Origin of the sequence: Prosthecobacter sp., assembly GCF_044373815.1 — a bacterium.
Lineage (GTDB): Bacteria > Verrucomicrobiota > Verrucomicrobiia > Verrucomicrobiales > Verrucomicrobiaceae > Prosthecobacter.
Genome location: NZ_JBIPNG010000008.1, coordinates 1 through 40,867, shown reverse-complemented (window position 1 = coordinate 40,867; position 40,867 = coordinate 1). Strand labels below are relative to the sequence as shown.

The following is a 40,867-nucleotide window of genomic DNA, read 5'->3' as shown; positions in this document are numbered from 1 at the left end:
TGATGGTGGAGGTTAGGAGACTCGAACTCCTGACATCAAGCTTGCAAAGCTAGCGCTCTACCAACTGAGCTAAACCCCCGCTCAAGGCACAGAAAACAGAAAAACTAAATTGTGCGCTGCGATTACTTATTCGCAGTATTAAGGTTTGTGAGGACTTTCATCATTCACACGCCTTGCCATTGCTGGCAGTCGGCGTCGACCTTGTCCGTGATTAGGCGTGAGCCATCGGACATTCTCCATAGAAAGGAGGTGATCCAGCCGCAGGTTCCCCTACGGCTACCTTGTTACGACTTCATCCCAGTCACCAGTCTTGCCTTAGGGCACTGCCTCCTTGCGGTTGGCGCATGCACTTCGGGCGAAACCAGCTTCCATGATGTGACGGGCGGTGTGTACAAGACCCGGGAACGTATTCACGGTACCGTAGCTGATGTACCATTACTAGCGATTCCAGCTTCATGGAGTCGAGTTGCAGACTCCAATCTGAACTGAGCCCAGTTTTATTGATTTCCTCCACCTCGCGGTCTCGGTTCACATTGTACTGGGCATTGTAGTACGTGTGCAGCCCTGGTCGTAAGGGCCATACGGACTTGACGTCATCCCCACCTTCCTCCTCGTTGATCGAGGCAGTCTGATTCGAGTGCTCGGCATAAGCCGGTGGCAACAAATCACAGGGGTTGCGCTCGTTGCGGGACTTAACCCAACATCTCACGACACGAGCTGACGACAGCCATGCAGCACCTGTGCAAAGCGGGTATTGCTACCCTATCCGGCTTTCACCGGAGACACAATGCATGTCAAGACCAGGTAAGGTTCTTCGCGTTGCATCGAATTAAGCCACATACTCCACCGCTTGTGCGGGTCCCCGTCAATTTCTTTGAGTTTTAATCTTGCGACCGTACTTCCCAGGCGGCACGTTTAACGCGTTAGCTCCGGCGCGGACGCGGTCGATTGCGCCCACACCAAACGTGCACCGTTTACTGCCAGGACTACCGGGGTATCTAATCCCGTTTGCTCCCCTGGCCTTCGTGCCTCAGTGTCAGTAACTGCCCAGTGACCTGCCTTCGCCGTTGGTATTCCTCTCGATATCTACGCATTTCACTGCTACACCGAGAATTCTAGTCACCTCTTCAGTACTCTAGCATGGTAGTATCGGATGCAATTCCGAGGTTGAGCCCCGGGCTTTCACATCTGACTTACCACGCCACCTACGCACCCTTTACGCCCAGTGATTCCGAACAACGCTTGAGACCTCTGTATTACCGCGGCTGCTGGCACAGAGTTAGCCGTCTCTTCCTCTTGTGTTACCATCAATTTGCCATGCTATTAACACGACAACCTTGTTCACACATGACAGGAGTTTACAATCCGAAGACCTTATCCTCCACGCGGCGTCGCTCCATCAGGGTTGCCCCCATTGTGAAAGATTCTCGACTGCTGCCACCCGTAGGTGTCTGGACCGTGTCTCAGTTCCAGTGTGGCTGGTCGTCCTCTAAGACCAGCTACCCGTCGTAGCCTTGGTGGGCTTTTACCCCGCCAACTAGCTGATAGGCCGCGGACCAATCGGGAAGTGGCAGGCCTTGCGGTCCCTGCCTTTAGTCTTTCGACCACATGCGGTATTAATCCAAGTTTCCCTGGGCTATCCCCCGCTTCCCGGAATGTATCCACGTGTTACGCACCCGTTCGCCACTAGACATCACTTGTATTGCTACTCATGATGTCCCGTTCGACTTGCATGTCTTATCCACGCCGCCAGCGTTCGTTCTGAGCCAGAATCAAACTCTCCAAAAATTTCGAGCCGTCTCTTTTTAAGACGAACTCTATTGACTGCATCTGTTTAAACCACAGATGCCTGCGCATTTTCATGCACAGCGCACAATTTAGCTTTCTGTTTTCTAACAACAAACTCAGGCTTTCACCCTCGTTTCGTTGCTTCTGTGTTTTTTAAAAGATCGTTTCTGATTCCAAGTTTCATGAGCCGCTTTTCGCTTCTCAATCTTCTTTTTCTCAGCCCGCGTTTTTCGCTGCGGGTTAGGAGAGTAACGCAGGTCAGAGATGGTGCAACATCATTGTGCATCAAAATGCATTTTTTTTCGTCGAATGGGTGTTTGCCTTCGAGAAACGCAGCTCAAACGACCTCATTTGCAGTGTGACATCATGATATCACTCTGATGAAGTATGAATTATGCGAAGGCCTTCCTTCTGCCATGTGTACGAAGGTAAAGAAGGGGCACGCAGCACGCATTCATCACGGCTTTGCTACGGCTGCACGCAGTGTGTTGAGGGCAGAGGCTGCAGTGAGCCAGTCGGCGTAGCGTGAGAAGAGGAGTGTGAACTCTCCCTGCAATGAATCGACGGAGTGTTTGATGATCTTGTCGAGCGCCTGCGCCTCGTGGCCGCTGACGGGGCGACCGGGAACCGTGGGGCCGGCCTTGATGGCTTCGAGATCCTCTTTGAGGACGTCGCGCAGCTGTTCGTTTTTGCGCTGTTCATCGCCATACACTTCGCCGAGTTCGGGATTGGCGGCTTTGGCGGCCATGTCTGCGAGCGTGAGGTTTTCCTGATGGAGCTGATTGATGCTGGCCTGGATGTCTTTGATGAGCTTGCTGCGCATGGTGCTGGTATGACTGGAGAGGCGGAGGTTCTGCCGGTAGTCCTCGCTGTCCTCATAGCTCACGCCGCCAAAGCTGTTGGGGCCTGCGGCTTTGTAACGCTCAAAATCTTCGTGCTTGGGGAAGGTTTGAAAGAGATCCACGATCTGCTTCACGCGCTTCTCGATGCGCTCTTCGAAGTCATTGCTGATCATCTGCTTCTGCGTCTGGGTGAGATTGAAGGTGGGGCGCACCATCTGCTCTTCCAACCAGGCGCGCTTCTGCTGGTAGTAGGTGACGGCCTTCTGCAGGCTCGCGATGGTCTGCTCCTTCATGCGTGTGACCTTGGTGCGCGAATCCATGGAGTCGCTGACAACACGCAGGGTGGTGAGGAGGTCGTCAAAGCGGCTTTCAATGCGCAAGTCGGCATTGTGGATCTCGCTGCCCAGCAGGCTGGCGCGCTGTGCCTGACCTGCGAGGCGGGCTTTGAGGATGGCCTGGGCGGGAGTGGGCGCCGGAGCCTTTGCCGGTGGGGGAGAGGCAGGTGCTTGTGCGAAAAGCGTCTGGCCGCAGTGCCAGACCAGCACCAACGCCATATAAGGACGAAGGAAGCAGAGTTTCATGGTGGGAACAGCCATTTGGGGCTGTGACCGATGAAACAGTGCGGCTTGCCTGAAGTTTTCAAGGAGGGCAAGAAAGCAGCGGAGATGCGCAAGGGAGGCGCGGAGAGGGCGGATGCAGAAGATTGGCCGCGAAAAGACGCAAAACCGATCCAAAAAAGCGATGCCTCACGGAGGCTGCGAGATGAATGGCTGACGAGGAACCGGACCGCCGAAAGGCGGGACTGGGGAGCAGCGCTGGGTGGATCACCTGCCTAGAACGTCAGCACGCTTTATACTCACTTTTTCGCCTTGGGGCGCGGAAGTGCACAGCGCTTTTGGAGTGCGGCTGCGCAACCCTGAAAGGGTGGAGCTGCCGCTTTCGAACGTCTCGTGGTGCGCGTAGGGCGACGGGCTGGCGAAAGTTCACCGGCTCCCGCCTTCGAATAACCCATGGTATCCGTGAGCCGATCAGCACGGCAAAAGCGGTAGCTGCGTTCGTGCCTCACTGCGCAACCGCAGTCCATATGGGAGGCGCGCGCAGCGCTTTGGGAATGAGACTGTCTAGTCTTGAAAGAGAGAATCGTTGGGAAAAAGGCACGTTCCCTGCCGCGAATTGCCGGGTGCCGATGCACCGTGGAAGTTATTCGGGAGGGCAAGCTGAGTTCGAGCAGGAGGACGAGGACGATTCTGCCATTGCGGCATGTCTTGTCGTCCTGACCCGTCTATCCCCTGCCCTGCCTACGCGCCGCGCAGCTTGCTCACGTCATAGAGCGAGAGCATGGCGGCGAGGACTTCGTCCTTCTTGCCCTGCTTGAGCTGATCAAAGGAGACGTGCTTGCCGGGGAGGAGCTTGAAGTGGCCGGAGCGGGTGCGGCGCAGGGCGCTGAGGTGGGCGCCGCAGCCGAGCTTCTGGCCGACGTCATGGGCATAGGTGCGGACGTAGAAGCCTTTGCTGCACACGACGCGGAAATCCACGAAGGGCGGCTCAAAGCGGGTGATCTCGTAATCGTACACGCGGACGAAGCGGGGCTCGCGCACGACTTCCTGGCCTTTGCGGGCGAGCTTGTAGAGCGGGACGCCGCCGATCTTGATGGCGGAGACCATGGGGGGCATCTGGTAAAAATCGCCCTTCATGGTGTCAAAGGCGGCCTTCACCTGCTCCAGCGTGAGGTCTGCAGGCACGGGCTTTTCTTCCACGGTTTCGCCTTCGGCGTCCTGGGAGTTGGTGGTCTTGCCGAGCGTGAGGGTGCCGACGTATTCCTTGTCCTCAGACATGAGGAGATCGGAAAGGCGGGTGCCGTTTCCAAGCACGAGGATGAGCATGCCGGTGGCCATGGGGTCGAGCGTGCCGCAGTGGCCGATCTTCTTCATGTTCAGGCAGCGCCGTGCGACGGCCACCACATCGTGCGAGGTCATGTCCTGGTCTTTGTCCACCAGGAGGACACCGCTAATCAATTCGTCTGACTTCATGTTCGAGTGCTTGCAAAAATTTGTCTGCTGCTGCGCCGATGGGGCCTTTCATGCGTGCGCCTGAGGCCATGCGATGACCACCGCCGCCAAACTGAGCGCAGACGGCGGAGACATCGACGCGGTTGTCCTTGGAACGCGAACTGACGCGCACCTTGCCACCGGGGATGTCTTCAAAAATGACGCAGGTGATCACGGAGTCGATCATGCGCAGGGTGTCGATGAGGCCCTCGGTATCGCCGGGCTCCATGGAGATGGCGTCCATGACTTCCTGCTTGAGCTGCCAGCTGACGATGCGGCCCTCGGCGCGAAACTCCATGTGGTTGAGCATGTCGCGCATGAGCTCCAGACGGCGCACGGGGTAGCTCTGATAGATGAGCTTCGCGAGGTGCGCGGTGTCCAGTCCGGCATCGATCATCTCGGCCACGATGCGGTGTGTGCGAGCATTGGTGCTGGAATACTGAAAGGAGCCGGTGTCCGTGGAGATGGCGATGAAGAGATTCTGCCGGATGGCGTCGTCGATGGGCAGGCCGTGCTCGCTGAGCAGATTGTAAATGATCTGCCCGGTGGCGGGCTCGGTGGGGACGATGAGATTGAGCGCGCCGTAGCCGGGATTGGCGGGGTGGTGATCGATGTCCACCAGCAGCGGTGCGGCATCCAGCAGGGCCTTGGTTTTCTCCCCCACACGCTCGTGCGTGGCGGTGTCCAGCGCGATGGCGAGGTCAATGTTCAGCGGCTCGGTGCCGGGCTGAATGACGGTGTCGCTGCCTGGGAGGAAGGCGAGATTTGCAGGCACGCCATCTTCCAGCATGGCGATGACGTCCTTGCCCATGGCGCGCAGGCTGAGCGCGAGGCCGAGGACGGAGCCCACGGCATCGCCATCCGGCCTCACATGCGCGACGATGGCGATGCGCTGCGCAGAGCGCATGGCGGCGACGATTTCGGCGGTGGTGGAGTTGGCAGGCATCCGGGGGGTCGTCACAAAGCACCGCCGCTGCGTGGCTGCAAGGTGAAGATGCAGCCAAAGAGCACTGGCGGATCACCTCCACTTCCTCGGCAGCCCCCACCCTCCGGTAGGGTTACACCCCATGCCATTGACCGCCTGGGTAAGCTATGGATCGTGGGGCTCCACATCCACAAGGCCATTGCAAGCCGAGGCTGCGAACGAAGAATGACTGCATGAACGAACCCATCACCCCGGCGGATCGCATCGCTGCCAAAGAAAACTTTCGCAAGACGGTGCGGCAGTTTCGCTCCATCACCCGGGCGTTCTTCAAATCTGAGCGGCGGGGCAAGGCGCGGGGCTGGCTGGCGCTGCTGCTCGCGCTCTCGGTGGCTTACATCGGCGTCATTGTGCTCACCAGCTATGCGGGGCGGGATCTCATCACGGCCATCGAGAAAAAGGACTCCCTGGCCTACTGGGAGGCCATGGGGCGCTATGCCGCCACCTTCGTCGTGGCCATCCTGATCAATGTCTTCTACCGCTGGACGCAGGAGACCCTGGCGCTGCTGTGGCGGGAATGGATGACGCAGCACCTGATCAAACGCTACTTCAACAACCGCGCCTACTACCGCCTGCGTGGGTCGGAGAGCATCGACAACCCGGACCAGCGCATCAGCGAAGACGTGCGGAATTTCACTTCCGACTCCCTCACCTATGCGCTGATGCTGGTGAACTCCGTGATGACGCTCATCGGTTTCTTCGGCGTGCTGTGGAGCATCTCCGGCATGCTGGTCAGCGTGGCGCTGGTGTATGCGGCCTTTGGCACCGCCATGTGCTTCGTCATCGGCCGCAGGCTGGTGTCCCTGCAGTACGACAAGTACCAGAAGGAGGCCGACTTTCGCTACGGGCTGGTGCGCATCCGCGACAATGCGGAGTCCATCGCCTTTTATCGCGGGGAGAAGCGCGAGCACCGGGACCTGGTGCACCGGCTTTCCGCCGTCGTGGGAAACATGCGCACCATCATCTTTTGGAACCGCAACCTGGGCTTCTTCCGCAACAGCTACAACTACCTCGCGCTCATCCTGCCCATCCTCATCGTGGCGCCCATGTTCATGAACGGCTCAGCGCCCTTTGGCGTGGTGACGCAGACGATCGAATCCTTTGCGCAGGTGCTCGGCGCGGTGTCCATCGTGGCGAACAACTTCGAGGACCTCAGCACCTACCTGGCGGGAGTGCAGCGCATCGGCATCCTGTGGGATGACCTGGATGACTTCGATGCGGAAGAGGAGCGCAGCGCCCGCGAAAGCCTGCAGCAGCTGGATGAAGCCGGAAGCACGGTGAAGCTGTGCAAGCTCACCGTGCTCACGCCGGACAAGGCCAAGGTGCTGGCGAATGAGCTGACCTTTGAGCTGAGCCCAGGTCAAAGCCTCATGATCATGGGCGCGAGCGGCAGCGGCAAGAGCTCCGTGCTGCGCACCATCGCCGGCCTGTGGCCCGGCGGTGCGGGCGCGCTGGAGCGCCCTGCTTTGCAGCACCTGATGTTTCTCCCGCAGCGCCCCTACATGGTGCCCGGCAGCCTGCGCGATCAGCTGCGCTACCCGGACCACAGCAGCAATGTGGAGGACGACACCCTCCGCCGCGTGGTGGAGCAGGTGAACCTCTCCGATGTGCTCGCCCGCGTGGACGGAGATCTGGAACGCGTGATCGACTGGACCAACATCCTCTCCCTGGGCGAGCAGCAGCGCGTGGCCTTCGCCCGCCTCTTCCTGCGCCAGCCGAAGTTTGCCTTCCTGGATGAAGCCACCAGCGCCCTGGACGAAGACAATCAAAGCCGCCTCTACGACCTCCTCCGCGAGTCAGGCATCGGCTTCATCAGCGTGGGGCACCGCGAGACGCTGCTGCCCTTTCATGAAAACGTGCTGCGGCTGGAGTGCGCGGGAGAGTGGGTGCTGAGCAGACGGGCGTAGTGCAGCCTTGCGGACAGACATTCCCTTCGTCCATCGCTGATGCGATGGCGGGAAAGCGGCGGGTTTAAAAGCCCTCTCAAGGCGCGGCATCCACCTGGACGTGCATGCCTTTCATCACCAGGTTTCCATATTCGCTGAGCTGCGCGGTGTCGACGGCATCGCGACCGTAGGCGAGGATGATGCGGTTGCCACGGGGCTGATTTTGAGTGGCGTCAAAGGTGTACCAGCGGCCGCCCACGAAGGCCTCAAACCACGCATGCAGATCCATGGGATCGAGCTGATACAGATACCCGGACACCATGCGGGCGGGAATGCGGACGGCACGGCAGAGGGCGATGCCGAGGTGCGCGTAGTCACGGCACACGCCCATGCGGCTGTTCGCCGTGTCCATGGCGGTGGTGCTGGGGCCGCTGGAGCCGTACTGGTAGGTGATGTTGTTTTGGATCCATTGTCGGATCGCCTCGGCCTGGCCGTAGCCGGGAGGGGCGTTTTCGATGACCTGCGTGGCCAGATCCAGCAGGAGATCGCACTGGCAGTAGCGGCTGGGCAGCAGGTAATGCAGCACGTTGTCCGGCAGATCCTGCACCGGTGTGAAAGGCGCGGAGTAATCCACATCGATGAAATCGGGCACGCTGGCGGTGACCTCCGCCTTGATGACCGTGATGCCTGCGGGCAATACCACGCGCTGGCATGCATTGCCAAAGAAGTCGATGGTTTTGACGTGGGGCGTCATGGGTTCAAAGCTCACCGAGCTGTGTTGAATGACCTGCGCCGGGCCGGACAGGGGCTCGATCATCATCACGGTGGCGGCGGGAACGGTGGTTTCCACGGTCATTTCGCATCTGGCTTGGAGTATCATGAATATTAAGTGGGGTGCTTTGCTGAATGGAACGCGGTGGGAAGGATGGCTGGTTGCATGCCAAATGCCGCGCAACGTTTTCGTTTCCTGTCACTCGTTTTCCCAATGTGGTGAGCTGCGCCTGCATTTTTTCTGAAATAGTTTTTGACTTTCGAAATCGGGACCCAAGTCTTTCTTCATTCCTGAGGATGGCCGGTGTGAAGAACGCGGCCTCCGGCAGAGATGGCGGCGAGACGGCAGTGAAGAACTCTGGCATTCGCACCCGGCACACATCCTGGCGGCCCTGAACGGCCTCCCAGTCCACCACGCCCGACCTCACGCGGACCCCGCGCCCACACGGCACTTCCATGCCACGGCACGGCCGCATGATACCACAAGGCACCAGTTAAAAGCATATCTTACTACCATTGAACCTATTACAACAAAACGACAGCCTTATGAAATCCAGCATTCAAACGACCACCACCGACCAGCACCCCCAGCCAGCCCCCACGCCACCGCCGCCGGTGGAGCTGCTCACGCAGGTGGAGATGGCGCAGCGGCTCGGCATCACCCGCCGCACCCTGCACTCCTGGGTCCTCAGCGGGGCGGTGCCCATGATCAAGATTCGCGGCTTCTGCCGCTTTGAACCCGCCAAGGTCTGGGCCGCCCTGCAGCAGCACGAGGTGCGGGCGGGCTCAAAATCCTCTTCTGCCTCTGACTCCGCCCCTTCCTCCCGAGAAGGTGCCTTGAACGCAGCAGCCGCTTCCACCACCGAAACGCGCATCGCCTAGCCTGCCTGTTTAAACCACATTCTACCACACCATGAAACCCACTACCGAGCGTGCCAGCGCCTATCTGGCGGGGATGCCCGTCTCCATCTCCGGGCAGAGGGGCGATGCCGCCGCCTTCAGCGCCGCCGTGGCGCTGGTGCGCGGCTTTGAACTCTCCGAGGAGGAGGCCCTGCCCCTGCTCAGCCTCTGGAACAAGGACTGCCGCCCACCCTGGCGGGAAATGGACCTGCGGCACAAGCTGAGCTGGGCCGCCAAAAGCAGCGCGGGCCGGCCCACGGGTTATTTGCTGGAGGCTGAGTGGCCCCAGGGTGGGCAGAAAGCCCACGGCGCGAAGTCTGGAAACAGGACCTACAGGCCGGACAGGCCCTGCAAGAGCCATTCCACTTCCCAAAGCGTCTCAGAGCCCACCGCCCCCGCCGAAGACCTCTCCTGGCTGCGCAAAAAGTGGCCGGAGTTTCTCCCGCTCACGCATGCGGACATCTGCACCGTGGCGGAGCTGCGCGGCATCTTGCCAGATGCGGTGGATCTCGCGCACCGGCACGGGTTTCTCCGTGTGGCGGGGGTGCAGGGGCACCGCTGCCTCATCATCACAGAGGGCACCTTTGCACAGGCACGGCGGCTGGACGGGCAGCCGCTGGAGAGAGGCGACGGCACCTGCATCAAAGCGCGCAATCTCTCCGGTTCCCAGGGCGCCTTCATCGGCCAGGGCTGGCTGGGCGAAACCACACACGTGCTGCTGGTGGAGGGCACGATAGGCCTCATCGAGGGCCTCGCGGCCATGCTGCTCGTGGATACCGCGCACGCGTGGAGCATCCTCGCCGCCACCAGCGCCAGCTCCCGCTTTGCGCGGGACTCCGGGCTGCTGGAGCGGCTGCGTGGCAGGGAGGTCCACATCGTCCCGGACGCTGACGAGACGGGCCTGGACGCCGGATCTTCCTGGCTGGCAGACCTCCAGGCCGCAGGCGTTCACGCCACCGCACACTGCCTGCCCAAACTCTGCAAAGACCTCGGCGATGTCCTCCAACTGCCGGAGGCCGAGCTCCAGCCCATCCTCGACGGCCTCTTCACCACCCGAAAATGAATCCACATCTCCACTCATCTGAATCCTCTAAACCCGACAACTTTTCTACCATGAACTCTGACTCCAATTCCAATTCCGACTCGAACTCCAGCTCCAATCCCAGCGCCACTCCCCCTGCCCTCACGGATGCCACCGCCGAGCTGCAGGCCCGCCGCGCCTTCCGGCCTTCCGCCGACTGGACGCGCCACCTGCGCCCCGTGAACGCGCCCGTGCCCGACTGGTACAAACCCCAGCCGCCCCGCAGCGGAGAAACTTCTCCATCTTCTCCAAATTCACCGGGGGGAGGTACACGCGCAGAGCCTGCTGCGGGAGAACCAACGGCATCATCCACCACTTCGGCGGGAGGCTGCGCGCACGCGCCACCTGCTGCCACCAGCGCGGAGACTTCCACTATTTCCACCGTTTCAACGGGGGCTGCTGTCAAACCAGCCTCAGCATGCGCGCAGGCTTCCACTGTTTCCACCGTTTCAACGGGGGCTGGTGTGTCTGCGGCCATGCCCAAGGAGGACACTTCAACGATTTCAACGCGGGGTGATGAGAAAACTCGTGAGCACCCCATCCCGGAGGATTCCATCCTCATGGATTACCGCGACTTCACGCGCTGCGTCTCAGAGCTGCCGGACGGCCTCATCGTGGCGCCCATTCTGGCCCTGTGTGGCAAGCTCCTCACGCCCAATGTCACCCTGAACTTTGGCAGCCAGAAGCCGCTGACGATTTACAACTTCGTGGCCTGTCCTGCCGGCCTGCGCAAAGGCACCACCTTTGCACCTGCGATCAAGATCGCCCGGCACCTCCTCACGCCGGAGGACCTCATCGGTGGAAACGCCAGCGACTCGGCCCTGTTTGACACCTTTGAGCAGCAGCCCCACCGCCTGCAGTTTGAGGATGAAGGAAACACCATCCTGCGCAGCTGGGAGTCGCAGTCCTACGGCCGCGAGACCTCCGCCCGCTACCTGGGCCTCTACGATGGTTCACCCTGGCATCAGAACTTCCTGCGTGAAGGCAAAAGCCACGGCGATGGCGAATCCCAGCGGCACATCGAGCAGGCCACGCTGAGCCTCTGCATCGGCAGCACCTTTGGTGTGGCCAGGCTGGATCAAATCGCCTCCGGCTGCGGTCTGCGCCGCCGCTTCGGATTCTACGTGGCCACCCGTCAGGCACGGAACATCTGGTGGCCTGAAAGCCTGGAAGGAGACGACCTGCAAAACCTCACCGACCTCTTCCGAAATCTGACCAACCTCAAAGGCTCCGTGGGCAGGGACAACTTCACCAAGGCCGCCAAGCACTACTGGGTGGGCCTGCAGCAGCGCAACCGCGCCCGCTGTGAATCCATACCAGGATATACCAATGGAGATGAGAGCCTGCTCTCCAGCCTCAATGAATCCCCCGCACGCTGCCTGAAGCTGGCCATCATCTTCCAGGCCTGCCGCTGGGCCAGAGGCAGCATCACCGATCCCTTCACCATCACCCCGGAGATTCTGGAGCTGGCGGAGGCGCATCAAAACGGCTGCCTTGACGCGCTCATCCAGCTCGAAGGCATGAGCCGCCGCGTCCAGGTGGAGGACACCGCCGAATGGCTCATCGCCCAGATCATTGGAGATCACAGTGTCAAACCCGGCCAGCACCGGGCCGTGTACAGCCGGAGCGAGCTGACGCACCGCTTCGCCGCCAATCCCGGGCGCATCGGCGCGCTCACCGCCTCCAAGCTCTACGGCGAGATCATCCCCCACCTCGTCTCCCGCCAGCAGTGTGAGGTCACCAAAACGGGCCAGCTCTACACCTACACCTTCACCTGGGAGTGAGCGAACAGAGCAGCCCCCGTTGAAACGGTGGAAACAGTGGAAGTCACTCCCCGTCAGGCGCGGCGAGTGACACCACCCCCCGTTGAAACTGTGGAAACAGTGGAAGCCTGGCCTCGGCGGATGCGGCGAGTGCATGGCCGTAGCGCAAGCCTCCTGCTTGCTCCGGGGATGGGAAGGATGAGCAGCGGTGGAGCCTTCAGCGGTATTTTTCTAGGAACAGAGATTTTCCAAAACATCCCTCCCCAAATTCGTCCATGAAACTTGCAGAATCTGCCTCAGCCGATAGGCTCGATTGTGGAATCTTACCCTGAACTCATCAATGCGACGCTGATCCCGTCCAAGAAGCCAAAGTGGCTTGCTGTGGATCTGTTTGCAGGCTGCGGCGGGTTGGCGCTCGGTTTCGAGTCTGCCGGATTCGCGACAGTCGGCTTTGAAAAAGACAGCGACGCATGTGAAACCTACCAGCGAAACTTGGGCGGTTCATGCGTCGAAACCGTTTTAACTCCTGATTCAGTTCTGCCCGACTGCGACATCTTAATTGGAGGCCCCCCTTGCCAGCCTTTTTCCGTCGGAGGGAATCAGAAGGGACTGAATGATTCGCGGGATGGTTTCCCCACCTTTATTGCAGCTGTTAAAAAACTTCGTCCAAGGTTATGGATGTTCGAGAATGTGAGGGGCATGATGTACGGCAATCGTTGGTATCTCGATGAGATCCTCAATGAGCTGAAAGGTTTGGGCTATGAAGTAGATTTACGACTATTTAGCACCGTTCATTTTAATGTCCCTCAGAAGCGTGAACGACTTGTAGTAATTGGTCACCATGGGGGATTTGTGTTTCCTAAGCCGATAGTGAAAACATGGACCGCAGGTGAGGCACTGAAGGGAATTTTATTCGCTGATTCGCCCGAATCAAAATTCCTCACTGAAAGCATGGACCGTTATATTGCGAACTATGAGAAAGCTTCCTGCTGTGTCCGCCCACGCGACCTGCATCTTGAGCTGCCTGCGAGAACGCTGACTTGTCGAAATCTCGCTGGCGCAACGGGTGATATGCAGCGCATCAAGTTTCCTGACGGCCGCCGTCGCAGACTCCTCGCTCGTGAGGCTGCACGGATTCAGAGTTTTCCAGATTCATTTGAATTCGCCGGCTCGGAAGGCAGCGTTTTCAATCAGATCGGAAACGCAGTGCCCCCAATGTTTGCATATTCCATTGCCTCCGCAGTGGCCCGTTATCTTACACGTACAGAAACACAACCGCGCAAACGTGCTGACGCACTTGCAGCATGAAGTCATGTCACCGAAACCCAAGTCATCGAAGCCAAAGTCGTCTAGCGTCCGCCGTGTAATAAACGAAGCGATTGAAATACTCCAAGCATTTGGTGTGCCGTTGGTTTCCGCGACACCTAGGCAGCGCGAGATGTCTGCCATGTGCTTTTTAGCTGTCGCTGGTGTGACTCATTCGGCTGATTGGCAGTCGGCAGCCAATCATCCAGGCCCGCCTCTTGGCACACGACAGATCATTGATTTCATAAACAAACATTTCGAGGAAAAAATTTCTCGAGGATCTTATGATGACATTCGACGCAAGCACCTTCGCGGGGCGGTTCTTTCCGGGATCGTCATTCAAAGTGCTTCCAACCCAAATGCGGCTGTTAACGATCCAACCCGTGGCTACGGAGTAAGCCAAGAACACGCGCAAGTTATTCGAGCTTTCGGCCAAGTGGGGTGGGCGGGAGCAGCCAGCAAGTTTATGGAAGGCAGAACGCCAGTCCTTGATCTTACTGCAAAACAGTCAGTTTCATCAGTTCCATTAATAATGCCTGATGGCACCGAGCTGAAACTTGGCCCAGGTCAACACAACGCGTTGCAGCGAGCTGTAGTTGAACAGTTCCGTCCACGTTTTGCACCTGACTCAGACGTTCTTTATCTTGGTGATGCTGACAACCGAACGATTGTTTCAAAGCATTCAAAATTGAATGAACTTGGCCTGACCATAGACACCTCCGGCAGTCTTCCCGACATCATCCTGCTCGATGAAAAGCGAGGATGGGTCTTTTTCATAGAGGCTGTGCATAGCTTTGGTCCGATCTCGCCACAGCGACTGATGATGCTGGAGGCGCTTTGCACCAAGTGCCAGCTGCCATTGGTCTTCGTCACGGCGTTCTTGGATCGCAATGCATTCCGCAAGTTTGCCCCCGATATTGCTTGGGAAACTGAAGTATGGATTGCCCAAGAGCCTGATCACATGATTCATTTCAACGGTGATCGCTTTTACGGCCCTCGCAGAGTGAAAGAAAATCTGCCAGACATCACTTCAGCGTGAGCTCCGCGAGATAGATCGCGGTTGTCGTCTTGACTGCGGCGTCCTTTTCATGGCTGGAGCAGTGGGAGACGAGCGTGCGTTTGTCTGACAGCGTGACCGTTCGGCCAGAAGACAGGGGCGCAGCAGACTTTCCTGCTTCACCTGATTGATGAGGCGGCCGTGGGACAAAGCGTGGAGATGGAGTGATGCAGATGCCGCAAGGATCGGACTCAAGACAAGCAATCCATCCGGCTGGCTGTCAGCTCATCCCGCTCCAGGCCAAAGCTGCGACGCAGGCAAGTATCAAAACGATGCTCACCCAGCCCGCCGCACGTGACCACGGACCCTGTCGTGCATCGCCCATGATGGATGCGTCACCCGCCAGCCGTTGAAGGGCGATCACGTGCAGCGGCAGCAGCACGGCATTCACCACCTGGCTCGTGTAGATCAGGGGGATCAGTGGCAGCCCCGGCAGTGACACCACGCTCACCGATGCAATGGTCAACCCGATGAACGCGGCGTAGAACCACTGAAAGTGACGCGAGTCCAGGTCGAGCGACGCTGGTTCGCCCACGCCTTCGGCGATGGAGTAGGCCGTGGCAATCGGCACGATGGCCGCCGCGAGCAGTGATGCTCCGAGCAGGCCTGCTCCGAAGAGCACCGTGGCAAAACGGCCCGCCAGCGGCTCCAGCGCCTTGGCCGCATCGCCAGCGTCTTGAATATGCACCCCCGCTTTGTTGAGAGTCGCCGCACAGGCCACTGCGATGGCCAGTCCGATCACGCCGGTGAGCACCGAGCCGATCACCACATCCCACCGCGCCCAGCGCAGTGTTTCCAGCGTGATTTTTTTGTCCACCGCATAGGATTGGATGAAGGCCAGCCCCCACGGCGCGAGCGTCGTGCCCAATGCAGCCGCTAGGGCGATCCAGCCCGCCGCGTTCGTCGGCATGTGCGGGACCACGGAGTGATGCCACACCTCTCCCCAGTCCGGCGCGGCCAAAAAACCATCCACAATGTAAAGCGCCAGCGTTGCCGAAATCAAAAGCAGCACACGCTCCACGCGATGGAATGAGCCCAGCACCACCACAAGCGATATCAGCACGCCTGCCACCGGTGCACTGAGCCACGATGGAATGCCCACCAGTCCGCCCGCTGCAGAGATGCCAGCATACTCGGCGCAAATGGTGCCGAAGTTGGCAAACAGCAGGCCGCATACGGCGAAGTATCCAGCACCGCGCCCCCATTTCTCGCGGATGATTCCTACAAAGCCTTTGCCTGTGGCCGCGCCGATGCGCACGGCCATCAGATGAAATTGCACCAGCAGCACCGTCGAAGCCGGGATGATCCACAGCAGCCGATAGCCAAAATCCGCGCCCAGCACGGAGTAAGTCGTGATGCCTGCGGGATCATCATCCGACAGCCCCGCGAGCAGTCCTGGCCCCAGCACGGCCAAGAACGCCACCCACGCGCCACGACCCGATTTCAACAGCGCGGCAAAACGCAGCCCGATGCTGTGCCGAACATGCGCCACGGCATGCGGCGGCGCGCCTGGATGTTTCCTGCGCTGGCGGGCCGCCTTAGAGAGCACGAGGATTCCTCCCTTGGCTTAATGAACTGGAGTCAGCAAACTTGTTCATGGCGGTATCCTCACCGTGACTGGTCGCGCTGTCAGGTGAATCATCGGATTTCCTTGGACGCAAGCGCAGCAGGCGGCGGGTGTGAAGAAAAGGCCGTTGGCGTTCAACCATCGCGGTGGTCAAAGCGAGAAACTGTGGCAGCAGACGAAATGAAATCAAGGGAGGCTGAGTTCAGCCAGATAGATCGCGGTGATGGTCTTGCCTGCGGCGTCTTTTTCATGACTGGAGTAGTAGGAGACGAGGGCGCGTTTGTCTGACAGCGCGATGAAGCCGGGGTAGGAGTTGTCGCCGCCGCTGGGGAGTTCGGCGAACTCTTGCAGGGCATCGCCGACAAGCCAGCAGAGAGAGGTCTTCGCACCGGTCTCCGGGGTGGTCTTGCGTCCGCCGACGAGGGTGTGCGCTCCCCATTTCACGACGAGCGGGCCGCCCACGGACCGATCCAGGCTTTGACGGCTCCACTCCGTGAAGGGTGGCCTTGAACGAATGACGAGGGCATTTCCCCTGCCGCCATGACGCCCGATGGCGAGCAGGCTGCCGTCCTTCTCAAAGAGGAACGCCGTCTCATCTCCGGCGGTCTCGGTGAAGTAGGCGCGCTTTTTCCAGATGAGGCCGTCATCGCTTTCCAGCATGAGGGACTGCACTTTCTCTCCCTCGCCTTTGGGGCCGATGTCGTAGCCGGGCTTGCGCCGGCCGCAGAGGTAGGCCTTGCCACCGGAGGCGGCGGCGCGCCAGATGTAGAGGCCGAAGGTGCCCTCCAGCAGTTCGGGCTCGCTCCACTTCGTGCCATCGTCACTCCAGGTGGCGAAGCCGAGCATCTTGTTCATGTCGTAGTCCTTGGGCTCGATGCTGCCGGGGCCGCTCCACCAGGTGCCGGTGTAAACAAAGAGCCGGTCTTTGAAGACGAGGAAGTGGGGATCACGCGTGTCGCGGTCTTTGACGGCAAAGCGGTGCACCTGCGTCCACGTGGCGCCGTCATCCGCGCTGCGCATGACGATGGCGGAGGCGGTGTTGAAAACCATGTGACCGTCCGGGCAGCTGCGGAAGCAGAGGTAGAGCTGGCCGCGAAAGCGCACGAGATCCGTGAAGGCATTGTGCTCGCCGTTGTGGAAGATGCGGCGGATGTTGCTGACGGTGACCTGCGGCGGTGCATCGGCAGCGTGAGCGGAGCCCAGCAGCAGGAGGGCGAGTGTGGTGAGGAGGAAAGACGGGATGTGTGGCACGCGGACAGTACGCACCCAGCCCTGCGGTTTTATGCAGGATCACCCCCGCAAAGTGAAAAGGCACCGCAGCTCATTTTCAGCACCCGACGTTTGGCGGAAAAAAACACGGCCCCTAAAACCTACCACCATCCACCATGAACTGCTGCGCGGTGCAGGCGGCGCCATCATCCGCAGCCAGGAAGAGGACCATCTGCGCAAACTCCTCCGGCAGGATGCGGCGCTTGATCGCCTGATCCCTCATCGTGCCCGCCTCGCCTTCGGGCGACCACCATTTCGTGAGCTGACGCTCCGTGGGCACCCAGCCGGGCAGCACGGTATTTACCCGCACGCCATGCGGGCCGAAGGTGCGGGCCATGGTGCGCGTGATGCCCTCCACCGCTGACTTGGCGATGGCGTAGCCGGGAAAGAAATCCTCCTGCATCATGTAGCTGCTGGAGCCGATGTTGATCACCGAGCCGTGCGCGGCGGCGATCATCTGCGGCGCCAGGGCTTGGATGGCGAAGAAGTAGTGCCGCAGGTTGGTATTAATCCGGTTGTCAAAATACTCGGGCGTCACGTCCTGCCATTCGTGGCGGTCGTCGTTGGCGGCGTTGTTCACGAGGACGGTCACGCTGCCGAGATCCCGCACCGCCGCCGCGCAGGCAGCCTTCAGCGCCTCGATGTCCAGCAGATCGACCTCGTAAAACAACGGCGCATGCGCCACGCCCGCGTCCGTGCAGCGCTGGATCGTCGCCTGCGCATACGGCACATTTTTGTCCACAAACGCCACACGGCTGCCCTGCCGCGCAAACTGCTCCACCAGCGCACTGCCGATGCCATCCGCACCGCCCGTGATGAAAACAGTGCGGTCCACAAGCGAAGGATAACGGGCGTATTGGGCAGGCATAAGAGGTGAGCGATAGCTGTCTCCTGCCGACGCAAATGCCAGACAAAAGATCAGAAAGGATGGGAGGGGGGGGAATGGGCGCTTGGTGAGGGGAGTATTTTTCACTCCTTTTCGCCTCCCGAAAATCCCACCGTGCTCTGCCGAAGAAAACGCCCAGGAGCGCGGAATTGCCTCGCTTCGCTCACCCTTCGGGCAGCCTGCGGCTGGCTACCTACGCTGCGCTTCGGTTCCGAGTCCGCAGCACACCGCAAGCACATGCGGTTCCGCATCTCCCCTGCGACCTCGCACTTTCGCAACCAGCGCCCTCGTTCTTTCTCTGTTTTGCCTGCAGCCACCCCCGCCATGTCAAAGCGACCTGCTGCGGACTCGGAGGTCCGCGCTCCTGGAGGCTTTCTGCGTGCGGTGCTTCATTCCGCGATGCGTTCCCTTCGCTGCGTGCCACGCATGCCAGTCATCATGCGCCCACCTCGACCGTGAGTTCTTCTCCCCCGGTCCACTTGCACTGGGACACCCTCGACATCATCGGCACCCAGATTCGTCTGGAGAATCTGCCTGCGGAGAAGCCTAAGCTGCGGGTGCGTCCGGTGAAGTGACGGCCTGCGTCGCGGGGAAATGGACCTTGCTGCAGTCGGGGCAGATGCCGTGGGACACGCTGGCCTCGGTGTGCCTGGCGATGTAGGAGGCCACATCGTCCCAGTAGCCCTGATCGTCGCGGACCTTCTTGCACCACGCGCACATGGGCAGCAGTCCCTGCAGGGTGCGGACTTCATCGAGCGCGTGCTGCAGCTCCGCGATCGTTTGATCACGCGCGTCCACGGCCTCACGCCGCGCAAGGTCCAGCACGTGAAGCTGGCGTGCCGTGGCAAGGACGAGCACCGTGAAGAAGACCAGGGTGCAGACGACGAAGAAGGCCGCCCCGGCCGGCGAATCATACAGGCCCGCCTTGCTCCCGCCCATCCTGAGCCAGCCGAGCAGCAGCGGCAGCAGGATGGCCGCTGGCAGCAGCCGCCGCGCCATGATGCCGCCCGAGGTCTCGCTGAACAAAATGTTCTTCGCCTCCCCGGACTCGTGCCTGGCGCAGTACAGGCCCGCGCACAGCAGCAGAAACGCCAGCGAGGAATGAATGGCCATGCCGGTGATCTGGCTGATGCCCACCTGAAACACGAAGCCAAAGAGATGCCCCACCAGATTGGCCAGGGCGAGGAAGACCACGCAGACCAGCAGCGCGCGGGATACCACATCCCACCAGCTCCTCCTGCGGCTGGCGGAAAGCAGGAGCGCCACGCCAAAGAACACAAAACTCACGGCCGTCTGCGATGACATGCGGCCCGGGGTGTACTTGCTCGTCGCACGCGCCGGCTCCTGGATCAGCACATTGTCGATGCCAAGATCCAGACCTGAGATGTGCTCCACCAGCGTGAGCGCACCGATCAGGATGACGAGGCCCGCGCAGATCCGCCCCATCCACCGGCAGCACCGGCGGCGGCAGGCCGCCGCGCCCCGCAGGGAGAGCCCCGCGAGGAGGAACACCAGCGCCGCATTGAACTTCATGGCGATGCTCCCCGGCACGATGCGTTTGAGCAAAGACACATCAAAGATCCATCCGGCGATGGCCGCGCACCCGATGCCGATCACCAAAAGACTGAAGAGATTGGTCCAACGGGTGAGCCCTGGATGAGTCGTGGGAGGAGCCGGCATGCGCAGTGTGAAAAGACGGGAGTCGAGAGGTGACGGAGTGGGGGGCGGATCGTAGGCGGCATGGCAGGTCTGTCATACCAAATGGCGGTTCATCCCTGCCCTTTGACCTCATGACGCAGCAGAGCGTAATATTCGCAGCATCAAGCACAATCCAGACGCAAGAACTCCGCTGTCAGCGGACTTCCAAAGCACCTTTGGCATCACGCGCAGGAGTGACTGCGGGTGTCCTGGGGTAGAGCGGAGTCTTGAGTGAGGGATCTCCCGTGGGGAGGTCATCAGGAGTCGGGTAGAGATATGGAAGCGACATGTAGCCATGCCAGCTCGCCATTCGTTGCCGCAGTGTCGCAAACCTAAACCGAGGACAATCGACCAGCGGGTAGTACCTCGCGTTGAAGGCCTTGTCCGCCGCCGACAATGGGTCGACAGCCACCGGGTCCACAGCCACCACCTGCGCAGGCTGCCGCATCTGCGCGCTGAGCACCGCAAAGCAGGCGATCAAGCCAGCGCACAGGCACAGGATGAGGCCCATGCTGAACAAGAGCCCCCTCCTGAAGCCCGCGCCCACACCCGACAGCATCGCCGTGAGGCGGTACGAGGCACCCGTGAATGGAAGGCGAATGCTGCTGGCCATGCTCCGCTTATACGGGATCGGCAAAAGGGATGTCCATGATTTCGCAGGGGACGGTGCTGTTCTGAGGTGACCGATTGGGAAAACTCAGACTGCCCTGGCATTGTCTCCCTCCGGGATCCTATGCAAGCCCCTGAGTGAAGAAGACTGCATGATCATTCATGCAGCGGGTCATTCTACCTTGCCAACCTCAATCATTACTTCCCAGCCTTGCCTTCGGCTTCCACATCCTTCTTCTCTTCCTCACCTTCCACCGGAAGATCCGGCAGGGGTGGTGGAAGATTGTCGATGATGTTCAGCAAGGGCACGCCACGCTCGACGGATTTGTCGAGGCGGAAGAAGAGCTGGGGGCTGCTGCGCAGTTTGACGCGCTTGTAGAGATCCCGCTGGATGAACCCACGGGCCTTCACGAGCTTCGCCAGGGCGGCGTCCTGCTGGTGCGGCTTGCCGATGACACCCACGTACACAAAGCACTGCCGCATGTCCGGCGTGGGGCTGACGTCGTGAATGGTCACGAGACAGCCTTCGTTGCGGAAATCCTTTTCGAGGATGGTGCTGAGCTCACGACGAATGAGCTCGCGTACTTTATCGACTCGGAGGGACATAGGGGCAGTTTAAGGGGGGCAGGTTTCAGGTTCCGGCCAGAAGCGTGAATGGCACGCTCATGACCTGAAACCTGATACGACGAGCTGGATCAGAGAGTTTGGGCGATTTTTTCGAGTTCGTAGCACTCGATGACGTCGTTTTCTTCGTAGTCGCTGAAGCCGGAGAGCTTGATACCGCACTCCATGCCGTTGCGCACTTCGTTGACTTCGTCCGTGAAGCGGCGCAGCGTTTCAAAGCCGCCGTCATACACAGCCTGGCCGCCACGCAGCACACGGGCGCGCTGCTTGCGGTTCATGACACCGTCGGTGACGACGGAGCCGCCGACGAAGCCCTTGTTGACCTTGAAGACCTGCTTCACGCGGGCATGGCCGATGACCTTCTCGCGGGTGATCGGATCGAGCAATCCGGCCATGGCTTCCTTCACCTGATCGATGAGTTCGTAGATGATGGAGTAGAGCTTGATCTGCACCGTCTCGCGCTTGGAAACGACGAGGGCCTTGTTCTCCACCTTGACGTTGAAACCGATGATGATGGCGTCCGAGGCGCTGGCCAGCAGGACGTCGGACTCGTTGATGGCGCCGACTTCCTGATGCAGGATGTCGAGGTTGCACTTGTCGCTCTTGATGTCGGTGAGGCACTTGGCCACGGCTTCCACGGAGCCCTGCACGTCGCACTTGAGGACGACCTTGAGGGCCTTCTTGTTGCTGTCCTCGATGCTGGCAAAGAGATGCTCCAGGGTGGAGCGGCGCGGCACGTTGAGCTTCTTCTGGCGGATCTCCTCCAGGCGCTCTTCGCTGAGTTTCTTCACGTCGCGCTCGTTGTTCATGACGACGACTTCGTCGCCCACATGCGGCATGTCGCTGAAACCGATGACTTCGCAGGGCATGCCCGGAAGCACTTCCTTGATGGACTCGCCGCGGTCATTGATGATCGCCTTGACCTTGCCCCAGAGCGGGCCGCAGATGAAGGCCTGGCCGACTTTGAGCGTGCCCTGGCCGACGATGACCGTGGCCACAGGGCCTTTGCCGGCCACCATGGAGGATTCGATGACCGTGGCACGAGGGGACGCCTTGGGGTCCGCCTTGAGCTCCAGCACTTCAGCCTGGAGGGACATGGTTTCGAGCAGATTGTCGAGGCCGAGTCCGCTCTTCGCGGAGACTTCCATGACTTCGATCTCACCACCCCAGTCCACCGGCGCGAGTCCGATGTCCTGCAGCTGGCTTTTCACGCGCAGCACGTTGGCAGTAGGAAGGTCACATTTGTTCAGCGCGACCATGAGCTGCACGCCAGCGGCTTTCGCATGGCTGAGCGCTTCTTTGGTCTGCGGCATGATGCCGTCGTCTGCAGCGATGACGAGCACGACGATGTCCGTGACTTTGGCACCACGGGCGCGCATGGCCGAGAAGGCGGCATGGCCGGGTGTGTCGATGAAGGTGATGGGCTTGCCGTTGTGCCAGATGCAGTAGGCACCGATGTGCTGCGTGATACCGCCGGCTTCACCGGAGGTGACCTGCGTCTTGCGCAGAGCATCCAGGAGGGAGGTCTTGCCATGGTCAACGTGCCCCATGAACGTGATGATCGGGGCGCGGAGTTCCAGTTTGTCCTCCTCCACCTCTTCAACGACCTGGGCCACAGGCTCGACGATGACTTCTTCCACCTTGTGGACGCCGCCGCCTTTTTCGCGCTTGTCGCGCTCCAGCTTGAAGCCGTGCTTCTCACAGATTTTCTCGGCGATCTCGATGTCGATGGCCTTGTCCGCGCTGGCGAAAACCTTGAACGCGATGAGTTCGGAAATGATCTTGAAGGGCTTCAGGCCCATCTTGTCCGCCAGATCCTTCACCACGATCGGTGGCTTCAGGTGGATGATTTTTTCACCGCTTTCACCGAGTTCAAACTCTGGTGGCGCAACCTCGGCAGGAGGGGCATGCACGATCGGGACGATCGGCTTCGGCGGAGTGGGATCATTCAGCAGGGAGATGGGCGGCAGCGCGTTGTGCTGGGCGTTTTCATCCACCGGGCGGCGGCGCACCTTCGGCTTGTCATCATCCTCAAAGAGGTTCAGCGCGGCGGCTTTGCGCTCGTCCAGCGTCGGCTTGGCAGGTGCGGCCGGTTGTGGCGCGGGCACGGGTTCCTCCACTTTTTTGGCTCCCAAGGGCGGCAATGCATTCCCCCCTCTGACCGGCCCTCTGCTCCGGGGCTTCTTTTCCTCAATCAACGACAGCACCTTCCCTTTGACTTCTTTTTTGGGCGGGGCGCTGTCGGCAGGCACAGCCGCCTCAACGACCTCGTCGGTGGGGGACTTGCTCTTTTTGGCTGATGAGGGTTTGCTGGACATGAGAGAATGAGATCGGGCGAGCGGCGGCGTGGGAGGCAGGCTGGTCGTAAGTTGGGGGTTGGTTTAAAATCGTTGTCATGGCGGCACAGGGGCTACTCCTTGAAGGGAGATGAAGCATGTGCTGCTGCTTTGTCGAAAATCTGCTGGGCCAGGGCGTCGTCGCCACCGAGGACCTCGGCGATGTCACTGACATCCACTCCGGTGGCCAGGGTCTTGAGATCACCCATGCCGCCTTGGGTCAGCAGACGGGCCACATCGGCAGTGATGCCGAGGGCGTCCACGAGATGATGCACCGCGCTGCCCATCTGGCCTTCGAAGACCTCGGCGGCGTGTTCATCCTTCTCGATGACGAGATCCATGCCCACGAGGCGGGAAGTCAGACGCGCATTCTGGCCGCGGCGACCGATGGCCTTCGAGAGGTCTTCGTCGCTGACGGTGAGGCGCGCTTCCTTCTTGTCCGTGTTCACGGAAATGGAGAGGACCTTGATCGGCTTGAGGGCTTCACGCACGAACTCAGCAGGATCAGATTTCCAGCGGATGATGTCCACCTTCTCGTTGTTCAGCTCGCGGACGATGTTTTTCACACGCGCACCACGCAGACCGACGCAGGCACCCACGGGGTCCACCTTTTCATCGGCGCTGTGCACGGCCACCTTGGTGCGGTAGCCGGCTTCACGGGCGATGCTGGCGATCTCCACGGTGTGGTCACCGATTTCGCTGACTTCAAATTCAAACAGGCGGCGCACGAAATTCGGATGCGCACGGGAAAGGATGATTTCAGGGCCACGGCCGCTGTCCTTTTCCACGGCTTTCACATAGAAGCGCATGCGGTCTCCGGGGGTGTAGTCCTCGGTGGACACACGCTCCTTGGAGGTCATCACGCCTTCGAACTTGCCGAGGTCCACGATCACGTCGGATTTCTCAAAGCGACGCACCACACCGCTGACGACGTCACCGGTGCGGTCCTTGAATTCTTCGTACAGATTTTCTTTCTCCGCCATGCGGAGGCGCTGCAGCATCGTCTGCTTGGCAGTCTGCGCGGCGATGCGGCCCATGTTGTTCGGCGTGACTTCGACCTCGATCTCATCACCCAGCACCGCGCTCTTCTTGAAGCGCTTGGCCGTTTCGAGCTGAAGCTCCTCCCAGCGGTTGGTGACAGTCTCCACCGCGATCAGTTTGGCGAAGGCTTTGATGGTTCCCTTGTCAGGATCAATGTCGATGCGCAGTTCCCGGGCGGGACCGATGCTTTTTTTGGAGGCGGCGAGCAATGCCTGTGACAGGGCCTCGACCATTTTGGTTCGGTCGATTCCTTTCTCTTTCTCGTAATAGTCGAAGAGGGCTTTGAGTTCGCTGATCATATGAAATTCGTGTTTTCACCAGACAAAAAAGAGCGGGGAGGACCCCACTCTCGCCGTGAAAACGCTAATTCTGTCCGGGAAGGACGCGGATCATAAAGGAGGGCTAGGAATCAGCAAGCAGAAAAATTGTGTGGAAGTGCGCAGTTTTCTCAGGCGTTTTCATGAGGGCCGATTTATTCCCATTTCCTTCACTCCCAACCCATTTCAAACATGCGCCTCCTTCTCTCTGCCATCCTGGCCCTGATTCTCGCCCCGCAAGCGGCCTCTTCGGCGCCCCCCCAACCCAATATCGTCGTTATTTTTATGGACGATATGGGTTATGCTGATGTCGGCTGCTTCGGTGCGCAGGGTTATCAGACCCCGAACATCGACAAGCTGGCCGCCGCAGGCCGCAAGTTCACCAATTTTCACGTCGCCCAGCCCGTTTGCAGTGCCTCCCGTACCGCCCTGCTCACCGGCTGCTACCCGAACCGCGTGGGCATCCACGGCGCCCTGGGCCCCACAGCCAAGCACGGCATCAGCGCCAATGAAACGACCCTGGCCGAGCTGGTGAAACAAAAGGGCTACGCCACCGCCGCCGTGGGCAAGTGGCACCTCGGTTCCCTGCCCCAGTTTCTCCCCACCCAGCACGGCTTCGACCAGTACTACGGCCTTCCTTATTCGAATGACATGTGGCCCTTCCATCCGCAGGCCAAAAAGGCTTTTCCCAAGCTGCCCATGGTCGAAAATGACCAGGTCGTGGATGCCGATGTCACGCCCGAGGATCAAACCCACCTCACCACCGACTACACCACCCGTGGCGTGCAGTTCATTGAGAAGAGCAAAAATAAACCCTTCTTCCTCTACCTCGCGCACAGCATGGTGCACGTGCCCCTGTTTGTGAGCGACAAATTCAAAGGCAAGTCCGGCAAAGGCTTGTTTGGAGATGTCATGATGGAGGTGGACTGGTCCGTGGGCCAGATCATGGACACCCTGAAGAAAAACGGCCTCGAAGACAACACCTGGGTCATCTTCACCTCCGACAACGGCCCCTGGCTCAGCTACGGCGACAATGCCGGCAGCGCAGGCCCGCTGCGCGAAGGCAAAGGCACCTGCTGGGAAGGTGGCACCCGCGTGGCGGGCATCATGAAATGGCCCGGGAAAATCCCCGCCGGCACCACCACGGACACCATGATGATGACCATCGATCTCCTGCCCACCATCGCCCACGTCATTGAGGCGAAACTGCCTGATCACAAAATCGACGGCCTCAACTGCTGGCCCATCGTCTCCGGCGTTCCTGACGCCAAAAACCCGCACGATTTCTACGCCTTCTACTACGAGCAAAATCAGCTCCATGCCATCAGCAGCGGAGACGGCCGCTGGAAACTGCAGCTCCCCCACACCTACCGCAGCCTGCCCACAGACATCCCCAAGGCCACCGGCGGAAAACCCGTCAACTACAAGCCCGTGAAGATCGAGCAGCCCGAGCTCTACGATCTCTACGGCGACCTCAGCGAATCCAAGAACGTCGCAGCCCAAAACCCCGACGAAGTGGCCCGCCTGCAGAAGCACGCTGAGACCATCCGCACCGAACTCGGCGACAGCCTCATGAAGCAGCCCAAAGGCACCGGCACCCGCGAAGCAGGCAAGTAGGAGGCACGCTGCCAGGAAGGAGAGGGATCAAGTTGATCCCCCCACCCCTCATTCATTTTTGCGAATGCCTCATTGCGAATTGTCATTCAGGGGCGCATAGGCTTAAATTTAATTTCTCAACCACAAACCAGCCACTCCCCTCTCCCTCCCAGTCATGATTGATGTTCAGGAACTCACCAAGCAGTATGCCGGACGCACTGCGGTGAACAACATCTCCTTCCAGGTGGAACCGGGGGAGATCGTGGGCTTTCTGGGCCCGAACGGAGCTGGAAAATCCACCACGATGCGCATCCTCAGCGGCTACATGCCGGCCACCTCGGGGAGGGCCACCGTGGGAGGGTTTGACGTCTTCCATCAGTCCATCCAGGTGCGCCAGTCCGTGGGCTACATGCCGGAAAATGCCCCGCTCTACACCGACATGCGGGTCAAAGAGTACCTGAAATTCCGTGCCGAATTGAAAGGGCTCTCCGGCCTGACCATGCGCCGCCGCATCGGTGAAGTCATGGAGCTCACCGGCGTCACCGACATGCGGAAGCGCCTCATCGGCAATCTCTCCAAAGGCTACCGCCAGCGTGTGGCGCTGGCAGACGCCCTGGTGCACAAGCCCAAGCTGCTCATCCTCGACGAGCCCACCAACGGACTCGACCCCGTGCAGATCCGCCATGTGCGCGACCTGCTGCGCAATCTGAAGGCCAAGCACACCGTGCTGCTTTCCACGCACATCCTGCATGAAGTCGAGCAGACCTGTGATCGCGTGATCATGATCCATCAGGGCCGCATCCGCGCCAATGACACGCCGGCAAACCTCACACGTCAGCTGCGCTCCACCACGCTGCTGCATTTGGAAATCGAAGGCACCGGCAACCTGGCCGAAAAACTCTCCGCCCTCAACGCCGTGCGCAAGGCCACGGAGGAAGATCTGCTCGTTCATCCCTGGCGGCGCTTCACCCTGCGGGTGGAACCCGATCACGACGTGCGCGATCAAGTGATGGAACTCGCCATGAAGGAAAAATGGCGCATCCGCGAGATGCACCTTCAGCTCCCCACCCTGGAGGATGTCTTCGTCGAACTTTCCATGAACGCGGGCACCCCCACCGACATTCCCACCCACGTCCTATGAGGATATTCTGGATTCTGCTCAAGAAAGAACTGCACTCCTTCTTTGTCTCCCCCGTCGCCTACGTGGTGCTGGCGCTGGTCATGGTGCTGAATGGTTTCGCCTTCCGTGCCGCGCTCTCCGTGCTGGAAAGCGCGCCCAGCGAAGGATCCATCGTGAGCTGGACCTTTCACGCCATGTGGTTCTGGCTGTCCTACTTCTTCATCTTCCCGCTGCTGACCATGCGCCTCTTTGCCGAGGAGAAAAAGATGGGCACGCTGGAGACCCTCTTCACCGCCCCGGTGCGCGCGTGGCAGGTGGTCGGCTCCAAATATCTCGCCGCTGTCATCGTCTACTGCGTGCTGTGGCTGCCCAGCCTGTTCAACTTCAAGTTTGCCCACTGGATCTCCGCCGGACAGGTGGAGCTGCCTTCGGGAGCCATGGCAGGCGCATATCTCATCCTGGTAGTGATGGGCATGTTCAATCTCGCCGTCGGCTGCTTTGCCTCCTCTCTGACAGCCAATCAGATCGTCGCCGCCATCATCTCATTCACCCTGAGCCTGATGCATTTCCTGCTGGGCATCTTCATCATGGTCGTGGGCCGCAAGATCTCCGACACCATCGTGGACATCGTCAATTACTTCGCCGCCACAGAGCACATCCGCATCTTCACCGCCGGCCTCATCGACAGCCGGCCCATCATTTACTACCTCAGCATGTCGCTGCTTTTCCTCTCCTTCACCCACCACGTGGTTGAGTTCCGCCGCTGGCGCCCGTGAGCCGATAGATCCACCACCATGCCGGATTCCGAACAGAACAACCCGCCAGCCAGCGCCGCCGCCAAATCCATGCCGAAGCGTTACGGCATCGGCCTGAATGTCGCCTTGCAAGTCCTCCTGGCACTGGCGCTGTTTGCCGGTGTCAACCGCCTCAACTACTACCACTACTGGCGCTGGGATCTCAGCCCCAGCCAGGACTACACCCTCAGCCCCGCCACCCTAAAATACCTCGACAGTCTGACGCGCGATGTTCAGATCAACATCGTCTTTGGCCGTGATTCCAAGGTGTATGGCGAAGTGCAGTCCCTCCTGGAGGAATACCACCTGCACGGCAGGCAGCGCATCAAGGTGCGCTCCATTGATCCCGTGCGCGACATTGAGCGCGCCGAGCAGCTCAAGGCAGACACCGGCCTCTCGCTTGCTCAAAACGGCGTGCTCATCCGCTGCGGTGCCAACAAGCGCTTCATCACTGAGGAGGAGCTCGTCGTCCGGGAAAAGGGCACCAGCACAAACAAGCAGATCATCGAATTTCGCGGTGAAGACGCCATCTCCTCCGCCCTCATCTCCGTCGTAGAAGGCCGTGTGCGGCGCTTCTATTATGTCGTCGGCAAAGGCAGCCGCTCAGGCTTGGGCCAGAGTGATTCTTACAACGCCGCCATTGATCTCGGCAGGCAGCAGAACTTCGAAGTCATTCAGGTGAATCTCTCCGAGGTCGCCCACATTCCCACGGATGCCGACGGCCTGATGATCCTGGGCTCACGCTACGACTTTTCCGAACGTGAGATCGTCATGCTCAACAATTACTGGCAGTCCAAGCGGGCCGGCATTTTCATCATGCTCGATCCCGGCGGTGAAACAGCACGCCTCAACGCCTTCCTCACCGCCAACGGCCTGCATCCCCGTGGCGACCGCGTCTTGATGGCGGAGAGCACCAGCACCGGCCCCAAGAAGGAATTCACCGTGCTGGGCGAATTCACCAAGGAGGTGCCCTTCATCCGCCATCTGACCTCCTCCGCCATCACTCTGGCCGGGCAGACGGAATCCCTGGAAATCATCCCGGAGAACATCTCGCTCAAGGAGCAGTCCATCAGCGTCAAGCCGCTGATCCTTGCCGCCCCGCGCTACTGGGGTGAAAAGCAGTTTCTGGAGGAACTTCCCGTCGCCGACGAGGAAGACACTCTGCCGCCGATCTACGTGGCTGCCAGCATCGAGCGCGGCGCCGTGGGAGACGAAACCCAGCGTGCGGACAGCTCGCGCATGGTGGTGGTTTCAAACGCCACCCTGCTGGACAAGCAGACCATGCTCGCCGTCAGCCGTGACTTTGCCTCCGCCGGCCTGAACTGGCTGATGAACCGCGAAAGCTTCATCGGCATCCCCGCCAAATCCAAACACTCCTACCGCATTCAGCTCACCAACAAGCAGCATGAGCTGATCTTCTGGATCACCTCCATCACCCTGCCGGGCGCCGTGCTCGGCTTCGGTTTCATGGTCTGGGCCAGCAGGCGGGCGGCATGAGCACCGACTTTGACGCATGAGCGCACGCACCACTCTTCTTCTCTTTCTGCTCGTGGCCTCCTTGGGCGCGATCATCCTTGGCATCGAGCGTTACTTCCCCTCCGCCATAGACACTCGTGAAGTCAGGCGCGGCCCCACCCGTTTCGAACGGGAAAAAGTCACCCGCATCGAAATCCTCACCGCTGAAAACGTGCCGCTCACCCTCGTGCGTGACGGCAATGCCTGGCGGGTCGAGGCTCCCTATGATGATCTGGCAGATCCGGAGAAAGTCGCCGCACTCATTCTGACCCTGCATGGCGTCGAATGGATCGAGCGCATTCACCCGGAGCAATTTGATGGCGCTGAGTGGCAGAAAACCGGCCTGGACAAACCCCGCTTCAAAGTACGCCTCCTCGCCGGAGATGCGCCGCTTTACGAATGCTGGTTCGGCTCCCCTGCGGCCGTCGAAAACAGCCTTTACATCGGCATTCCAGACCCCGCACACAAAGACATCGCGTGGTATCTCGCCAAAAGTGAGGCGCCGATGGTCCTGCAGATTCCCGCCGCCTCCTGGCGCGACCCCAAGCTTCTGCGTCTGCCGGCCGAAGTCATCACCAGCATCACCCTGAGCCAGCCTTCCGGGCAGATCGTCCTCAGCCGTGAAAATGAGCATGCGCCCTGGCTGCTCGAAAAACCGCTCAAAACACGCGGCAGCAAAGAGCGCATCACCGAATTGCTCTCCGCCATTCTGAACATCGAAATCACCGAGGCCAAGGACGTCACCGCCACGGCCAAGGAAGACGCACAGACCGCCCATGCCGATGAAATCAAAGTCACCGTGGAGTCCAAGGCACGCGGCAAATCCTACGAGTTCACCCTCAAGAAACCTGCCGATGAGAAACAGGCGGTCACCACCGCCACCACCGCCTATCGCAAACCTGCATTCACGGTCGTCGCCAAAAACCTCCTCAGCCTCTGGGTCGGTCCCAATGCCCTGCGCGACCACCTGCTGGCGCAGATTGACGGGGAGCACCTGGACTTCATCACCATCGCCAGCAAGACCCACCCGGAAATCAATCTGCGCAACGAAGGCGGCTCCTGGTACCTGCAGCGCCATGGCAAATGGGACCCCGCCAACGGCGAACGCGTCTCACGCTGCCTGGACGCACTCAACAGCTATGAAATCCTCCAGTTCGCCGCAGATTCCGCCGCAGACCTGACTCCCTTTGGCCTGGACGATCCCTTCCAGACCGTCACCTGGACTCCGCAGCGCGAAAAGCCGGTGAAGCTCATGTTTGGCCACAACGCGGAAAGCACCCAGTTCTTTGCCAAATACGACAGCGAGCCCTTCATCTACCGCATTGACGCCTCCCTGCTGCCTTCCCTGCCCACTGACGGCATCAAATGGAAGGGCCTCGGAGCCCTGCGCTTCACCACCTTCGCCCTGCGTAAAATCACCATGGCTCAAGGTGCCTTTGCCCCCACGATCCTCGACTACAACCCCGTCTCCGCCGAATGGAAAGCCTCACGCGGCGGCCATGACATCACCGCCGAACTCGACCGCGTCAAAGCCGACCAGCTCGCCGCCAGCCTCTCACGCTTCACGGTGCAGGACTGGGCCGCAGACCGCAGCGATGCGCTGCAGGCCTTGAAAACCCCCTTCCTTACCATTCAGATCGTCCTCGGCGAACCCGGCCGTCTCGACGGCCCCGTGCGTGAGATCGAAATCCTCTTCTCCCCGACCCAGCCGAATGCCAGCACGGCCTTCTACTTTGGCCAGATCAAAAACGATCCCGACATTTTCTACATCACCAACAACGCCCTGCTGCAAATCGCAGGCATCAACATCTTCAAGCCCAAGCAGGCGAAGTAGTTTAAAGTGAAAGAGCACTCAGCCCACCAAGTAACGTGGACGAGTGCTCTGTATGAATCAAAAGAGACGCTTTTGATCGAGGGCTCAACCCTTCTTAAACCAGCCCTTCACCTTCGTGAAGAAGCCTTTCTTCTCGGCGGTTGAACCACGCGCCGCAGGGTCTGCCGTGGCGACGGGAACCGTGACGGGCAGGCTTTGATCCCAGCCGCCACCGAGCGCCTTGATCAAGCTGACGCTGGCGATCAAGCGCTGTCCGGCGAGCGTGGCGCAGGCACGTTGAGTGGCAAGCAGCGAGCGGTTCGCCTCGATCACATCCAGGTAGGGGCTCGTGCCTGCTTCATAGCGTGCATGCGCGATCTCCGCGGCTTTTTGGGCGCTGTCACGTGCGCGGTGCTGCGCCTCTGCTTGAGTGCTGAGATTGCGCAGCGCGGCGAGGGCGTTTTCCACATCGCTGAAGGAGGCAAGCACCGCCTGCCGGTAATTGGCCAGCGCCTCATCGTGCGCGGCACGGCTGCGCTCTGCGGCAGCCCGGTTCTTGCCACCGGCCATCAACGGCACACTGATGCTGGGCCCCACGTTCCAATTGAGGCTGCTGACCTCGAAGAGATTGGCCGAGTCACCGCTGAGATAGCCGCCGTGCCCGATCAGCTTGATGCTTGGAAAGAAGTTCCCTTTCACGACACCAATCTGCGCGGTCGCAGAGGCGAGCGCACGTTCGGCAGCGGCCACATCGGGGCGGCGCTCCAGCAGGTCGGTGGGCACTCCCACAGGAATTCCCGGAGGTGTGGGCAGCAGACTGGAATTGCCCCCGAGCCTGAAGGCACTGGGATTCGTGCCGGTCAGCAGGGCGATGCCGTTTTCAAGCTGGTCGCGCTGATTCTGCAGCGCACTCACCTCCGCCTCAGCGGTGGCCACTTCCGTCTCCGCCTGCGCCTGTTCCAGTTCGCTGCCTGCACCGGCTTTGACTCGGGCACGGGCGATGTCCAGCGCCTGCCTGCGCCAGCCGACGGCGGCACGCACGGTCTGCAGTTCGCCATCGAGAGCACGGATGCGGAAATAATTGGTGGCGACATCGGCATGCATGCCGAGCAGCACATTCTGCATCAAGCTGGCGGCGGCAGAAGCATCTGCACGCGCGCTTTCCACCTGCCGGCGGATCTTGCCCCACAGATCAAGCTCCCAGGTGAAGTCGAGCGGCACATTGTAGCTCGGCCCCACGTAGTGCAGGCCACCCAGAGGAAAGGCGCTCGGCATGTTCGGCGAGGTGCGCTGCGTGGTGATGACGGAGTTGATGTCCGCACTCGGAAAGAAGGCCGCACGGGCGATGCCGGTCCCTGCACGCGCCTGATCAAAGCGTGCGACCGCCGCCTTCAGCGTCTGGTTATGCGCCGTGGCACGCCCCATGAGGTCGTTCAGCCTGGAATCGCCAAACACGCGCCACCAGTCCCCCTTGGGCAGTGAGTCCAGCGGACGCGTTTCACGCCAGCGAATGGCGGACTTGTAGTTCGGTGGTGTCACCGTTTCAGGACGTTCGTAGTCCGGCCCGACTTGGGCGATGGCACTGGTCGCGAGGAGTAATGAAAGGAAGATACGCATAACAGGGATCAATGAGGGACTGGAAGGGCGGCGGCGGGAATCTCAGCGGAAGGAGCGGCGGTCTTTTTCTTGTGCCCCATCATCACCAGCACATAGAACACCGGTGTGAAGAACAGGCCGAGGAAGGTCACCCCGATCATGCCGGCAAACACCGCAGTGCCCATGGCGCGGCGCATTTCAGCACCCGCACCCGTGGAAACAACGAGCGGATACACACCCGCGATGAAGGCGATGGAGGTCATCAAAATCGGACGCAGACGCAGGCGGCAGGACTCGATGGCCGCCTCCAGAGGGCTCATGCCATGATCAAACTTCTCCTTCGCAAACTCCACGATCAGAATGGCGTTTTTACACGCGAGGCCGATCAGCACGATGAAGCCGATCTGTGTAAAGATGTTGTTGTCACCGCCCGTGATCATCACACCTGCCAGCGCAAACAGCAGGCACAGCGGCACGATCAGAATGATGGCCATTGGCAGGCGCAGGCTTTCATACTGAGCGGCCAGCACCATGAACACCAGCAGAATGCAGAGCGGGTAAATGTAGATGGCCGTGTTTCCTGCGATGATCTTTTGATAGGTGAGGTCGGTCCACTCAAATTCAAACCCACCCGGCAGTCCGTCTTTGGCCAGCTTGGAGATCAGTTCCTCAGCCTGGCCGGAACTCAGCGGCGGCAGCGGTGCGCCGTTCAGGTCGGCGGCAAGGTAGCCGTTGTAATGCGTGACGCGATCCGGGCCGAAGCCCTCCTTCACTTTCACCAGTGAGCCCACGGAAACCATCTCACCCGCCATGTTGCGCGTCTTGAGCCGAGTGATGTCGCTCGGGTTGTCACGGAACTGCTGCTCAGCCTGCGCGACGACCTGATACGTGCGGCCAAAGCGGTTGAAGTCATTCACGTAGAGACTGCCCAGATTGATCTGCAGGGTCTCGAAAAGATTCGCCAGCGGCACGCCCTGAATCTTCGCTTTCTCACGATCCACATCTGCCTCGATCTGCGGCACGTTGACCGTGTAGCCGGAATAGACCTGCGTGAGTTTCTGGGTGCCATAGGAGGCGCCGACGAGCTTCTGCGTGGCCTGATAAAGCGCCGCGTAACCCTGGTTGCCACGGTCCTCCACCATGAGCTTGAACCCGCCCGTGGTACCGATGCCGTTGACGGGCGGTGGCGGAAACATCATGACCATCGCATCCTGAATGGCCATGAATTTGCCATTGAGCGCACCGGCAATCGCTGCGCCGCTCAGCTCGGGCGTGGTGCGGTCCTCGAAATTGTCGAGACCGACGAACACGATGCCAGCATTCGGGCTGATCGTGAAACCTTGAATCGACAAGCCGGGGAATGCGATGGCGTCCTTCACGCCAGGATGATCCATGGCGATCTGCGACATGCGGCGCATGACATCGTCGGTGCGGTCGAGCGAAGCGCCATCTGGCAGCTGCGCGAAGCCGACGAGATACTGCTTGTCCTGGCCGGGCACGAAGCCTTCAGGAACGATTTCAAAGCCTTTCCAAGTCGCCCACACAAGCCCGCCATAGATGATGACGGCGATGGCGCTGAAGCGGATGATGCGCTTCACGATCCCCACATACACATTGGAGGACCATTCGAAGAAGCGGTTGAACGGCCGGAAGAACCAGCCAAACAGCGCATCAATGATCTTCGTCAGAATGTCCCGTTTGTCGCCATGACCTTTCAGCAGCAAGGCGGAAAGCGCCGGAGAAAGCGTGAGTGAATTGATGGCCGAGATCACCGTGGAGATGGCAATGGTGACGGCGAACTGTTTATAGAACTGGCCGCTGAGCCCGCTGATGAACGCCGTTGGGATGAAGACTGCGCAAAGCACCAGCGCCGTGGCGACGATGGGCCCGGTCACCTCCGTCATGGCCTGCTGGGTTGCCGCCAGCGGCTTGAGGCCGTTCTGGATGTTTCGCTCGACGTTTTCGACGACCACGATCGCATCATCCACCACGATCCCAATCGCCAGCACGAGGCCAAAGAGAGAGAGGTTGTTGATGGAAAAGCCGAGCGCGTGCATCACCGCAAAAGTGCCGACGAGCGACACCGGCACGGCGGCCAGCGGAATGATCGACGCACGCCAGGTCTGCAGGAAAAGCACCACCACGAGCACGACGAGCAGCAGCGCCTCGATGAGCGTATGAATGACGGCGTCGATGGACTTCTCCACGAACACCGTGGGGTCGTAGGCGATGGCGTAATCCACACCTTCAGGCATTTTCTTCTTCAGCTCCGTCATGCAGGAACGCACAGCCTTCGAAACCGCGAGCGCGTTCGCTCCGGGAAGCTGGAACACACCCATGCCGACAGCACGCTTGTTGTTGAGCAGGGCACGCAGCGAATAATCACCCGATCCCATCTCGGCGCGTGCGACATCGCGCAGACGGAGTTTTTCACCATGCGGTCCGATTTTGACAATGATCTGGTCAAACTCCTCCTCGCTGATGAGGCGGCCCTTGGCGTTCACCGTCAGCTCGAATGCGGCCTCTTTGGTCGGCTGCTGGCCGATGGTGCCTGCCGCCACCTGGATGTTCTGCTCACGGATGGCGTTCACAATGTCGCCGGAGGTCAGGCCTCGCGCCGCCGCCTTGTCAGGATCGATCCACACGCGCATCGCATACTCACCGCCACCAAAGATGTTCACCTGGCCGACACCCGAGAGGCGCGTCAGTTCATCCTTCACATTGAGCGTCGCGTAATTGCGCAGGTAGATCTCGTCATAGCGGTCATTCGGAGACAGCAGATGCACCACCAGCGTCATGTTCGGCGATGACTTCACCGTCGTCACCCCAAAGCGGCGCACTTCCTCCGGCAGCTTCGGCAGCACCTGAGCCACGCGGTTCTGCACCTGCATCTGCGCAAGGTCGAGCTCCGTGCCGATCTTGAAAGTAACGGTCAGCGTCATCACGCCGTTCGCTGTGCTTTGCGAAGACATGTAGAGCATGTTTTCGATGCCGTTGATCGTCTGCTCCAGCGGCGACGCCACCGTTTCGGCAATCGTCTTCGGATTCGCACCGGGATAAGTGGCCGTCACGATGACCGTCGGCGGCGCGACTTCCGGGTATTCTGAAATCGGCAGTTGGAAGAGCGAGATGGCGCCGAGGATAAAGATCAGCAGCGACAGCACGCCCGCAAAAATGGGGCGCGTGATGAAGAAGCGGGATATATTCATGGAAGCGTGAGAGGGGGTGTTTCGCTTCGCGATTACTTGGCGGCCGTTTCCTTGGCCGCCGGAGCTTCCGTCGGCTGCACGGGCATGCCAGGCTGCGGCAGTCGCGCCTGGCCGTTGACGATGATCTTGTCACCTGCCACCAGGCCGCTGCGGATGATGCGCTTGCCGTCGATGTTTGGCCCGATCACGATGGGTTTGTAAACCGAGAGCGCAGGCGTCTTCGTTTCATCAATCCCAAGCACAAACTTGTTGGCCTGATCAGTGAGGATGCTTTTTTCATCGACCAGCAGCGCCTTGTATTTGCCTGTCATGGGGATGCGAATGCGCGCGAACAAACCCGGTGTGAGAATGTTGCCGACATTCGAAAACTCGGCACGCAGCACCATGCTGCCGGTGCCTGCATCGAGGCGGTTGTCATAGGACTCGATGTGCCCGTGATGGGGGAAGTCCTTCTCATTGGAAAGCTGGAGCTCCACAGGCACGCGGCCATCACCATTGGTGAAGGTCGTTTTGCTGCGTTGCATTGCTTGCAGCTTCAGCAGGCTGTTTTCGTCGATATCCGCATACACATAGACTGGATCCACGGTGACGATGGTCGTGAGCAGCGTCGTGCCCGCAGTGACGAAATTGCCCGTAGTCGTGATCGCACGGCTGATGCGCCCGCTGATCGGTGCCTTGACCGAGCTGTGTTCGAATTCGATTTCCGCGCTGTGCTGCGCAGCCTTGGCGGCTTCCAGCCCGGCCTTTGCCTGCAGGTTCATCGACTCGCGCGCCTCCGCCTGCTCTGGGGCGATGGCTTTCGCCGCGAGCAGGGTCTGCACACGGTCAAACTCACGCTTCATCGCCATGGCATTCGCCTCCGCCCGCGCCACCTCGGCCCCCGTGGAACGCAGCCGGGTCTCAAAGGGACGCTGGTCGATGGTGAAGAGCACATCCCCCTTCTTGACCAAGGCCCCGGCCTGGAAATGAACTTCCGTGATGTAGCCGGACACGCGGGGTTTCAAATCCACCGTCTCCACCGGCTCGACGCGCCCCGTGAACTCCTCCCACTCGACGAGTTCTTTCTGCTCAACCGGTGCGAGCGTCACCGGGGCCGGAGGCATCTGACCGCCGCCGTGGCCGCCCGCAGGCGGTTTGCCACAGGCAGCGAGGAGCAGGACGAATGGGAGGAGGGTTTGGAGTTTCACGAGGCGCGTTGGTTTTGGGGTGGGAAGTTGACCAGTTGGTTAATTTGAAAGCAAAAAATAGGCGCAGCATCAGCCTTTAACGCCGAGAATGATCTTGGCCCCGGACTCGAATTCATCCAGGCGACCGAGGTCATTCCACATCCGGGCGTGCAGCAGCAGCCCTTCGCTGTAGGCAAACACGATCCGTGCCAAAGCCATCGCATCATGCGTGACAATGCTGCCCTGCGCCTGCGCATCGCGGATGGCGCTCTCGTAGTAGCGGATGAACTGGCTCAGGATCTCCTGCAATTTGTCACGCAGGCGCTCGTCCACCGTGCTGACCTCCGCCCCCAGGGAATGGATCGGGCAGCCCAGCACGCGGCCATGCTTTTCAAACAGTTCCTCCTGCTCCTGGCGGAAATTGCGGAAGCAGTTCAGGATGCGTTCCACCGGGGGCACCACGGGGGAAAAGATCTGGTCCAGCTCCTTGCGGTGCTCGGTCCAGCCGTGATCGATCGCGGCCAGGGCCAGCTCAGTTTTGGACTCAAAGAAGTGGTAAAAGCTGCCCTTCTTCACCCCTGCCCTCTCGCAAATGTGATCCACCGAGGTGCTGCCGTAGCTGCCCGCCCAGATCAGTTCGATCATGGCTTCAATCAGACGGTCTTTGGCGGTAGAGGTGCGTCCCATGGAGATTTCGGTGAGGTCGCCGGGGTTTAAAACAGACTAGACGGTCTGTCAACAATTTTTCCACCTCCCTGATTGCCGCCCGCTCCTTCACCTTCCATAGTGTGCCATTCCTTCACTCATGAACGACCAAGCCACAGTTCTGATCGTCGATGACGAAAAGCATACCCGCGATGGCCTGCGCCTCTCGCTGGAGGATGACTTCGACTGCTACGTGGCCTCAAACGCCGCCGAGGCGATGGAATACCTCCGCAATGACCACATCGACGTCATGCTCACCGACCTCCGCCTCGGCGAGGACGACGGCATGAAGCTGCTGGATGCCGCCCTGGCCCTGCCCAAGCCGCCCGTGTGCATCATGATGACCGCTTACGGCAGCGTGGACACCGCCGTGGAGGCCATGCGCAGGGGCGCCTACCATTTTGTCACCAAGCCGCTGAACCTCGATGAGGTGGAGATCCTCATCAAACGCGCCCTACGCAGCCGCTCGCTGGAGCATGAAAACGTCGCGCTGAAGCAGCAGGTGGAGCGCAAATTCTCCATCGAAGGCATCCTCGGCCAGGCCGAGGTGATGAAGCCCATCATCGACACCATCCAGCAGGTGGCCCCTTCCCGCGCCACCGTGCTGATCGAAGGTGAAAGCGGCACCGGCAAGGAACTCGTGGCCCGAGCCATTCACAATCTCAGCGGACGCCCCAAGGCGAACATCGTCTCCGTGCACTGCGCGGCCCTCTCCCCGCAGATCCTCGAAAGCGAACTCTTCGGCCATGAGAAGGGCGCCTTCACCGGTGCCCAGGAGCGCCGCATCGGCCGCTTTGAGCAGGCCAATGGCGGCACTCTCTTCCTGGATGAAATCGGCGAGATCGACGCCAGCACCCAGGTGAAACTGCTGCGAGCCCTCGGCGAGCAGACCATCGAGCGCGTCGGCAGCAGCAAACCGATCTCCATCGACGTCCGCGTCATTGCCGCCACGAACCGCGACCTCGCCAAGATGGTCGAAGCAGGCACCTTCCGTGAGGATCTCTACTGGCGCCTGCGCGTGGTCACCATCCAGCTCCCCCCGCTGCGCGCCCGCAAGAGCGACATCTCCGTGCTGGCGGATCACTTCCTCAAGGAACTCTCCAAGGCCAATGGCAAAGCCTACAAGCCGCTCGGCGAAGACGCCCTGCCCGCGATGATGAATTACGACTGGCCCGGCAACATCCGCGAACTGCGCGCCGCCATCGAGCACGGCGTGGTCATGAGCAACAGCAACCGCGTCATGCTCAAGCATCTGCCCTCCTACCTGCTCAATCCGCATGGTCTGGGCATCGGCTTGCGCGCCCCTTCATTGATCGCCGCCAAGGACGCCGCTACCGCCACCGCACCCGCTGGAGCCATCACTGATCCCACGATCAAGCCGAAGAGCGATCTCGACATCACCGAGGCCGAGCACCACCTCATCCTTACCGCCCTGCAGCGCAGCGGCAACAACCGCACCGTGGCCGCCGAGATGCTCGGCATGAGCCGCCGCACTCTGCAGCGCAAGCTCAAGGACCTCAACATGGTCCGCACGCACCGCCGCCGCGTCACCGCGCCGGCTCAGACATCCGACTCGTAAACAGTCGGGTCGTGGAGACCGGCGAGCACAAAGGCCTCGATGCGCTCCACACACGTGCCGCACTTTCCGCAGTGCAAATCTCCGCCTTTGTAGCAGGACCACGTCTTGCCGTAGTCCACACCAAGAGTTTCACCGAGCTTGGCAATGCCCGCTTTGTCACGATGGATGAACGGACGCAGCAGTTCGATGTGCGCATAGGTTCCCTCACGCATCGCCGCAGCCATGCTCTGCATAAAGTCTTCGCGGCAGTCAGGATAGATCATGTGGTCCCCCGCATGCGCGGCAATGACGAGCGCCTCGGCACCGCAGCTTTCCGCCAGCCCGCAGGCGATGGAAAGCATGATGCCGTTGCGAAAGGGCACCACGGTCTTCTTCATGTTCTCGTCCGCATAGTGCCCCTCGGGGATCGTACCGCCGGATTTCAGCAGGTCGGACGCGAAGTGCTGGTTCATGAACCCGAGGTCGATGATGTCGTGCTTCACACCCATCTGGGCACAGTGCCATGCAGCCAGCGGAATCTCGCGGTGGTTGTGCTTGGCACCGTAGTCAAAACTCACCGCTCCCACGACCTCATTCTCATGGCGCGCCCAGTAAAGGGCCGTCACCGAATCCATCCCGCCAGAGAGCAGCACGACCGTTTTCATTCCGGCAGCCTCAGGGTTTCTTCCAGATCCGGATACCGCGCCTCGCAGGTGAGCTGGATGCCACCCCGCGCGCCAAATTTGCCACGCACCACCACCTGCTTCGGAGCGCACGCTTTGACTATGTCGTCCAGCACGCGGTTTACGATCGCCTCATTGAAGGACGCATGATTGCGGTAGGAGGCCAGATAGAATTTCAGCGACTTCGTTTCCACGCACGTCGCCTCCGGGATATAGAGAATTTCAAGGTGCGCCGAATCCGGCTGCCCAGTCACGGGACAGATCGAGCTGAATTCGGGGGCGCTGAGGTGAATGCGGTAGTTCCGTCCCGGCGTGCGATTGGGGAACGTCTCCAACACCGCC

30 protein-coding genes, 1 tRNA gene and 1 rRNA gene are annotated in these 40,867 nt (G+C 60.3%); 12 read left to right on the top strand and 20 right to left on the bottom strand.

Features of this window, described 5'->3' with window-relative positions:
* Positions 1-3: 3 nt before the first annotated feature.
* The 5 genes from ACIREA_RS01585 to ACIREA_RS01565 form a co-directional block, all read right to left on the bottom strand.
* Positions 4-79: transfer RNA gene (locus ACIREA_RS01585), tRNA-Ala, on the bottom strand.
* A 163-nt stretch (positions 80-242) separates the two neighbouring features.
* Positions 243-1,788: ribosomal RNA gene (locus tag ACIREA_RS01580) — 16S ribosomal RNA — on the bottom strand.
* A gap of 457 nt (positions 1,789-2,245) precedes the next feature.
* Complete coding sequence (locus tag ACIREA_RS01575; protein ID WP_397379875.1) at positions 2,246-3,211, bottom strand: hypothetical protein; 966 nt, start codon at positions 3,209-3,211, stop codon at positions 2,246-2,248.
* Between the two features lie 717 nt (positions 3,212-3,928).
* Complete coding sequence (gene truB / locus ACIREA_RS01570; RefSeq protein ID WP_397379873.1) at positions 3,929-4,660, bottom strand: tRNA pseudouridine(55) synthase TruB; 732 nt, start codon at positions 4,658-4,660, stop codon at positions 3,929-3,931.
* Complete coding sequence (locus tag ACIREA_RS01565; RefSeq protein ID WP_397379871.1) at positions 4,638-5,624, bottom strand: bifunctional oligoribonuclease/PAP phosphatase NrnA; 987 nt, start codon at positions 5,622-5,624, stop codon at positions 4,638-4,640. Before ACIREA_RS01565 ends, truB begins: the two co-directional genes overlap by 23 nt.
* Before the next feature lie 212 nt (positions 5,625-5,836).
* Here ACIREA_RS01565 and ACIREA_RS01560 point away from each other — a divergent pair, with 212 nt between their 5' ends.
* The gene (locus tag ACIREA_RS01560) at positions 5,837-7,567 is read left to right on the top strand and encodes an ABC transporter ATP-binding protein/permease (RefSeq protein WP_397379869.1); all 1,731 of its coding nucleotides are present in this window, start codon (positions 5,837-5,839) and stop codon (positions 7,565-7,567) included.
* A gap of 76 nt (positions 7,568-7,643) precedes the next feature.
* Here the strand turns inward: ACIREA_RS01560 and ACIREA_RS01555 are convergent, their stop codons facing one another.
* Positions 7,644-8,402, bottom strand: a complete 759-nt coding sequence (locus tag ACIREA_RS01555) for a transglutaminase domain-containing protein (protein ID WP_397379867.1) — start codon at positions 8,400-8,402, stop codon at positions 7,644-7,646.
* Between the two features lie 461 nt (positions 8,403-8,863).
* On the opposite strand from ACIREA_RS01555, the gene ACIREA_RS01550 reads away from it, so the two are divergent.
* The 5 genes from ACIREA_RS01550 to ACIREA_RS01530 all read left to right on the top strand — a co-directional run bounded on the left by ACIREA_RS01550 (position 8,864) and on the right by ACIREA_RS01530 (position 14,405).
* The gene (locus tag ACIREA_RS01550) at positions 8,864-9,199 is read left to right on the top strand and encodes a hypothetical protein (protein WP_397379865.1); all 336 of its coding nucleotides are present in this window, start codon (positions 8,864-8,866) and stop codon (positions 9,197-9,199) included.
* Positions 9,200-9,230: 31 nt separating this feature from the next.
* The gene (locus ACIREA_RS01545) at positions 9,231-10,280 is read left to right on the top strand and encodes a hypothetical protein (protein ID WP_397379863.1); all 1,050 of its coding nucleotides are present in this window, start codon (positions 9,231-9,233) and stop codon (positions 10,278-10,280) included.
* 50 nt (positions 10,281-10,330) lie between these two features.
* Positions 10,331-12,082, top strand: coding sequence for a DUF3987 domain-containing protein (locus ACIREA_RS01540; protein WP_397379861.1), 1,752 nt, complete (start codon positions 10,331-10,333; stop codon positions 12,080-12,082).
* Positions 12,083-12,352: 270 nt separating this feature from the next.
* Positions 12,353-13,369, top strand: coding sequence for a DNA cytosine methyltransferase (locus ACIREA_RS01535; protein WP_397379879.1), 1,017 nt, complete (start codon positions 12,353-12,355; stop codon positions 13,367-13,369).
* Positions 13,370-13,373: 4 nt separating this feature from the next.
* Complete coding sequence (locus tag ACIREA_RS01530) at positions 13,374-14,405, top strand: BsuBI/PstI family type II restriction endonuclease (protein WP_397379859.1); 1,032 nt, start codon at positions 13,374-13,376, stop codon at positions 14,403-14,405.
* A gap of 238 nt (positions 14,406-14,643) precedes the next feature.
* Here ACIREA_RS01530 and ACIREA_RS01525 read toward each other — a convergent pair whose 3' ends face one another.
* The 8 genes from ACIREA_RS01525 to nusA all read right to left on the bottom strand — a co-directional run bounded on the left by ACIREA_RS01525 (position 14,644) and on the right by nusA (position 24,752).
* On the bottom strand, positions 14,644-15,972 hold the full coding sequence (locus ACIREA_RS01525; protein ID WP_397379857.1) for an NRAMP family divalent metal transporter: 1,329 nt from the start codon (positions 15,970-15,972) through the stop codon (positions 14,644-14,646).
* 204 nt (positions 15,973-16,176) lie between these two features.
* On the bottom strand, positions 16,177-17,241 hold the full coding sequence (locus ACIREA_RS01520; protein WP_397379855.1) for a sialidase family protein: 1,065 nt from the start codon (positions 17,239-17,241) through the stop codon (positions 16,177-16,179).
* A gap of 112 nt (positions 17,242-17,353) precedes the next feature.
* Positions 17,354-18,127, bottom strand: a complete 774-nt coding sequence (locus ACIREA_RS01515; protein WP_397379853.1) for an SDR family NAD(P)-dependent oxidoreductase — start codon at positions 18,125-18,127, stop codon at positions 17,354-17,356.
* Positions 18,128-18,691: 564 nt separating this feature from the next.
* The gene (locus ACIREA_RS01510) at positions 18,692-19,825 is read right to left on the bottom strand and encodes a hypothetical protein (protein ID WP_397379851.1); all 1,134 of its coding nucleotides are present in this window, start codon (positions 19,823-19,825) and stop codon (positions 18,692-18,694) included.
* A gap of 172 nt (positions 19,826-19,997) precedes the next feature.
* The gene (locus ACIREA_RS01505) at positions 19,998-20,456 is read right to left on the bottom strand and encodes a hypothetical protein (protein ID WP_397379849.1); all 459 of its coding nucleotides are present in this window, start codon (positions 20,454-20,456) and stop codon (positions 19,998-20,000) included.
* Positions 20,457-20,650: 194 nt separating this feature from the next.
* A complete protein-coding gene (gene rbfA, locus ACIREA_RS01500; RefSeq protein WP_397379847.1) occupies positions 20,651-21,058 on the bottom strand; it encodes a 30S ribosome-binding factor RbfA in 408 nt (135 codons plus the stop codon).
* A gap of 89 nt (positions 21,059-21,147) precedes the next feature.
* Positions 21,148-23,394 carry a translation initiation factor IF-2 gene (gene infB / locus ACIREA_RS01495; protein WP_397379845.1) on the bottom strand — a complete coding sequence of 749 codons (2,247 nt, stop codon included), beginning with the start codon at positions 23,392-23,394 and terminating at the stop codon, positions 21,148-21,150.
* Between the two features lie 92 nt (positions 23,395-23,486).
* Positions 23,487-24,752: a transcription termination factor NusA gene (nusA, locus tag ACIREA_RS01490; protein ID WP_397379843.1), complete on the bottom strand. Its 1,266-nt coding sequence runs from the start codon at positions 24,750-24,752 to the stop codon at positions 23,487-23,489.
* A gap of 201 nt (positions 24,753-24,953) precedes the next feature.
* On the opposite strand from nusA, the gene ACIREA_RS01485 reads away from it, so the two are divergent.
* The 5 genes from ACIREA_RS01485 (at position 24,954) to ACIREA_RS01465 (ending at position 31,629) form a co-directional block, all read left to right on the top strand.
* Entirely contained in the window at positions 24,954-26,387 is a 1,434-nt protein-coding gene (locus ACIREA_RS01485; RefSeq protein ID WP_397379877.1) for a sulfatase, read from the top strand.
* 154 nt (positions 26,388-26,541) lie between these two features.
* Positions 26,542-27,507, top strand: coding sequence for an ATP-binding cassette domain-containing protein (locus ACIREA_RS01480; RefSeq protein WP_397379841.1), 966 nt, complete (start codon positions 26,542-26,544; stop codon positions 27,505-27,507).
* Positions 27,504-28,262: an ABC transporter permease gene (locus ACIREA_RS01475; protein WP_397379839.1), complete on the top strand. Its 759-nt coding sequence runs from the start codon at positions 27,504-27,506 to the stop codon at positions 28,260-28,262. Before ACIREA_RS01480 ends, ACIREA_RS01475 begins: the two co-directional genes overlap by 4 nt.
* A gap of 18 nt (positions 28,263-28,280) precedes the next feature.
* Complete coding sequence (locus ACIREA_RS01470) at positions 28,281-29,777, top strand: Gldg family protein (protein ID WP_397379837.1); 1,497 nt, start codon at positions 28,281-28,283, stop codon at positions 29,775-29,777.
* A 16-nt stretch (positions 29,778-29,793) separates the two neighbouring features.
* Positions 29,794-31,629: a DUF4340 domain-containing protein gene (locus ACIREA_RS01465; RefSeq protein WP_397379835.1), complete on the top strand. Its 1,836-nt coding sequence runs from the start codon at positions 29,794-29,796 to the stop codon at positions 31,627-31,629.
* Positions 31,630-31,713: 84 nt separating this feature from the next.
* On the opposite strand, the gene ACIREA_RS01460 is transcribed toward ACIREA_RS01465, so the two are convergent.
* The 4 genes from ACIREA_RS01460 to ACIREA_RS01445 form a co-directional block, all read right to left on the bottom strand.
* The gene (locus tag ACIREA_RS01460; protein ID WP_397379833.1) at positions 31,714-33,225 is read right to left on the bottom strand and encodes an efflux transporter outer membrane subunit; all 1,512 of its coding nucleotides are present in this window, start codon (positions 33,223-33,225) and stop codon (positions 31,714-31,716) included.
* Between the two features lie 8 nt (positions 33,226-33,233).
* Positions 33,234-36,413, bottom strand: coding sequence for an efflux RND transporter permease subunit (locus tag ACIREA_RS01455; protein WP_397379831.1), 3,180 nt, complete (start codon positions 36,411-36,413; stop codon positions 33,234-33,236).
* Between the two features lie 32 nt (positions 36,414-36,445).
* Positions 36,446-37,600, bottom strand: coding sequence for an efflux RND transporter periplasmic adaptor subunit (locus ACIREA_RS01450; protein WP_397379829.1), 1,155 nt, complete (start codon positions 37,598-37,600; stop codon positions 36,446-36,448).
* 69 nt (positions 37,601-37,669) lie between these two features.
* Positions 37,670-38,266 (bottom strand): TetR/AcrR family transcriptional regulator, encoded by a 597-nt coding sequence (locus ACIREA_RS01445; RefSeq protein WP_397379827.1) that lies wholly within the window; start codon positions 38,264-38,266, stop codon positions 37,670-37,672.
* 118 nt (positions 38,267-38,384) lie between these two features.
* On the opposite strand from ACIREA_RS01445, the gene ACIREA_RS01440 reads away from it, so the two are divergent.
* The gene (locus tag ACIREA_RS01440) at positions 38,385-39,863 is read left to right on the top strand and encodes a sigma-54-dependent transcriptional regulator (RefSeq protein WP_397379825.1); all 1,479 of its coding nucleotides are present in this window, start codon (positions 38,385-38,387) and stop codon (positions 39,861-39,863) included.
* Here ACIREA_RS01440 and queC read toward each other — a convergent pair.
* Both queC and queF read right to left on the bottom strand, forming a co-directional pair.
* Positions 39,845-40,507, bottom strand: coding sequence for a 7-cyano-7-deazaguanine synthase QueC (queC, locus tag ACIREA_RS01435; protein WP_397379823.1), 663 nt, complete (start codon positions 40,505-40,507; stop codon positions 39,845-39,847). The two genes, ACIREA_RS01440 and queC, sit on opposite strands and share 19 nt — an antisense overlap.
* Positions 40,504-40,867 (bottom strand): preQ(1) synthase (gene queF / locus ACIREA_RS01430; protein ID WP_397379821.1); only part of this gene is annotated, 364 nt, incomplete at its 5' end. The genes queF and queC, both read right to left, overlap by 4 nt.

Bases quoted from the DNA above. Each gene is read 5' to 3' on its own strand.
- ACIREA_RS01575 (WP_397379875.1), bottom strand. From the start codon at position 3,211: ATGAAACTCTGCTTCCTTCGTCCTTATATGGCGTTGGTGCTGGTCTGG.
- truB (WP_397379873.1), bottom strand. From the start codon at position 4,660: ATGAAGTCAGACGAATTGATTAGCGGTGTCCTCCTGGTGGACAAAGAC.
- ACIREA_RS01565 (WP_397379871.1), bottom strand. From the start codon at position 5,624: ATGCCTGCCAACTCCACCACCGCCGAAATCGTCGCCGCCATGCGCTCT.
- ACIREA_RS01560 (WP_397379869.1), top strand. From the start codon at position 5,837: ATGAACGAACCCATCACCCCGGCGGATCGCATCGCTGCCAAAGAAAAC.
- ACIREA_RS01555 (WP_397379867.1), bottom strand. From the start codon at position 8,402: ATGACCGTGGAAACCACCGTTCCCGCCGCCACCGTGATGATGATCGAG.
- ACIREA_RS01550 (WP_397379865.1), top strand. From the start codon at position 8,864: ATGAAATCCAGCATTCAAACGACCACCACCGACCAGCACCCCCAGCCA.
- ACIREA_RS01545 (WP_397379863.1), top strand. From the start codon at position 9,231: ATGAAACCCACTACCGAGCGTGCCAGCGCCTATCTGGCGGGGATGCCC.
- ACIREA_RS01540 (WP_397379861.1), top strand. From the start codon at position 10,331: ATGAACTCTGACTCCAATTCCAATTCCGACTCGAACTCCAGCTCCAAT.
- ACIREA_RS01530 (WP_397379859.1), top strand. From the start codon at position 13,374: ATGTCACCGAAACCCAAGTCATCGAAGCCAAAGTCGTCTAGCGTCCGC.
- ACIREA_RS01515 (WP_397379853.1), bottom strand. From the start codon at position 18,127: ATGCCTGCCCAATACGCCCGTTATCCTTCGCTTGTGGACCGCACTGTT.
- ACIREA_RS01510 (WP_397379851.1), bottom strand. From the start codon at position 19,825: ATGCCGGCTCCTCCCACGACTCATCCAGGGCTCACCCGTTGGACCAAT.
- ACIREA_RS01505 (WP_397379849.1), bottom strand. From the start codon at position 20,456: ATGGCCAGCAGCATTCGCCTTCCATTCACGGGTGCCTCGTACCGCCTC.
- rbfA (WP_397379847.1), bottom strand. From the start codon at position 21,058: ATGTCCCTCCGAGTCGATAAAGTACGCGAGCTCATTCGTCGTGAGCTC.
- infB (WP_397379845.1), bottom strand. From the start codon at position 23,394: ATGTCCAGCAAACCCTCATCAGCCAAAAAGAGCAAGTCCCCCACCGAC.
- nusA (WP_397379843.1), bottom strand. From the start codon at position 24,752: ATGATCAGCGAACTCAAAGCCCTCTTCGACTATTACGAGAAAGAGAAA.
- ACIREA_RS01480 (WP_397379841.1), top strand. From the start codon at position 26,542: ATGATTGATGTTCAGGAACTCACCAAGCAGTATGCCGGACGCACTGCG.
- ACIREA_RS01475 (WP_397379839.1), top strand. From the start codon at position 27,504: ATGAGGATATTCTGGATTCTGCTCAAGAAAGAACTGCACTCCTTCTTT.
- ACIREA_RS01470 (WP_397379837.1), top strand. From the start codon at position 28,281: ATGCCGGATTCCGAACAGAACAACCCGCCAGCCAGCGCCGCCGCCAAA.
- ACIREA_RS01465 (WP_397379835.1), top strand. From the start codon at position 29,794: ATGAGCGCACGCACCACTCTTCTTCTCTTTCTGCTCGTGGCCTCCTTG.
- ACIREA_RS01460 (WP_397379833.1), bottom strand. From the start codon at position 33,225: ATGCGTATCTTCCTTTCATTACTCCTCGCGACCAGTGCCATCGCCCAA.
- ACIREA_RS01455 (WP_397379831.1), bottom strand. From the start codon at position 36,413: ATGAATATATCCCGCTTCTTCATCACGCGCCCCATTTTTGCGGGCGTG.
- ACIREA_RS01445 (WP_397379827.1), bottom strand. From the start codon at position 38,266: ATGGGACGCACCTCTACCGCCAAAGACCGTCTGATTGAAGCCATGATC.
- ACIREA_RS01440 (WP_397379825.1), top strand. From the start codon at position 38,385: ATGAACGACCAAGCCACAGTTCTGATCGTCGATGACGAAAAGCATACC.
- queC (WP_397379823.1), bottom strand. From the start codon at position 40,507: ATGAAAACGGTCGTGCTGCTCTCTGGCGGGATGGATTCGGTGACGGCC.